56 protein-coding genes and 1 pseudogene (2 of these 57 running past the window's edge) are annotated in these 56207 nt (G+C 64.8%); 23 read left to right on the top strand and 34 right to left on the bottom strand.

Annotation, left to right across the window (positions count from 1 at the left end):
* The 6 genes from radA to FJ957_RS11010 all read left to right on the top strand — a co-directional run.
* Positions 1–948 carry the 3' portion of a DNA repair protein RadA gene (radA, locus tag FJ957_RS11035; RefSeq protein WP_140831242.1) on the top strand. 456 nt of this gene lie to the left of the window's left edge, so the window shows 948 of its 1404 coding nt (coding positions 457–1404); the start codon falls outside the window, past its left edge; its stop codon occupies positions 946–948.
* 42 nt (positions 949–990) lie between these two features.
* Positions 991–1668, top strand: a complete 678-nt coding sequence (locus FJ957_RS11030) for a CvpA family protein (RefSeq protein ID WP_140831240.1) — start codon at positions 991–993, stop codon at positions 1666–1668.
* Between the two features lie 101 nt (positions 1669–1769).
* Positions 1770–3251 (top strand): amidophosphoribosyltransferase, encoded by a 1482-nt coding sequence (gene purF / locus FJ957_RS11025; protein ID WP_140831238.1) that lies wholly within the window; start codon positions 1770–1772, stop codon positions 3249–3251.
* Between the two features lie 27 nt (positions 3252–3278).
* Complete coding sequence (locus FJ957_RS11020; RefSeq protein WP_140831236.1) at positions 3279–4022, top strand: SDR family NAD(P)-dependent oxidoreductase; 744 nt, start codon at positions 3279–3281, stop codon at positions 4020–4022.
* 77 nt (positions 4023–4099) lie between these two features.
* On the top strand, positions 4100–4741 hold the full coding sequence (locus FJ957_RS11015; protein ID WP_140831234.1) for a hypothetical protein: 642 nt from the start codon (positions 4100–4102) through the stop codon (positions 4739–4741).
* 135 nt (positions 4742–4876) lie between these two features.
* Positions 4877–5101 carry a hypothetical protein gene (locus FJ957_RS11010; protein WP_041008353.1) on the top strand — a complete coding sequence of 75 codons (225 nt, stop codon included), beginning with the start codon at positions 4877–4879 and terminating at the stop codon, positions 5099–5101.
* 303 nt (positions 5102–5404) lie between these two features.
* Here the strand turns inward: FJ957_RS11010 and FJ957_RS11005 are convergent, their stop codons facing one another.
* On the bottom strand, positions 5405–5911 hold the full coding sequence (locus tag FJ957_RS11005; RefSeq protein WP_140831232.1) for an OsmC family protein: 507 nt from the start codon (positions 5909–5911) through the stop codon (positions 5405–5407).
* 294 nt (positions 5912–6205) lie between these two features.
* Here FJ957_RS11005 and aguA point away from each other — a divergent pair, with 294 nt between their 5' ends.
* Together aguA and FJ957_RS10995 are read left to right on the top strand one after the other, a co-directional pair.
* Positions 6206–7312, top strand: coding sequence for an agmatine deiminase (gene aguA, locus FJ957_RS11000; RefSeq protein ID WP_140831230.1), 1107 nt, complete (start codon positions 6206–6208; stop codon positions 7310–7312).
* A gap of 90 nt (positions 7313–7402) precedes the next feature.
* Complete coding sequence (locus FJ957_RS10995) at positions 7403–8503, top strand: polyamine ABC transporter substrate-binding protein (protein ID WP_140831228.1); 1101 nt, start codon at positions 7403–7405, stop codon at positions 8501–8503.
* A 15-nt stretch (positions 8504–8518) separates the two neighbouring features.
* Here the strand turns inward: FJ957_RS10995 and FJ957_RS10990 are convergent, their stop codons facing one another.
* On the bottom strand, positions 8519–9442 hold the full coding sequence (locus tag FJ957_RS10990; RefSeq protein ID WP_246685833.1) for a LuxR family transcriptional regulator: 924 nt from the start codon (positions 9440–9442) through the stop codon (positions 8519–8521).
* On the opposite strand from FJ957_RS10990, the gene FJ957_RS10985 reads away from it, so the two are divergent.
* The 3 genes from FJ957_RS10985 (at position 9441) to FJ957_RS10975 (ending at position 12939) form a co-directional block, all read left to right on the top strand.
* Positions 9441–10943, top strand: coding sequence for a peptidase S10 (locus FJ957_RS10985; protein ID WP_140831220.1), 1503 nt, complete (start codon positions 9441–9443; stop codon positions 10941–10943). The two genes, FJ957_RS10990 and FJ957_RS10985, sit on opposite strands and share 2 nt — an antisense overlap.
* 141 nt (positions 10944–11084) lie before the next feature.
* Positions 11085–11978, top strand: a complete 894-nt coding sequence (locus tag FJ957_RS10980; RefSeq protein WP_140831219.1) for a DMT family transporter — start codon at positions 11085–11087, stop codon at positions 11976–11978.
* 40 nt (positions 11979–12018) lie between these two features.
* Positions 12019–12939, top strand: coding sequence for a DMT family transporter (locus FJ957_RS10975; RefSeq protein WP_246674271.1), 921 nt, complete (start codon positions 12019–12021; stop codon positions 12937–12939).
* 148 nt (positions 12940–13087) lie between these two features.
* On the opposite strand, the gene FJ957_RS10970 is transcribed toward FJ957_RS10975, so the two are convergent.
* Entirely contained in the window at positions 13088–13942 is an 855-nt protein-coding gene (locus tag FJ957_RS10970) for a LysR substrate-binding domain-containing protein (protein ID WP_140831217.1), read from the bottom strand.
* Between the two features lie 113 nt (positions 13943–14055).
* Here FJ957_RS10970 and FJ957_RS10965 point away from each other — a divergent pair, with 113 nt between their 5' ends.
* The gene (locus FJ957_RS10965; RefSeq protein WP_140831215.1) at positions 14056–14463 is read left to right on the top strand and encodes a 4-oxalocrotonate tautomerase family protein; all 408 of its coding nucleotides are present in this window, start codon (positions 14056–14058) and stop codon (positions 14461–14463) included.
* Positions 14464–14497: 34 nt separating this feature from the next.
* Here the strand turns inward: FJ957_RS10965 and FJ957_RS10960 are convergent, their stop codons facing one another.
* On the bottom strand, positions 14498–15004 hold the full coding sequence (locus FJ957_RS10960) for an RES domain-containing protein (RefSeq protein ID WP_140831213.1): 507 nt from the start codon (positions 15002–15004) through the stop codon (positions 14498–14500).
* Positions 15001–15486 (bottom strand): antitoxin Xre/MbcA/ParS toxin-binding domain-containing protein, encoded by a 486-nt coding sequence (locus FJ957_RS10955; protein ID WP_140783713.1) that lies wholly within the window; start codon positions 15484–15486, stop codon positions 15001–15003. The genes FJ957_RS10960 and FJ957_RS10955 overlap by 4 nt, the downstream gene beginning before the upstream one ends.
* 169 nt (positions 15487–15655) lie before the next feature.
* Here FJ957_RS10955 and FJ957_RS10950 point away from each other — a divergent pair, with 169 nt between their 5' ends.
* On the top strand, positions 15656–17878 hold the full coding sequence (locus FJ957_RS10950; protein ID WP_140831211.1) for an AMP-binding protein: 2223 nt from the start codon (positions 15656–15658) through the stop codon (positions 17876–17878).
* Between the two features lie 28 nt (positions 17879–17906).
* Here the strand turns inward: FJ957_RS10950 and FJ957_RS10945 are convergent, their stop codons facing one another.
* The 3 genes from FJ957_RS10945 to FJ957_RS10935 form a co-directional block, all read right to left on the bottom strand.
* Entirely contained in the window at positions 17907–18650 is a 744-nt protein-coding gene (locus FJ957_RS10945; RefSeq protein WP_246672372.1) for a phosphatidylcholine/phosphatidylserine synthase, read from the bottom strand.
* A gap of 75 nt (positions 18651–18725) precedes the next feature.
* Positions 18726–19463 (bottom strand): phosphatidylserine decarboxylase, encoded by a 738-nt coding sequence (locus tag FJ957_RS10940; RefSeq protein WP_281407675.1) that lies wholly within the window; start codon positions 19461–19463, stop codon positions 18726–18728.
* 64 nt (positions 19464–19527) lie between these two features.
* On the bottom strand, positions 19528–20844 hold the full coding sequence (locus FJ957_RS10935; protein WP_140831207.1) for a DUF4375 domain-containing protein: 1317 nt from the start codon (positions 20842–20844) through the stop codon (positions 19528–19530).
* Between the two features lie 151 nt (positions 20845–20995).
* Here FJ957_RS10935 and FJ957_RS10930 point away from each other — a divergent pair, with 151 nt between their 5' ends.
* Positions 20996–21889, top strand: a complete 894-nt coding sequence (locus FJ957_RS10930) for an SMP-30/gluconolactonase/LRE family protein (protein ID WP_140831205.1) — start codon at positions 20996–20998, stop codon at positions 21887–21889.
* Here the strand turns inward: FJ957_RS10930 and FJ957_RS10925 are convergent.
* The 4 genes from FJ957_RS10925 to FJ957_RS10910 all read right to left on the bottom strand — a co-directional run bounded on the left by FJ957_RS10925 (position 21865) and on the right by FJ957_RS10910 (position 26281).
* Positions 21865–22206, bottom strand: a complete 342-nt coding sequence (locus FJ957_RS10925; protein WP_140831204.1) for an antibiotic biosynthesis monooxygenase — start codon at positions 22204–22206, stop codon at positions 21865–21867. The genes FJ957_RS10930 and FJ957_RS10925 overlap by 25 nt on opposite strands.
* A 127-nt stretch (positions 22207–22333) precedes the next feature.
* Complete coding sequence (locus FJ957_RS10920) at positions 22334–24217, bottom strand: ABC transporter ATP-binding protein/permease (protein WP_140831202.1); 1884 nt, start codon at positions 24215–24217, stop codon at positions 22334–22336.
* Positions 24217–24552, bottom strand: coding sequence for a metalloregulator ArsR/SmtB family transcription factor (locus FJ957_RS10915; protein ID WP_140831200.1), 336 nt, complete (start codon positions 24550–24552; stop codon positions 24217–24219). Before FJ957_RS10915 ends, FJ957_RS10920 begins: the two co-directional genes overlap by 1 nt.
* Positions 24553–24700: 148 nt before the next feature.
* Positions 24701–26281, bottom strand: a complete 1581-nt coding sequence (locus FJ957_RS10910) for a LysM peptidoglycan-binding domain-containing protein (protein ID WP_140831198.1) — start codon at positions 26279–26281, stop codon at positions 24701–24703.
* Between the two features lie 120 nt (positions 26282–26401).
* Here FJ957_RS10910 and FJ957_RS10905 point away from each other — a divergent pair, with 120 nt between their 5' ends.
* On the top strand, positions 26402–27013 hold the full coding sequence (locus tag FJ957_RS10905; RefSeq protein WP_140831197.1) for a TIGR00730 family Rossman fold protein: 612 nt from the start codon (positions 26402–26404) through the stop codon (positions 27011–27013).
* A 547-nt stretch (positions 27014–27560) separates the two neighbouring features.
* Here FJ957_RS10905 and FJ957_RS10895 read toward each other — a convergent pair.
* Positions 27561–28979 carry an FAD-binding oxidoreductase gene (locus FJ957_RS10895; protein WP_140831195.1) on the bottom strand — a complete coding sequence of 473 codons (1419 nt, stop codon included), beginning with the start codon at positions 28977–28979 and terminating at the stop codon, positions 27561–27563.
* Positions 28980–28991: 12 nt separating this feature from the next.
* Entirely contained in the window at positions 28992–29345 is a 354-nt protein-coding gene (locus FJ957_RS10890) for a hypothetical protein (RefSeq protein WP_140651725.1), read from the bottom strand.
* An 83-nt stretch (positions 29346–29428) separates the two neighbouring features.
* Between FJ957_RS10890 and FJ957_RS10885 the strand changes: the two genes are divergently transcribed.
* The 3 genes from FJ957_RS10885 to FJ957_RS10875 all read left to right on the top strand — a co-directional run bounded on the left by FJ957_RS10885 (position 29429) and on the right by FJ957_RS10875 (position 33021).
* Positions 29429–30469, top strand: a complete 1041-nt coding sequence (locus tag FJ957_RS10885) for a 2OG-Fe(II) oxygenase family protein (RefSeq protein ID WP_140831193.1) — start codon at positions 29429–29431, stop codon at positions 30467–30469.
* Positions 30470–30496: 27 nt separating this feature from the next.
* The gene (locus FJ957_RS10880) at positions 30497–32137 is read left to right on the top strand and encodes an ABC transporter substrate-binding protein (RefSeq protein ID WP_140831191.1); all 1641 of its coding nucleotides are present in this window, start codon (positions 30497–30499) and stop codon (positions 32135–32137) included.
* Between the two features lie 101 nt (positions 32138–32238).
* On the top strand, positions 32239–33021 hold the full coding sequence (locus FJ957_RS10875) for a glucose 1-dehydrogenase (protein WP_140831190.1): 783 nt from the start codon (positions 32239–32241) through the stop codon (positions 33019–33021).
* 19 nt (positions 33022–33040) lie between these two features.
* Here FJ957_RS10875 and FJ957_RS10870 read toward each other — a convergent pair whose 3' ends face one another.
* The 6 genes from FJ957_RS10870 to FJ957_RS10850 form a co-directional block, all read right to left on the bottom strand.
* Entirely contained in the window at positions 33041–33349 is a 309-nt protein-coding gene (locus tag FJ957_RS10870) for a hypothetical protein (protein WP_140831188.1), read from the bottom strand.
* Positions 33350–33521: 172 nt separating this feature from the next.
* Positions 33522–34070 carry a glutamine amidotransferase gene (locus tag FJ957_RS10865; protein WP_246685807.1) on the bottom strand — a complete coding sequence of 183 codons (549 nt, stop codon included), beginning with the start codon at positions 34068–34070 and terminating at the stop codon, positions 33522–33524.
* A complete protein-coding gene (locus tag FJ957_RS32175; protein ID WP_246685806.1) occupies positions 34064–34282 on the bottom strand; it encodes a hypothetical protein in 219 nt (72 codons plus the stop codon). The genes FJ957_RS10865 and FJ957_RS32175 overlap by 7 nt, the downstream gene beginning before the upstream one ends.
* A gap of 66 nt (positions 34283–34348) precedes the next feature.
* Positions 34349–35350: a rhamnose ABC transporter substrate-binding protein gene (locus tag FJ957_RS10860; RefSeq protein ID WP_140831186.1), complete on the bottom strand. Its 1002-nt coding sequence runs from the start codon at positions 35348–35350 to the stop codon at positions 34349–34351.
* A gap of 49 nt (positions 35351–35399) precedes the next feature.
* Positions 35400–36389, bottom strand: a complete 990-nt coding sequence (locus tag FJ957_RS10855; RefSeq protein WP_140831184.1) for an ABC transporter permease — start codon at positions 36387–36389, stop codon at positions 35400–35402.
* Positions 36386–38950, bottom strand: a complete 2565-nt coding sequence (locus tag FJ957_RS10850) for an ATP-binding cassette domain-containing protein (RefSeq protein ID WP_140831182.1) — start codon at positions 38948–38950, stop codon at positions 36386–36388. Before FJ957_RS10850 ends, FJ957_RS10855 begins: the two co-directional genes overlap by 4 nt.
* Positions 38951–39138: 188 nt before the next feature.
* Between FJ957_RS10850 and FJ957_RS10845 the strand changes: the two genes are divergently transcribed.
* Positions 39139–40389 carry an ROK family transcriptional regulator gene (locus FJ957_RS10845; RefSeq protein ID WP_140831180.1) on the top strand — a complete coding sequence of 417 codons (1251 nt, stop codon included), beginning with the start codon at positions 39139–39141 and terminating at the stop codon, positions 40387–40389.
* 23 nt (positions 40390–40412) lie between these two features.
* Here the strand turns inward: FJ957_RS10845 and FJ957_RS10840 are convergent, their stop codons facing one another.
* The 4 genes from FJ957_RS10840 to FJ957_RS10825 form a co-directional block, all read right to left on the bottom strand.
* Complete coding sequence (locus tag FJ957_RS10840; RefSeq protein ID WP_140831178.1) at positions 40413–40919, bottom strand: DoxX family protein; 507 nt, start codon at positions 40917–40919, stop codon at positions 40413–40415.
* A gap of 157 nt (positions 40920–41076) precedes the next feature.
* Entirely contained in the window at positions 41077–41538 is a 462-nt protein-coding gene (locus tag FJ957_RS10835) for a tetratricopeptide repeat protein (protein ID WP_140831176.1), read from the bottom strand.
* 36 nt (positions 41539–41574) lie between these two features.
* Complete coding sequence (locus FJ957_RS10830; protein WP_140831174.1) at positions 41575–42546, bottom strand: MBL fold metallo-hydrolase; 972 nt, start codon at positions 42544–42546, stop codon at positions 41575–41577.
* Between the two features lie 306 nt (positions 42547–42852).
* A complete protein-coding gene (locus tag FJ957_RS10825) occupies positions 42853–43074 on the bottom strand; it encodes a DUF680 domain-containing protein (RefSeq protein ID WP_140831171.1) in 222 nt (73 codons plus the stop codon).
* A gap of 248 nt (positions 43075–43322) precedes the next feature.
* Between FJ957_RS10825 and FJ957_RS10820 the strand changes: the two genes are divergently transcribed.
* Positions 43323–44318 (top strand): transporter, encoded by a 996-nt coding sequence (locus FJ957_RS10820; protein WP_140831169.1) that lies wholly within the window; start codon positions 43323–43325, stop codon positions 44316–44318.
* Positions 44319–44551: 233 nt separating this feature from the next.
* Positions 44552–46456 (top strand): VWD domain-containing protein, encoded by a 1905-nt coding sequence (locus tag FJ957_RS10815; protein WP_140831167.1) that lies wholly within the window; start codon positions 44552–44554, stop codon positions 46454–46456.
* Between the two features lie 44 nt (positions 46457–46500).
* On the opposite strand, the gene FJ957_RS10810 is transcribed toward FJ957_RS10815, so the two are convergent.
* The 9 genes and pseudogenes from FJ957_RS10810 to cysS form a co-directional block, all read right to left on the bottom strand.
* The gene (locus FJ957_RS10810) at positions 46501–47187 is read right to left on the bottom strand and encodes a glutathione S-transferase (protein ID WP_140831165.1); all 687 of its coding nucleotides are present in this window, start codon (positions 47185–47187) and stop codon (positions 46501–46503) included.
* A 60-nt stretch (positions 47188–47247) separates the two neighbouring features.
* Positions 47248–48177, bottom strand: coding sequence for an EamA family transporter RarD (gene rarD, locus FJ957_RS10805; protein WP_140831164.1), 930 nt, complete (start codon positions 48175–48177; stop codon positions 47248–47250).
* A gap of 296 nt (positions 48178–48473) precedes the next feature.
* The gene (cimA, locus tag FJ957_RS10800) at positions 48474–50090 is read right to left on the bottom strand and encodes a citramalate synthase (RefSeq protein ID WP_140831162.1); all 1617 of its coding nucleotides are present in this window, start codon (positions 50088–50090) and stop codon (positions 48474–48476) included.
* Between the two features lie 49 nt (positions 50091–50139).
* Positions 50140–51108 carry a prolyl aminopeptidase gene (pip, locus tag FJ957_RS10795; protein ID WP_140831160.1) on the bottom strand — a complete coding sequence of 323 codons (969 nt, stop codon included), beginning with the start codon at positions 51106–51108 and terminating at the stop codon, positions 50140–50142.
* Positions 51105–51581, bottom strand: coding sequence for a GFA family protein (locus FJ957_RS10790; RefSeq protein ID WP_140831159.1), 477 nt, complete (start codon positions 51579–51581; stop codon positions 51105–51107). Before FJ957_RS10790 ends, pip begins: the two co-directional genes overlap by 4 nt.
* Entirely contained in the window at positions 51581–52069 is a 489-nt protein-coding gene (locus tag FJ957_RS10785) for a GFA family protein (protein ID WP_140831157.1), read from the bottom strand. Before FJ957_RS10785 ends, FJ957_RS10790 begins: the two co-directional genes overlap by 1 nt.
* A 33-nt stretch (positions 52070–52102) precedes the next feature.
* Positions 52103–52489, bottom strand: coding sequence for a VOC family protein (locus FJ957_RS10780; protein WP_140644418.1), 387 nt, complete (start codon positions 52487–52489; stop codon positions 52103–52105).
* A pseudogene (locus tag FJ957_RS10775) lies at positions 52486–52885 on the bottom strand (endonuclease domain-containing protein). Before FJ957_RS10775 ends, FJ957_RS10780 begins: the two are co-directional and overlap by 4 nt.
* A gap of 271 nt (positions 52886–53156) precedes the next feature.
* Positions 53157–54599, bottom strand: a complete 1443-nt coding sequence (cysS, locus tag FJ957_RS10765) for a cysteine--tRNA ligase (protein WP_140831155.1) — start codon at positions 54597–54599, stop codon at positions 53157–53159.
* A 390-nt stretch (positions 54600–54989) separates the two neighbouring features.
* On the opposite strand from cysS, the gene FJ957_RS10760 reads away from it, so the two are divergent.
* The gene (locus FJ957_RS10760; RefSeq protein ID WP_140644414.1) at positions 54990–55145 is read left to right on the top strand and encodes a hypothetical protein; all 156 of its coding nucleotides are present in this window, start codon (positions 54990–54992) and stop codon (positions 55143–55145) included.
* A gap of 113 nt (positions 55146–55258) precedes the next feature.
* Here the strand turns inward: FJ957_RS10760 and FJ957_RS10755 are convergent, their stop codons facing one another.
* Positions 55259–56020, bottom strand: a complete 762-nt coding sequence (locus FJ957_RS10755; protein WP_140831154.1) for an SOS response-associated peptidase — start codon at positions 56018–56020, stop codon at positions 55259–55261.
* A 116-nt stretch (positions 56021–56136) separates the two neighbouring features.
* Here FJ957_RS10755 and FJ957_RS10750 point away from each other — a divergent pair, with 116 nt between their 5' ends.
* Positions 56137–56207, top strand: partial view of an NUDIX hydrolase gene (locus FJ957_RS10750; protein WP_140831152.1) — the 5' portion only. It continues 349 nt past the right edge of the window; the window shows 71 of its 420 coding nt (coding positions 1–71); it begins with the start codon at positions 56137–56139; its stop codon lies beyond the right edge, outside the window.

Below are 56207 nucleotides of genomic sequence, written 5' to 3'. Positions count from 1 at the left end.
GAGACCAATGTCGAGGACATCCTCGCCACCATCGCCGACGGCAAGCGGCCGGACCTCGTCATCCTCGATTCGATCCAGACGCTGTGGACGGACCTTGCCGATTCGGCGCCGGGCACCGTCACCCAGGTGCGCGCCGCCGCCCAGGCGATGATCCGCTACGCGAAATCCACAGGCGCGGCGATCGTGCTCGTCGGCCATGTCACCAAGGAAGGCCAGATCGCGGGCCCTCGCGTCGTCGAGCACATGGTCGACGCCGTGCTCTATTTCGAGGGCGAAGGCAATCATCACTTCCGCATCCTGCGCACGGTGAAGAACCGTTTCGGACCGACCGACGAAATCGGCGTCTTCGAAATGTCGGACAAGGGCCTGCGCGAGGTCTCCAATCCATCCGAGCTGTTTCTAGGCGAACGGCACTCGAAATCGCCGGGCGCCGCGGTTTTCGCCGGCATGGAGGGCACGAGGCCGGTGCTGGTCGAGATCCAGGCGCTGGTCGCGCCCTCCTCGCTCGGCACGCCGCGCCGCGCCGTTGTCGGCTGGGACGGCGCGCGGCTGTCGATGGTGCTCGCCGTGCTCGAGGCGCATTGCGGCGTCCGCTTCGGCCAGCACGACGTCTATCTCAATGTCGCCGGCGGCTACCGGATCTCGGAGCCGGCGGCCGATCTCGCGGTCGCCGCCGCACTGGTTTCGTCGCTCACCGGTCTTGCCCTTCCCGCCGATTGCGTCTATTTCGGCGAAATCAGCCTATCGGGCGCCGTGAGGCCGGTTGCGCATGCGCAGCAGCGCCTCAAGGAAGCCGAAAAGCTGGGTTTTGGAAGCGCGGTGCTGCCGCTCGGCAGCGAGGAACTTGCCGGGGGGATCGGGGCCGGCGCTTTCCAGCCCACCGAGCTTGCCGACCTTGTGGCGCGCATAGCCGGCTCACGGCGCGGCCGTGCCGACGACGCGGAGTGATGCGGCTCGTCGGGCCGCAAGACAGGAAGTGGGGCGAGAACCATGCCGATTACGCTGCTTGACGGAATCCTCGTCGGCTTCACCCTGGTCTCAGCAATGCTCGCCATGGTGCGCGGCTTCTCCCGCGAAGTGCTCTCCGTGGTTTCCTGGGCGGCGGCGGCGGCCGCGGCGTTCTTCTTCTACAAGCCTGTCCTGCCCTATGTTCAGCCCTATGTCGACAACGACAAGATCGCGATGGCGGCTTCGGCGGGCGTCGTCTTCCTCATCGCGCTGATCGTCGTCTCCGTCATCACCATGAAGCTCGCCGACTGGATCATCGATTCGCGCATCGGCGCGCTCGACCGCACCCTCGGCTTCCTCTACGGCGCGGCGCGCGGCATCCTGGTGGTCGCGGTGGCGCTGCTGTTCTTCAACTGGCTGGCCGGCGCCAAGGCGCCTGCCTGGATCGCCAACGCCAAGTCGCGACCGCTGCTCGAGACGATCGGCGCCAAGCTCGAAAGCGTGCTGCCGGAAAACACCGAGGAACTGGTCAACAAATACACGCATAAGGGCACGCCGCAGGCCGGCGCGCCGGCCACGACCGACCAGCCCGCGGCCGAGCCGCCGCCAGGCGACGACAACGCGCCGGCGCCAGACGACAGCGAGGGCGAGGCGCCTGCCGACAACGAGCCGGCGCCAGCCACGCCAGCCCCTGCCCCGGCTCCGGCCCCGGCAAACTGATCGCAAGCCGGCCTGGTGCCGGTTGTGAATGCAAGAAAGCGTGCGTTGCGTTCGGCGAGCGATCGCCTTATATGGCGGCTTTAGCGGAGCTTGAGCACCAGATGGCAGACTCAACGGCAGATGAAGGCAAGGTCCTTTCCGCCGAGGCCGACGATCATTTCCACGACGAATGCGGCGTGTTCGGCATCTTCGGCCGGCAGGACGCGGCGGCCATCGTCACGCTCGGCCTTCATGCCCTGCAGCATCGCGGCCAGGAAGCGGCCGGCATCGTCTCCTATGACGGCACCCAGTTCCATGTCGAACGCCATGTCGGCCTGATCGGCGATACCTTCACCAAACAGCGCGTCATCGACAGCCTGCAAGGCAACCGCGCCATCGGCCACACGCGCTACGCCACCACGGGCGGCGCCGGCTTGCGCAACATCCAGCCCTTCTTCGCCGAGCTTGCCGACGGCGGCTTTGCCGTCGCCCATAACGGCAATCTGACCAACGCCATGACCGTGCAGCGCGCGCTGCAGAAGCAAGGCGCTATCTTCTCCTCGACCTCCGACACCGAGACGCTGCTTCATCTGGTCGCCACCAGCAAGGAGCGCGACCTCAACTCGCGCTTCATCGACGCGGTGCGGCAGGTCGAAGGTGCCTTCTCGCTGGTGGCGATGACCGCCAAGAAGATGATCGGCTGCCGCGATCCGCTCGGCATCCGGCCGCTGGTGCTGGGCGACCTCGACGGCGCCTGGATCCTCGCCTCCGAAACCTGCGCGCTCGACATCATCGGCGCCCGCTTCGTGCGCGACATCAAGCCGGGCGAAATGGTGGTCATCACCGCCAAGGGCATCGAGAGCCTGTTCCCGTTCGAGCCACAGAAGACCCGCTTCTGCATCTTCGAATATGTCTATTTCGCGCGGCCTGACTCCTCGGTCGAAGGCCGCAATGTCTACGAAGTGCGCAAGCGCATCGGGGCGGAACTGGCGCAGGAAAACCCGGTCGAGGCCGACATCGTCGTGCCGGTGCCGGATTCCGGCACGCCGGCCGCGATCGGCTTTTCCCAGGCCGCGGGCATTCCCTTCGAGCTCGGCATCATCCGCAACCATTATGTCGGGCGCACTTTCATCCAGCCGGGCGATTCCATCCGCCACATGGGCGTGAAGCTGAAGCACAACGCCAACCGCCGCATGATCGAGGGCAAGCGGGTGGTGCTCGTCGACGATTCCATCGTGCGCGGCACCACCAGCCAGAAGATCGTGCAGATGGTGCGCGATGCCGGCGCCAGGGAAGTGCATATGCGCATCGCCTCGCCACCGACCAGCGCGTCCTGCTTTTATGGCGTCGACACGCCGGAGAAGTCGAAGCTCTTGGCATCGCGCATGTCGGTCGAGGAGATGGCCGAATTCATCCGCGTCGATTCGCTCGGCTTCCTGTCGATCGACGGGCTCTATCGCGCCGTCGGCGAGGCCGGCCGCGACAATGAGCAGCCGCAATTCTGCGATGCCTGCTTCACCGGACAATACCCCACCCGCCTGCTCGACTTCGAAGGCCATGACAATGTGCGCACGTTGTCGCTGCTGGCGAATAGCGGGGCGTAGGCCGCATCACCTTACGGAACTGACTGCATGACCCTCGACCTTTCCGGCCGCGTCGCGGTCGTAACCGGCGCCTCGCGCGGCATCGGCTATTTCATCGCCAGGGAGCTGGCGGCAGCCGGCGCGCATGTGATCGCGGTGGCGCGCACGGTCGGCGGGCTGGAAGAGCTGGACGACCAGATCAAGGCCGATGGCCGCGGCCAGGCGACGCTGGTGCCGCTCGATCTTGCCGACATGGCCGGCATCGACCGTCTGGGCGGCGCCATCCACGAGCGCTGGGGCAAGCTGGATATCCTGGTTGCCAATGCCGGTGTGCTTGGCGTGATCTCGCCGATCGGCCATGTCGAAGCCAAGACCTTCGAGAAGGTGATGACCATCAACGTCACCTCGACCTGGCGGCTGATCCGTTCGGTCGACCCGCTGCTCAGGCTCTCCGATGCCGGCCGCGCCATCATTCTCTCCTCCAACGCGGCGCATTCGGCGCGCGCCTTCTGGGCGCCCTATGCGGCTTCCAAGGCGGCGGTCGAAACGATGATGCGTTCCTGGGCGCATGAGACCGAGACCCTGGCGCTGCGGGTGAACGCCGCCGACCCGGGCGCGACCCGGACCGCGATGCGCGCGCAGGCCATGCCCGGCGAAGACCCGGAGACGCTGCCGCATCCGTCCGAAATCGCCAGGCGCATCGTGCCCCTGGCAAGCCCGGAACTGAAGGAAACCGGGCTGATCTTCCAGGCCAAGCACAACCGCTTCGTCGCCTACCGGCAGCCGGAATAGACTTGAGTTTTAGGCGGATGAAATAGCGCTGCGGCTACGTTCTTCGAATGTAGGACATTCGAAACCGGAGGACCGACATGCGCAGACTTCTTCTCGTTGCCGCCACCGCCATGGCCGCCGCTCTTGCGGCAACAGCCGGCGGGGCGCTGTCGCAAGATGCCAAGATGAGTTTCTTCGTCACCAGCGTCGGCTCCGGCAAGGGTGCCGATCTCGGCGGGCTGAAAGGCGCCGATGCCCATTGCGCGTCGCTGGCGAAAGCGGCCGGCGTTACCGGCAAGACCTGGCATGCCTATCTGTCGAGCAGCACGGAGGACGCGCGCGACCGCATCGGCAAGGGGCCATGGTTCAACGCCAAGGGCGAGAAGATCGCCGACGACGTCGCCTCGCTGCACGGCGACGCCAACGGCATCACCAAGCAGACGGCGCTGACCGAAAAGGGCGAGACGATCAACGGCCGCGGCGATATGCCGAACCGCCACGACATGCTGACCGGCACCAGGCCCGACGGCACCAGGATCGCCGACCAGACCTGCGGCGACTGGACGATGAGCGGCGCCGAGGGCGCCGCCATGATGGGCCATCACGATCGCACCGGGCTCGACGATTCGGCGGCGGCGAAGTCGTGGAATTCCTCGCACGCCTCGCGCGGCGGCTGCAGCCAGGAGGCGCTCAAGGGCACCGGCGGCGACGGCCTGTTCTACTGCTTCGCGACCGAGTGAGCCGGGTCGCGGCCCTCTATTCACGGGTCTGTGACCGGGGCGGCGAAAGCGTGTGCCGCCGCCCCGCTTTCGCCGCCCCAAGGGAGTTGCTAGGATCGGTCCGACTCCGACATTTCAGCAAAGCGAGGAATTCCCATGGCTGCTACTCCCAGCGTAGCGTTGGTCTGGTATCTGGTGATTGCCGGCCCGCAAGGCGGCATGGTGGTGCTGCCCAGCACCTTCGACACCCGTGAACAGTGCACCAACGCGATCACCGAATATCAGAAGCAGCCGACCCCTCAGGGCTGGGCCGTGCAGTGCGTTCCGAGCGCTTCGCCCTTCACCGATGAAGGGGATGCGGAGACGCCGTCGGCGCAGTAGCGGGGCCGATCTCTCTTTCTTTGAGGGCGCGACCTTTTGCTTCGTCATTTTAGGGCGGAGCAAGGAGCGAAGCGACGCGCGCAGACCCTGGATCCGTGTGGTTACGCTAATGCGTTGCTGCGGTTATAGAATTCTGCACTGCCGCGCCTCACGGCAAGGGTCACGGCATGGATACTCGGGTCAAGCCCGAGTATGACGAAGGCATGGGCCGCGCCGTAGGGCTAGACGCCTGACGTCGGCGGGACAGCGCCCTTATCTCTGCCCTGCCGGGCATCTCCCCCACTCGGGGGGAGATTGGCGGCCTCAGCGCTCCGCGCTCACCGTCAACGCCGGCTTGTTGTTGATCGTCTGGAACACCACGCAATAGCGCTCGGTGAGCTTCAGGAGCGAATCGATGCGCTCCTGCGGCTCATCGGTGTCGAGATCGAATTTCAGCCTTATCTCGCGGAAGCCGACCGGCGCGTCCCGGGCGACGCCGAGCGTGCCGCGGAAATCGAGGTCGCCCTCGGCCTCGACTGTGGCGTTGCCGAGCTTGAACTCCAGCGCGGTCGCCACAGCTTTCAGCGTCACGCCGGCGCACGCGACCAGCGCTTCCAGAAGCATGTCGCCCGAGCATAGCTCAAGGCCCGAGCCGCCGGTGGCCGGATGAAGCCCGGCGACAGCAAGGGCCCTGCCCGTCTCCACCTTGCAGGCGATCGACTGGTCGTCGAGCGTTCCGCGCGCCTTGAGCGTGATCAGCGCCCTGGCGGCATCGTCGCGATAGGCGTCCTTCAGCGGAGCCTGCATGGCCTTGAGTGCGGTCGCGTCCATTGCCTGTCCTTTTCGTCGGCTTGTTGCTGCATCGGCATTCGCCGTCCGATCGAGATTTGCTCCGATCGATCGGCAAGGCAATGCATTTATCCCTGCCGCCTCGGCCCAGGTCTTCGCCGTTGAAGAGAACGGCGAGCGGCCCTGCTTCCTTGGTCCGTGGCCATCCGCGAAAACATTCCCTCTGCTTGACTTGTTCCAGCCGGCATCCGGCTATCCCAAATGGGACATTGACGGACGACGCCCCGAAAAAGTCTGATCCGGGCGAGTGTCGTCCGCCATTTCCGGTGCCCCCACATGCCACGTACCCTTTCGACGAAGCCGAAACAGGACGGATTTCGCGCGCCAGGCGAGTTCGAGCCCAAATCGGGGTGCTGGCTGATCTGGCCGGAGCGGCCGGACACCTGGCGCCTCGGCGCCAAGCCGGCGCAGAAGCTGTTCGCCAATGTCGCTGCGGCGATCGCGCAAAGCGAGCCGGTGACGGTGGCGGCATCCAGGCGGCAGTGGCAGAACGCCAGGACCCGGTTGCCGGAGCATGTGCGCGTGGTGGAGATGTCTACCAACGATTCCTGGCTGCGCGACAGCGGCCCGAATTTCGTCGTCAACGATCAAGGCTCCGTGCGCGGCGTCGATTGGACCTTCAACGCCTATGGCGGTTTCGATGGCGGGCTCTACGCGCCATGGGACCTGGACGACCTGGCGGCGCAAAAGGTGCTCGAAATCGAGAGGATGGACCGTTATCGCGCGCCGCTGATCGCCGAGGGCGGAGGCCTGCAATGCGACGGACAGGGCACGCTCATCACGACGGAGCAATGCCTGCTCAATAGAAATCGCAACGCCCATCTCGGCAAGGCCGAGGTGGAACGGCAGCTGGGCGACTATCTCGGCGTCGACACCATCATCTGGCTGCCCCGCGGCTTTGCCTTCGACGAGACGGACGGCCATGTCGACGATGTCTGCTGCTTCGTGCGCCCCGGCGTGGTCGCGTTGAGCTGGACCGACGATCGCGACGATCCGCAATATGAGATCGTGCGGGAAGCCGAGGAAGTGCTGCGCTCGGCCCGCGACGCGCGTGGCCATGCCCTCGAGGTGCATCGTCTGCCCCATCCCATGCCGATCGAGATGACGCCGGAAGAAAGCGAGAGCCTGGACCGGCTCGATTCGACCTGGGCGCGACCGGCCGGCAACCGGATCGCGGCGAGCTACATCAACTACTATCCGGGCAACGGCGTCGTGGTCGTGCCAGAGTTCGGCTCCGGCCTCGACGTGAAGGCAAAGGCAAAGCTGGCCGAGCTGTTCCCCGACCACCGAATAGTCGGCATCGAGAACTCCCGCGAGATTTTGCTGGGTGGCGGCAATATCGCCTGCATCACCTTGCCGGTCTATGCCCCACAACGACGTTGAGCGAAGGCGAACGCCGGCTAACCGGCCGCGAAACGGAACTGAGGCTGAGCGATCCATCGGTGCCAGCCCAGGCGAAAAAGGAGGAGATTCATGCGCACCCTGATCCTGTCAACGCTGCTTGCCGGGCTCGCCTGCGGCATCGCCAGCACGGCTTCGGCGGACGAGGAAAAAGTCGTCAACGTCTACAACTGGTCGGACTACATCGCGCCGGACACCGCCGAGAAGTTCGAGAAGGAGACGGGCATCAAGGTTCGCTACGATGTCTATGACGGCAACGAGGTGCTCGAGACAAAGCTGCTCACCGGCGGCTCCGGATATGACGTGGTCTATCCTTCGGCCTATCCGTTCCTGAAGAACCAGGTGAAGGCGGGGGCCTTCCTGGAGCTCGACACGTCCAAGCTTGCAAACCACGCGAAGATCGATCCGCAGGCTCTTTCGCTCATCGCCGGCGCGGACCCGCAAAACAAGCATGCCGTGCCCTATATGGCCGTCACCGACGGCATCGGCTACAACGTCGCCGCGGTCAAGCAGCGGCTGCCGGACGCGCCGGTGAATTCCTTCGCCATGGTCTTCGACGTCGACGTCGTCAAGAAGCTCTCCGATTGCGGCGTGGCGATGATCGACGCGCCGGCTGAAGTCATCCCGATGGCGCTGAATTATCTTCATGTCGACCCGCGGTCGACCAGTCCCGACGACCTCGCCAAGGTCGAGGAACTGATGGCCAAGGTGCGGCCCTACATCCGCTATTTCCACTCCTCGAAATACATAAACGACCTAGCGAACGGCGACATCTGCGTCGTGCTTGGCTGGTCGGGCGACATACTTCAGGCAAGGACGCGTGCCGCCGAATCCACCAAGAAGCTGGAGATCGCCTATTCCATTCCGAAGGAAGGCACGCTCATCAACTTCGATACGATGGCGGTGCCGAAGGATGCGCCGCACCCCGACAACGCCATGGCCTGGATCAACTTCAACTTGCGGCCCGATATCGCCGCTGCCAACTCCAGCTATGTCTCCTATGCCAACGCGATACCGGATTCCCTGCCGCTGATGGACAAGGCGATCGCCAGCGACCCCGGCGTCTTTCCTCCCGACGACGTGAAGGCCAAGCTGTTCGTGGTCAACAACAGCGACGCGAAGCTGCTGCGGTCTCAAAATCGTATGTGGACGCGCGTGGTGACGGGGCAGTAGGGCCGGCGCGCAACATCAGTTGGGCGCGGCTTCGCGAACGGCTGCCAGCAACTCCACCTGGGAATGCACACCGAGCTTGCGGTAGACCTGCTTGATGTGGTTGCGGGCTGTGCCCGGCGAAATGGAAAGGCTCCGCGCGATGGTCTTGGCATTGCCGCCGTCGATCAGGTGCCGCGCGATCTCGCTCTCGCGCGCGCTGAGCAGGGACCGCGCGGCCTCGACTGCCCCGCCCTTGTCCCGGAGGCGGCACAAGTGAAACAATCTTTCCAGAACCAGCTTCGTTGCGCCGCCCGCGGCGCAGGCGAGCGCCAGGTCCTGCTCGCCAAAGGGGGGCGCGCCGTTGCGTCGCAGAAAGGTGACATAACCAGCGGTCAGCCTGTCGAGATTGAACACGCCGGTTATCTCGTCGAAGCTGTCCGAGGGGCCATAGAATTCGCGATAATAGGGCGAGCGCTGAAAATCGCCGCTGCGGAGAGCCGATAACGGCAACAGGAAATCCTGCCGGCTGCTGGCGAACCGCTGGAAGAAGGGATCCAGCCGGTAGACGCGTGCGTCGTAGTCGCGATTCCAGCGATCAGGGCCGGCGTCATCGATCGTCAGGGAGGTGATGTCACGGCGATAGAAGCCGACATAGACGCGATCGGAGCCGAGCAGCACGCTCGCCGCCGCGGTGAAGCGAGCCGACAATTCCTCGGGCGTCGCGGCGCGGGCCGCGGCGGCGACGCCGCCGCTCCAGCTTGCAAATCGGTCGAGGGAAAAAATCGCCAGCATTCGCGCCCAGCGTAGCGCATGCCGCCACAAGTTCAACCTGGCGAATGGCGGCAAGGCGGACCGGTATGGCCGCCTCAGGCACCGTGACGGATCGCGAGAGCGAGTAGTTGCTTTGACTTCACAGGCCCAGGCCATACCTATTGCGAAACCCCTTTGCGGAGGCATCATGAGGTCCAAGCTGAGACTCGTTCCCTTCATCCTGCTGGCGTTCGCCGCCTTCGCGCCACCGGCGCTCGCCGAAACGCCGGAACGACCCGCGCCGGCCGGTGGCGTGCTTTCTCTCCTGCCGCCGCCGCAAGTGACCGAGCATTCGATCACGCTCGCCGGGCGCCAGCTGGATTACCAGGCCAAGGCCGGCACGCTGTCGCTCTTGTCCGGCAAGGGCGACGTCACGGCCGAGATTTTCTATGTCGCCTACACGCAGCAGTCGCCGGCCCCAGCGAAGGAGCGGCCGATCACCTTCGTCTTCAACGGCGGACCGGGTGCTGCGTCGGCTTACCTGCATCTCGGCGCGATCGGGCCGCGCATCGTCGAGACCGCCGCCGACGGCGAATTCCTGCGGCCGCCGCAAAAGCTCATCGACAATCCCGACAGCTGGCTCGACATGAGCGATCTCGTCTTCGTCGATCCGGTCGGCACCGGCTACAGCCGCGAGGCGCCGGGACATGAGCCGAAGGAATTCTGGAACGTCGACGCGGACGCCAGCTCGGTCGGCGCCTTCATCCGCCTCTATCTGGCGCAGAACGGCCGCACCGGATCGCCGCTGTTCCTGGCCGGCGAGAGCTATGGCGGTTTTCGCGCCGCGCTGCTCGCCCGCACGCTGCAGGAGGATGTCGGCCTGAGCCCCAGCGGCATCGTGCTGATCTCGCCAGCGCTGGAATTCATGCTGGTGCGCCCCGACCAGTTCGACCAGTTGCATTGGGCGCTGGAATTGCCTTCGCTGGCGGCGACACGCCTGAAGGGCGACGGCGTCAACGGTGATGCGTTGCGCGACAGGCTGGCCGAAGTCGAGCACTACGCGCTCGGCGATTACCTGGCGGCGCTGAACAGCGGGCTGGAGCAAGGCGGCAAGCTCGCCAGCGGTCGCGTTTCGGAGATCACCGGCCTGCCGCTCGATCTCGTCCAACGCAATTTCGCCCGCATCCCCACCGGGCTTTTCGCCAAGGAATTCCAGCGCGCCACCGGCAAGGTGCTCAGCCCCTACGACGCCACCATCGGCACCGCCGACATCGCACCGCAAAGCGCGCGTGACGCGGGCCCCGACCCGGTGCTCGACCGCAGCGTTCCGGTGTTGACCTCCGCCTTCGTCGCCTATGCCCGCGACGAGCTCAACTACCGCACCGATGTCAGCTACCGGCTGCTCAACGGCGAGATCAGCCGGAACTGGGATTACGGCACATCGGGCCAGGGCTATGCCGGCGTGATGAACGACCTGCAACGCGCCCGCTCGCTCAACCCTGCCCTCGGCGTCGTCATCGTCAACGGCTACACCGACCTCGTCACACCCTATCTCGCCTCGCGCTACCTGGTGAACCAGCTTCCCTCGCTCGCCGACGCCAAGCCGATCCGCCTCGACGTCGTCGAGGGCGGCCACATGATGTATCTGCGGCCGGACGGGCGACGCGCGCTGAAGGACGCGGCATCGGAGCTCTATCAGGCGACGCAGTAGTCCCCCGACCGGCCTTCGGCGAACGACCTGCGCCAACGCAAGTGCTGCGGTGGAGCAGCGCCGTGCAAGCTTTCGCCCGTATAGCTGGAGCAACGGTCCCGACTGGGGCGGAACCGCCTCACGCAATCACGCTGAAACCGCATGGCCGATGTCGTCGTCCTCGAAAGCCGCGAAAGGGTGCTGGCCGGCATCCTGTTCACGGCCGCCGCCTATTTCCTGTTTTCGACGCAGGACGCCTCGATCAAGCTCCTGGTCGTCGGCATGACGGTCTGGCAGATCATGTTCGTTCGCTCGATCACGGTGCTCCTCGCTTGCGGCGCCATCGGCGGCAGGCGACTGTTCGCCGACACGATGGACTCGCCGATTGTCAAGCCGATGCTGGTGCGCAGCGCCTTCACGCTGGCCGCCTGGCTTTGCTATTACAACGCCGCGCGCTCGCTGCAGCTCGCCGAGCTCACCACCATCTATTACGCAGCACCCATCATCGTCACCGTGCTTTCGGTGCTGATCCTGGGCGAGACGGTGCCGCTGCTGCGCTGGCTGGCGGTGTTCATCGGTTTCGTCGGCGTCTTCATCGCCTGCGATCCAACCCGGCTCGGCCTTTCGCTGCCTGTGCTCCTGGTGCTGGCGGCGGCCGTCCTTTGGGGGATCGCCGTCGTGCTGCTGCGCAAGACCGCCATGCAGGAGCGCACCATGATCCAGCTCGTGCTCAACAATTTCTATTTCCTGCTCTTTTCGGCCGTGCCGGCGCTGATCTGGTGGCATATGCCCGACGGAACGCAGTTCCTTTTGCTCATCAGCGTCGGCGCGCTCGGCGGCGTAGCGCAATACATGCTGTTCGAGGGCATGAAGCGCGCGCCGGTGTCGATCGTGGCGCCGTTCGAGTACACATCGCTGGTCTGGGCCTTCGCGCTGGGTTACGCCATCTGGGGCGACCTGCCGCGCACGGAAGTGTTCATGGGCGCGGCGCTGATCATCGGCGCCGGCCTGCTCATCGTCGGCAACGAGCGTTTCCGCAAACGGGAGCAGGCCTGATGACAGAAGGCTGTCAGGAGCAACGGGGTAAGCTGGCGCCATGACAGACACGCTCGACATGCCGGAAAAGCTTGCGCCCGTCGCCGACGTGGCCGCCGAGCGCACGCTCGGCATCGTCCTGGTGTCGGCCTCGGCGATCGCCTTCGCGCTCACCGGCGTGCTGACCAAGTCGATCCAGGCCGATCCGCTCACCATCACCTGCTGGCGCGGTTTTTTCGGCTCGATCCTGATCAGCTTCTACGTGCTGTGGCGCCGGCGCCGGCGCCGCTCGGGCGGGCGCGAAAGCCTGAAACTCGGCTGGCGCGGCTGGCTGCTTGCGGTCGAAGGCGCCGCCGCCAGCATCGCCTTCATCTCGGCCTTCAAATTCACCTATGTCGCCAACGTCGCCGTCATCTACGCGACCTCGCCCTTCATCGCGGCGCTGCTCGCTTTCCTGTTGGTGCGGGAGAAATTCCGGCTGCAGACGATGGTTGCGGCGGCGGTGTCGCTGTGCGGCGTCGCCATCATGGTGGGCGCCGGCCTCGGCAACGGGCACCTGTTCGGCGACGCCCTGGCGCTGCTGATGACCGCCGGCAGCGCGCTCTACATGATCATGGTGCGCGCTTTTCGCGATTCGCCGGTCGTCTGGGCGGGCGCTGTCTCGGCCTTCCTGCTTTTCGTGCTCGGCTGGTTCGTTACCGATCCGCTGGCCGTGTCGGCCCGCGACGTGGTGCTGCTCGCCGCCTTCGGCTGCTCTTTCGCGCTGGCTTCGATCCTGTGGACGGAAGGGTCGCGGCTCATCCCGTCGGCGGAAGCCGGGCTGCTGGGCTCGGCCGAGGTGCCGTTCGCCATCCTGTTTGCCCTGCTGTTTCTCGGCGAAGCCCCACCGATGGCCAGCATCATCGGCGGCGCCATCGTGCTTTGCGCGGTTTTCGCGCATGCCGGACGCGACTGGATGAAGGCGAAATCGGCGCGCTCGTAAATTATTTTCGCAGTCACGGAACCATCATCCGACTCAGGCATTGTTAGCTCGACGGGTCACCCCCCAAGTCCCCCCAAACCCCTCGACCCGTCCGACTAGAAGCCGACCCGCAAAAAGGTCGGCTTTTTCTTTGAGGATTCCCGGCTGCTCAGGATGGCAAGGCCAGGCCGCTGCCCAGTAGCTCCGCCAGATCCCGCGCCGGGCGTGGAGCCTCGCGGCCGAGCCGGATGGCGAAATCGGCCACCGGCAGCGGCGGGAGGTCGAGGTCGGCGGACGCCTCGACGATGCCGGAATGGGCGAGGCGCCGGGTGCGCGGCGTCAGCGCGATGCCGGCATTGACCGCGCTGCGCAGGCCGGCAAGGCTGGCGCTGCCGGCGGCGATGCGATAGCGGCGGCCGGCCGCGTCGAGCGCATCGAGCGCGGCTTCGCGAAAGCCGCAATAGGGATCGAGCAGCGCCAGCGGCACGGCTTCGGGCCGCGTCGCCAGGCCTTTTTCCGAGCAGAGCCACAGCATCGGCTCGCTGATCACGGCCGTTTCATCCAGCGACGGGGCATGCCGCATGGTGATCGCGAGGTCCAACTGGCCCGCCTGCAGCGCCGATCCGAGTTCCAGCGAGCGGCCGACGCGCAGCTCGATCCTGACGCGCGGATGGCTGGCGGCGAAGGCCCTGAGCAGGTCCGGCAGGCCCTGATCGGCGAAATCCTGCGTCGTGCCGATGGCGATGCGGCCGCCGGCGCGCGCGCCCTTCAGCGCCAGCCAGGCCTCGGTGTAGACGGCGAGGATGCGGCGCGCGTGGCCGACAAGATCCTCGCCGGCCGGGGTCAGCCCGCGTCCCCTGCCCTGCGGGGTGAGCAGCGGCTCGCCGACGATCTCTTCGAGCCGCTGCATCTGTGCGGTCACCGCCGACGGCGTGCGCCCAACGGTGGACGCGGCCTTGGCGAGCGAGCCGCCATCGACGAAGGCGAGGAAGGTTTTCAGAAGATCGGGATCGAACGTTTCCATACTTCGATGTTATCGAAGTAATTATCAAAAACAATTCGATTTTTTTGATGCTATGACGGTGACATGGTCCTCCTATCTAAGGCGCAAGGCGCCAAACCCGAAGGAGCGAAAAAATGCCGATCATCAACATCAGCGTCACCGGCAAGCCCGACGCCAAGCTGTCCGCGGCAATCGCCAAGGAGGCGACCGAAATCACGGCGTCGCTGCTGCGCAAGGATCCGACCATCACCGCGGTGGCCGTCAACTACGTCGAACCGCAGCACTGGTTCGCAGGCGGCAAGTCGCTGGCCGAGCAGGGCGCCAACACGTTCTGGCTGGACATCAAGGTCGTCGACGGCACCAACACCAAGCTCGAGCTCGAAGCCTATCTGAAGGCGGTCTTCGAGGCTTTCGGCCGGCTGCTTGGCGGCGTGCATGAGGAAAGCTATGCCTTCGTGCACGAAGTGCCGGCGGCGGCCTATGGCTATGGCGGCAAGAGCCAGGAGTTCCGGTTCATCAGAGGGAGGCTGAAGGCAGTATAGGGTGTTTCGCTCCGCCGCCTGTCTGGACGGTACGCTATCTCGCGGGAGAATGAAGCCTGGTATCCAGCGCGAAATCCTCCTGCAGGCGCGGCTTGTAGAGGCCGCTCGCGCGGCCGGGATCGAACACCAGGTTCCAGCTATGCTGAGACACGGCGCTCGGAATCAGAAATAAGGGGTGCTCCGCTAAGAGACCGTCGCCAAACTGTTGCTGCCCTGCGCTTGGAATGCCTGGCCGAAGCCAGTTTGCGTTTGGAATATCGCCGATTTCCACCACATGAATTTTCGAAGGATCGGCGATCTCGAACGCCGTCAGCACGTGGCGGACTGTATCGAGCGTGCGAAATCCCTTGTGGACCGCCACCTCGAGAATGGCGGTCGAAGGGTCAACGGACGCATATACGGCCCTGACGCCTTTGCTGTTCCACCTTCCCCCGAGTTTGAAGGCTCCCTCGCCGCTGTCCCAGCTTGCCTGGAAGCGTTTGTGATCAAGTCTCCAGCCGAGGACATCGCCCGTTCCGAGAGAACCTGGCAAAGGCGTCACGCGTAGACACCGTAGTCGAGCCGTTCGAGAAATTCCTGGACAAGTATGGTACCCGCCGCTGTGGCCAAGAGATCGATCGGTCGCCTGTTGTCCAACCCCATGGCGGGCTCAATCATCCATTTCTCGGCCGCTTCCTGGTTTCCGAAAACAGACGTGGCCTTGGTGAGAACCCTGGCGAAATTCCAGGTCCTTGAGCCTTGCTCCCGATTGAGCGTCCGGGAGTGATCCGATTTGTGCCGCTGAAATGTCCGCTCGCTCATGCCGAATGCCGCCTCGAAGGCATCTGCTTCGATGACGGTCAGTTGCCTGACGAGGCTTTCCAGAGCCTGGCTTGGAATTCCATGCAGGATCATTTCATGCGCCTCGAGCGGGCTGGATACCGAGGATCCAAGAACCTTCGGCCCGCCGAACAGGTCGATCAGCCGTTCGAATTCCGGCTCCATGTGTGGTGCTTCGGCAAACCCCGTCGGGAAACTGGCCATCTTTACCTCTCCGTCACGTGTCATTTTATTTACGACATGTGTCAGAGCCTTTCAAGTGGAGATCGAGGCACTGCTTCAGCCCACATTGACCTTGCCCCCACTTCCGCTACCCTCTGCCATCGAAGCGGCCGCTCAAGAGCCGCGATGGAGGAGACTGGGAGAGAGCGGCATGATCCTGACCCTGGCGCTGCTGGCGGGCCTTGTCTTTGCCTGGCTGCTGATCGCGGTGATCGAACGGTTCCGGCTCGACCTGCGCTTCACCCAGGCGCTGCTCTACGTGCCGTTCAAGCTCGCCTACCGCGTCGCCGACAACCGCATCCGCATTGCCCGCAGCGCCAAGACGCCGGTGATCTATGTGGTCTCGCACCAGTCGCGCATCGAGCCGGCGCTGATGCTGTCGCTGCTTCCCGACGACACGCTGCATATCCTGGACGAGGCCTCGGCGCGCTCACCATGGCTGGAGCCGTGGCGCGAGCTTGCCCGCACCATCGCCTTCAACGCCGAGCATGTCTTCGTCAGCCGGCGACTGGTGCGCGTGCTGAAGGGTAAGGGGCGGCTCGCCGTCTACCTGCCCGACGATGTCGAGCCGGACGTCAAATCCTTCCGGCTATTTCGCGCCATCACCCGCATCGCCATGCAGGCCGACGCCCGCATCGTGCCGGTCTTCGTCGCCGGCACGCGCGACCTGCCGGTGTCGCTGACGCCGAAGGAGAAAGCGCCGCGCCACTGGTTCCCGCGGCTTTCGGTGAGCGTGCTGGAGCCGATGACCATCGCCGAGTTGGTGGCGCGCAACCCGGACATGGCCTCCAACACCAACGCGCTGTTCGACCGGCTCGCCGAAGCGCGGCTCTACGGCACCAATCTCGACCGCGGCCTGTTCCTCGCCATGCGCGATGCCACCGATCGCGTCGGCCCTTCGCATCCGATCATCGAGGACGTGATTTCCGGCTCGCTCAGCTATCGCAATCTGTTCATCGGCGCGCGCGTCCTCGGCCGCCATTTCGAGGCGGTGACAGCGCCCGGCGAAGCGGTCGGCGTGCTCCTACCCAACGCCAATGGCGTGGTGCTCACCTTCGTCGGCCTGATCTCAGCGGGCCGCGTCGCGGCGATGATCAACTACACCGCCGGCCCGGCGAGCGTGACCGCGGCGGTCCGCACCGCGGTGATCCGCACCGTGGTCTCGTCCCGCGCCTTCATCGAAAAGGCCAGCATCGACGACATCGTCGCCGCGGTCGAAGCGGGCGGGGCCAAGATGCTGTGGCTGGAGGATGTGCGCGCCGGCGTGACGACCCTGGACAAGGTCGCGGCCGCGCTTTTGTGGCGCCTGCCTTTGCAGCGGCAGCAGGCGGGCAAACCAGCGGTCATCCTGTTCACCTCCGGCTCGGAAGGCACGCCGAAGGCGGTGGTGCTGTCGAACCGCAACCTGCTTGCCAATGTCATGCAGGCCGAGGCACGCGTCTCCGTCTCGCCGGCCGACATCCTGCTCAACGTGCTGCCGGTGTTCCATTCCTTCGGGCTGACCGGCGGCACCATCCTGCCGCTGGTGCTGGGCATAAAGCTGTTCCTCTACCCCTCGCCGCTGCACTACAAGATCATCCCCGAGATCGCCCGCAAGGTGAAGCCGACCGTGATGTTCGGCACCGACACTTTCCTCGCCAACTATGCCCGAACCGCCAAGGACGGCGACTTCTCCAGCCTGCGCTTCGTCGTGGCCGGCGCCGAGGCGGTGAAGCCGGAAACGCGGCGCACCTATCGCGACCGCTTCCAGGCCTCGATCGTCGAAGGTTTCGGGCTGACCGAAGCCGCACCTGTGGTGGCGGTGAACACCGCCATTCACGGCCGCGACGGCACGGTCGGGCGGCCGCTGCCGGCCATCCGCATGAAGCTGGAGCCGGTCGAGGGCATCGCCGAGGGCGGCCGGCTGTGGCTCGACGGACCGAACATGATGATGGGCTACATGACCGCCGATCGTCCCGGCGAATTGCAGCGGCTGGAAGGCTGGCACGACACAGGCGACATCGTCTCGGTTGACCGCGAAGGCTTCATCACCATCCGCGGGCGGGCAAAACGCTTCGCCAAGATCGCCGGCGAGATGGTGTCGCTGGGCGCCGTCGAGATGCTGGTGCAGTCGCTATGGCCGGAAGAGCGTCACGCGGCGGTAGCCGTGCCCGACAAGAGGCGCGGCGAGCGCATCGTGCTGGTCACCACCGCCGACGACGCCAGCGCCGAGGAACTGCGTCAGTTCGGCAAGAAGGCAGGCGCGGCCGAGCTGATGGTGCCGAACGACATCATCAAGGTCGATGAGATCCCGGTGCTGGGCTCGGGCAAGACGGATTACATATCGGCGCGCAAGCTGGCGATCGACCGGCTGGGGCTGAGCGCGGCTGCCTGATCTCCCCCTCAAGGGGGAAGATTACCTGCTACCCGATATCCGACGGCGGCACCTTCTCGCCTTCGCGCATGGCCCGCTTCGAATAGGCGCGCACCGAGAGTGGCAGGAAAAGCAGATAGCCGGCGACGGAAGCCGTCAGCGTGTACCAGGGATAGGCCATCAACAAGAGGATGTAGAGCACGACGCCGAGGATGACCGGCAGCACCCGGTCGCCCGGTATCTTGACGCTCTTGCCCGAATAGACCGGCAGGCGGCTGACCAGCAGGAACGCCACCAATACGGTGAAGCCCGAGGCGACGAAGGCCGCCGGCCGGGTGGGCTCCAGCCCGAGCCGCAGGAAATAGAGATAGAGCGGCAGCATGACCAGCACAGCACCCGCCGGGGCCGGCACGCCGACGAAATATTCGGTCTGCCATGCCGGCTGATCGGTATCGTCGGCCAGCACGTTGAAGCGGGCAAGCCGCATGCCGCAGGCGATGGTGAAGAGAAGTGCCGCGATCCACCCTGGCGAGCCGGCGCGATCCAGCAGGAAGGCATAGAGCACCAGGGCCGGCGCCACGCCGAAATTGACGATGTCGGCCAGCGAATCCATCTGCGCGCCGAATTTCGAAGTCGCCTTCAGCATGCGCGCCAGCCGCCCGTCGATGCCGTCGAGGAAGGCGGCGAGCAGCACCATGACCACCGCGATCTCGAAGCGGTTCTCGAAGGCGAAGCGGATGCCGGAAAGGCCGGCGCAGATGGCGAGCACGGTGACCAGGTTGGGCAGCACCATGCGCATCGGGATCTCGCGGATGCGTGGACCGCCGCTGGCATGGGCCTCGAATTTTTTGAACGGCGCGCCCAACGCTCAGGAAATCCTGACCAAGGGCGTGACCGCGGTGCCGCCGAATTCGGCAAGCACGGTCTCGCCGCCGACCGCCGTCTGGCCGACCGCGACGCGCGGCACGGCGCCCGACGGCAGGAAGACGTCGACGCGCGAGCCGAAGCGGATCAGGCCGAAACGCTCGCCGATCGCGATCGAGCCGCCGGCTTCGGCCCAGCAGACGATGCGGCGCGCCACAAGGCCGGCGATCTGCACGGCGGCGATCGTGCCGTTCGGGCTGTCGATGACCAGGCCGTTGCGCTCGTTCTCGGCGCTTGCCTTGTCGAGTTCGGCATTGAGGAATTTGCCGGGCTTGTGCTCGATGCGCGTGATCCGACCGCGCACCGGGGCGCGGTTGATGTGACAGGAAAACACGTTCATGAACACCGAGATCCGGGTCATTTCGCCGGAGCCGAGACCAAGCTCGCTCGGCGGCACGGCGGGGCCGACCGCCGAGATCACGCCATCGGCCGGGCTCACCACCAGCCGGTCGTCGACCGGCGTGACCCGCTCGGGATCGCGGTAGAAATAGACGCACCAGGCGGTGAGGATCAGCCCGATCCAGAACAGGATCGAGGAGAAATAGCCGAGAAACAGCGTTGCCGCGGCGAAGGCGGCGATGAAGGGGTAGCCTTCGCGATGGATCGGAACGAACGTATTCTTGACCGAGTCGAGAAGCGTCATAGGGCTTGGGGCGGTCCCTGTTTCAGGTTGCGCCTCAATAGCGGAAAGCCCCCCTCCCCGCAACGCAACAATGGGGGATAGGATGGGCAACGCGAACAGACATCTATCCAGCGGCGGCGGAGCGATGGAAGTGCTCGCCAAGCTCGAACATGGCAGCCTCGGCGAGCTTTTCGTAATTCTCGCCACTTAACAGCACACTGCTATTCGGCGAAGACAGGACGAGGAAGGTCCGGTCAGACGCGAGCACCACCCAATTCACCACAGGCCCTTCCGCCGTTTCCACCGCCGAGTTGGCTGAGACGATGGCACCCAGCGGATCGAAGCCGGCCTTGCGCAGCAGAAGGTCGACGGCGACGGGAGCATGATTTTGTTCAGACAGTTGGATGACCGTCTCAATCTCCGACTGTTCCGCTCGTCCAAGCCGTTTCCCGACCCTCGGTGCATTAGCTCCCAATGGGTTCTCACCTGGGCGGATTACCGGAGGATCGTCGGGGGGAATATATTCGTAAACCGTGACGTGTGTCTTTGTCGGGGCGCATAACCGGAGCTCTTCGGCACTGGTACGCAGATGGAAGACCATTTGCTTTTCGCCTTCGACATCCAGGATCCTTGCCATCCCCAGCGCCAGCTTGATCTCCGATGGCGACGCCTGGGCGCAGGCGAGCCCGGCGCCTACGTGGCGCTGGCTCAACATCTGGCTCACCAGTTTGCTGACCGACTCATGAAGAAGCCTACGTTCACGTTGTGGGTTGGCCATAACGAGTTTATCGATCGCATTATCGTAATCGTCATCATCGACAATCTGCAGATCGGGCCAAGACGTGATCCAGCGCGCGAGCAAATCCTCAATCGGCGCGGCTTCTTCCGCTTCGTAGAATGCGTCATCGAGCGTATCCAGGAAATCGTCGCGGCCACCGTCGAAGCCTGTTTGCGCCGCTGCTTTGTCGGGATGCTTCGCAACCCAAGCTGACATCTTTTCCAAAGTTGCCAGTTGTCCTTTTGCACCACACGCGCTGAGCCCGGCTCTTGCGTTGGCAATCGTGGTGTCGATTTCGCTGCCCGCATTGTGGATGAATTGACTATGGCCGCCGTTCTTTACCTCCGAGGAATACCAGTCCGCATGAAAGACCTGCATCGCCTTAGGGTTGATCTCGGGGTAGCGATAGAGCCCCTTGGAAACGATTGTCACGGCGAATTGCATGACCGCGAAGACTAGATCAAAAGACTTCTCACTTGCCTTCTCGACCTTCGAACGAGACACGATAATCAGGGGCACGAGCGGGCTGCCTCCCTTATGTTCGGAAGCTAGCGATTTCTGCTCAGAGGCCCTGTTGGATTTGCGTGAGAAAAATCCGAACATCGAAAATGCTTTCATGAAACCAATAATGGAGAAGGGATTGTTGTGACGCGACAATATCATCAGGCCATGGATTTGAAAGGCACCAGGATATGATCAGGTTTGTTGGCGCTGACGGCCGCGCGATAGTCGCGCTCGGATTATTGAAGGACTATGTCGGCGTACCATACGCTCATCCGTCCTAGGCTGAACAACGCGCCCAAGAAGCCAGCCAATGTCGTCATCGAGCAGCGTCAGGAAAGCCAATATCATCACAACAAGCCTTGCCTTCGGCGAGTCGCCGCGCTGGCATGATGGCCGGCTCTGGCTCTGCAACTGGGGCACCGGCGAGATCGTCGCGGTGGACGAAAACGGCCGAGGCGAGGTGATGCTTACCGTCCCGGCTGTCCTGCCCTATTCGATCGACTGGCTGCCGGATGGGAGGCTTCTGGTGGTCTCGGGCCGGGAAGGCCTTCTGCTCAGGCAGGAAGCAGGCGGGACGCTCGCCACCCATGCCGATCTGAGGCATCTGTCGAAGAATCCATGGAACGAGATCGTCGTCGATGGGCGCGGCAACATCTATGTCAATGGCGGCGGGCCGGCACCGGCGCCGGGCGAGCATTTCGGGTCGGGCACGATCGTGCTGGTTGCAGCGGACGGCGGCGTGCGACAGGTCGCCGAGGACATCGCCTTCGCCAACGGCATGGCGGTGACGCCGGACAATCGGACACTGATCATCGCCGAGTCCCACGCCAGGCGGCTGACCGCCTTCGATATTGGCGAAGACGGGAGCTTTTCCAGGCGGCGCGTCTGGGCCGATCTCGGCAACGACTATCCCGACGGGATCTGCATCGATGCCGAAGGCTGCGTTTGGTACGCCGACGTCCCGAACCGGCACTGTGTCAGGGTGCGCGAAGGCGGCGAGAAAATCGACAGGGTCGAGGTCGATCGCGGCTGCTTTGCCTGCACGCTGGGCGGCGTCGACGGCAGGACATTGTTCATCGCCGCCGCCGAATGGCGTGGGTTCGAAAATATGGTGAGCGACGCCCGCACCGGCCAGGTGCTGAGCGCCGCTGTCCCCGTGCCTGGAGCCGGATGGCCGTCCTACATTTCCGGCACGCGCTGGTAGTTGGCGATGTCGGCCTTGACGCCGAGGCGCGCGATGGTTTCCTGCGCGCTGAAGGCGATGCGCTCATGTGCGGCCTTGACGATCGGCACCACCTTGTCGACGGCGGCCTGACTTTCCCATTCGACCACGGTGACGAAGTTGAACTCGCCGGGACCGGAGAACTGTTCGAGCAGGAAATCCTGCACGAAGCCATCCTGCTGGCGCAGCAGTTCATGCGTCATCCTGGCCTTGCTGAGGATTTCCTCGCGTGCCTCCGCCGGCACGACGAATTTGTCGACGCGGAACACGCTGCCGGTGCGGTGATTTCTGGTGCTCATTTCGATCTGTCTCCGTTCTTGGACGAGTTGCTTCGCAGGGGCTCGGAGACGGGTTTGCAAGCTCAAGGTAAGTTGAGGTCAAGGGGATTTGGCCCTTTCCTTCTCCTTGCGGGAGAAGGAAAAGACCTCAGCTCACCTCCGAAGTCCTCCTGCGCACGACCACCCCAAGCTCGTCGCTCTCGCGGGCGATGCGCAGGCGCTCCTCGGCTTCGGTCGCTTCGCGCTGGCGGTCCCACATGGAGGCGTAGAGGCCGTGCCTGGCCAGCAGCGCCACATGCGTGCCGCGCTCGGCGATCTGGCCGTCCTTGAGCACGATGATCTCGTCGGCCGAGACCACCGTCGACAGCCGGTGCGCGATGACGATGGTGGTGCGGCCCTTGCTGACCTGGTCCAACGCTGCCTGGATTTCCTGCTCGGTGTGACTGTCCAGCGCCGAGGTCGCCTCGTCCAGCATCAGGATCGGCGGCGCCTTGAGGATGGTGCGGGCGATCGCGACGCGCTGCTTCTCGCCGCCCGACAGTTTAAGCCCACGCTCGCCGACCATCGCGCGGTAGCCTTCGGGCAGCTTGTCGATGAACGGTCCGATCTGGGCGAGCTCGGCCGCCTTGCGCACGTCCTCCTCGCTGGCGCCGACGCGACCGTAGCGGATGTTGTAGGCGATGGTGTCGTTGAAGAGCACCGTGTCCTGCGGCACCATGCCGAGCACGGCGCGCAGGCTCTCCTGCGTGACGTCGCGGATGTCCTGGCCGTCGATCAGCACCTGGCCGCCCTGCACGTCGTAGAAGCGGAACAAAAGCCTGGAAATGGTCGACTTGCCGGCCCCGGATGGGCCGACGATCGCCACCGTCTTGCCGGCCGGCACGTCGAAGGAGACGCCCTTCAGGATCTTGCGGTTGGGATCATAGGAGAAATGCACGTCGCGGAACTCGACTTTGCCGGGCCCGACCTTCAAAGGCTTCGCGTCCGGCTTGTCGACGATCTCCTGGGGCACGTCGAGCAGGTCGAACATGTGCTCGATGTCGGTCAACCCTTGCCGGATCTCGCGGTAGATGAAGCCGATGAAGTTGAGCGGCACCGAAAGCTGGATCAGCATGGCGTTGATGAAGACGAAATCGCCGACCGTCTGCCTGCCGGCCTGCACCTCCAGCGCCGACATGCACATGACGATGACGGTGCCCAGACCGAAGATGAGGCCCTGGCCGAAGTTCAGCCAGCCGAGCGAGGTCCAGGTTTTCGTCGCGGCGATCTCGTAGCGCGCCATCGAGCGGTCGAAGCGCTCGGCCTCCATGCGCTCATTGGTGAAATATTTGACCGTCTCGAAGTTCAAGAGCGAGTCGATCGCCTTGGTGTTGGCGTCGGTGTCGCTGTCGTTCATGTCGCGGCGGATCGAGATGCGCCAGTCGCTGGCCTTGACGGTGAACCAGACATAGAGGCTGACGGTAAGCGCCACCACGGCCACATATTTCCAGCCATAGGTGAAGGCGAAGATGCCGGCGGTCAGCGCGAATTCGAGGATCGTCGGCGCCGTGTTCAGCATGATGAAGCGCACGATCGTCTCGATGCCCTTGGTGCCGCGCTCGATGATGCGCGACAGGCCGCCGGTGCGGCGCTCGAGATGGAAGCGCAGCGACAGCTGGTGCATGTGGACGAAGGTGCGGAAGGCGAGCTGGCGCACCGCATACTGGCCGACCCGGGCAAAGAGCGCGTCGCGCAGCTGGTTGAAGCCGAGCTGGATCAGGCGCAGGACGTTGTACGCAATGACCAGCGCCACCGGCGCCAACAAAAAGGACGGCAGCGGCGGTGGCGTCTTCGAGGCGTGGGCCAGCGCGTCGGTCGCCCATTTGAAGAAATAGGGGCCGGCGACCAGCGTCAGCTTGGCAACGACCAGAAGCAGCGTCGCCCAAGTGACGCGGGCTCTGAGATCGGCGCGCTCGGCCGGCCACATATAGGGCCACAGATTACGCAGGGTGGTGAGGGTGCCGGCTTCGGCGGATACGGTCTTTTCGGCCACTAGTCTTGCCTTTTAGGTAAACCGCTGGGGCAGCAGAAGTTGACGAGTCGGGTGAGCGAGGCCGAGACGCCTTCAAGCGCGGCGTGGTCGACGGCATAGCGCGAGCGCTGGCGGTCGGCCTCGAACCTGACGAGCCCGGCCTCGACCAGGATCTTAAGATGCTGCGAGACGGTCGACTGCGCGAGGTCGAGATGGTCGACCACCTCACGGCACGAGCAGCAGTGGCTGGCCGAAAGGCGCTTCAGGATCTCGATGCGCGCCGGATGCGATAGCGCTGCCAGGCGGAGCGCCATGGCATGGCTGTCGCTGCAGCGGATTTCGGAGGATTCGGCCATCGTCCATCGGCGATAGACGATGGATAGTGAGAGGGCAAGCTAGGCGGATGGGTAGATTTGAGGTGTGCTGGCGGGACAGCCCCCTCTGCCCTGCCGGACAGAGAGGGGTATGTGAAGGGAACGCGACGATGGCGTCTACGCTGCCGCCCTACTCCGTCTTCGCCGGCGCCGCTGTCGCCTGCTCGCCGATCGCCTTCATGTCGGCGTCCTCGCCTTCCTTCGACTTGGACGGCACCTTGAACACCTGGCCGGGCCAGATGCGATCGGGATCGCGGATCTGGTCCTTGTTGGCGAGATAGATGGTCGAGTAGCGCACGCCATGGCCGTAGACGCGGCGCGAGATTCGCCAGAGCGTGTCGTTGCGGCGGATGATGACGGCGCCGCCGGCATGCTCGAGCTTCGGCGCGACCGTCTCGGGCACGTCCGTCGAGGGCGTCGCCTCAGCAACCTTTGCAGGCGCCTCGGCAGGCGCAGCGGGCTTGTTGGCTTCCGCCGTGGCCGTTGCCGACGTCTCGGCGAGCTTGGTCTCCGTGCCTGCCGCAGGCATCGTGGGCTTGGCCTCCGCCGACTGGGACCCCGCGCCCTGGACCTGTGCAAGCTTGGTCTCGGCAGGCTTGGCCTCGCCGGTCTTTGTTTCGGTCGGGGCGACGGCGGCGATCGACTCGCCGGGCTCGCGCTCGAACGGCACGGCGGCGCGGGCGACGACCTTGACGCCATCATCGTCCAGGCCATCGACATGGATGGTGTAGTTGCCGACCGGAATGTCGCGTGTCGCCTCGATCAGGAAATGGCCGTCGGGCGAGGTCTTTGCATCGCCGAGCAGGATGGCGTCGGCATAGGCGCGCACCTTGCGGCCGGGATCGGCGGTGCCGGCGACGAAGATCTTGCTGCCGTCGATCTCGACCGCTTCGACGGCGATCTTGGGTTCCGAAGCAGCAGCCGCGGCAGGCGCGGTCGCGGCCGGCGCCGTGCTGGACGCGGCCGGCGCAGTCGTAGCCGGAGCGGTCGTCGCCGGAGCTTGGGCCGCCGGTGCGGCGGCCTGGTCGGTCGCGGCCGGCTTGGTCTCGGCCTCAGGAACGGTGATTAACTGCGAGGCCTTGCCCGGCTCCTCGACCATGGCCAGCACCTGGCCGGTCGGGCTCTGCGGCACCGAGACGACAGCGGTCTGGGCCGAGGCGACGGTCGTGCCGCCAACCGTCTGGCGCAGCATGATCGTATAGTCGCCCGGCTTCAGCGGATCGTCGAGCACGATGGCGAAGGCCCCGTCGGGACCGGAATCGGTCGAGCCGAGTACCGTGCCCCCATTCAAAATCTCGACCTTGGCGTTGGGCGCGGCGCTGCCGGCGACGACGATCGCGCCATTGCCCTCGACGCGCACGACATCGAAGGTCGGAAGTGTCGGACCGGCCGCGGCGGCGGGGGCCGTGGCATTGTTGGCCGAGGCCATCGTATTGGCGGGCGCCATGGCGTTGTTGGCCGGCGCCATCTTATTGGCGGGCGCCATGGTATTGGCTGGCGCCATTGTGTTCGCCGGAGCCTGGGGGACGCGCGCCTCTGTGCTCGTGCTCGAGGATTCAGCCGGTTTCGCATCGGTCTGCGGCAGCGCTGCGATCTGCGCCGGCTTCTGGTTCAGATACGGATCGAGCGCGCCCGATACGTAGGCGGTCCCGGCCACGGCTACCGAGCCGCCTGCCGCGAACAGAAACGCCTTCAATGGATTGACAGCCATAACTCTTTATTGCCCCCTTAGCCACCTAACGCCCGGTCTAGCGTGTTTTCTCCATGCTCACAAGAAAAAGCCCGCCCGCGGGCTTGACCGCGCCAACCGTCCCCATCACCAATCATCGCCATGAACACGATTCGATCCGTCTGTGTCTATTGCGGCTCGTCTCCGGGCCGCAACGAGGCCTATATCAAGGCCGGCCACACGCTCGGCCGCTCGCTTGCCAAATCCGGGTTGCGCCTGATCTATGGCGGCGGCACCAAAGGTATCATGGGCGCCGTCGCCGATGGCGCGCTCAAGGCCGGCGGCAAGGTCACCGGCATCATCCCGCGCTTCCTGATCAACAAGGAAGCGACCGAGACCGCGCTCGACAAGCTCGACGAACTCTTGATCACCGATAACATGCACGAGCGCAAGCACAGCATGTTCGAGAAATCCGACGCCTTTGTGGCGCTGCCCGGCGGCATCGGCACGGTCGAGGAAATCGTCGAGATCATGACCTGGGCGCAACTCGGCCATCACCGCAAGCCGATCGTCTTTGCCAACGTCAAAGGTTTCTGGGACCCGATGCTGGCGCTGATCGAGCATATGTCCGAGGAAGGCTTCATCCACACCGCGCATAGGGTGAAGCCGCTGGTCGTCGACGACCCGGAGGCGATCGTCGCCGCCATCATGGTGGCCGGATCGTCGGTCGACGCGCCGACGGAAGGCGTTCGGTCGGTGATAGACAAGATGTAGGCTTCAGGTGAGGCCGGCCTGACCTGAAGCAGCGTCGCGTGGCTCATTTTCCCTGCTCATCTCGTCAGGTCTGTTAGAACCGCTCGCCGATCATTCCTGCGCCAGGCGAGGTGCAGATCCTCGAACTGCGCCGCTGTCCGCCGGCTGCGCAATTGCAGATGGAAATCCGGCCGCTCTCTGCGAAAATCCCGCAGCATCGCGGCGACCAGTCCGGAATGCACCGCGCCCTCGAACGGCTAACGGCGGCGCGCTGCTGCGGCGCAGCGGCTTCACGACCAACTCCGGATTCGCCGAGACGATTCTCGCGAAGGTGCGAATATCTGCCAGCCGCGAGCGTACGAACGCGGGCGGGGAACCAAGATCACGCATTAGCGTTGCCTCACATAGCAACATTTTGGAGATCGTCATGCTGCGAGGCGGATTGCTTTGGCTTATCGGGATTCCCTTGCCCATCATCCTTGTTCTTTGGCTGCTCGGTTACTTGCACTAGCGGCGTACCCTGCCTGCGCGGCACAAGTCGCGCAGGCGCCAAAACCAGTTTATGTGCTTATTTGCGATCCTTCATCCGGCGGCGAGGCAAGGCCTCGATCTCTTCGGCCGACAAATGCTTCACCTCGTTCCAGAAACGCGATTTCGCCGAGTTGAGCAGGCCGTCCGGGTCGAGCCGCTTCTTCCACGCCAGATGTTTGAAATCCGGCTTCATGCTGCCGCCTTCGACATAGGGCACATGCGGGTTTGAAGTGCCCAGTCCATGCGCTTCATAGATGGCTGTGATTTCCGTCAGGCGCGCGTCGTCGGTGTAGCGCACGATCGGCAGGTCGAAGGCGACCAGCCGGTCGTCGAGCAGCGCGAATTCGTGATGCATCAGCACCTCGTCGCCGAAGATTTCCTGCAGCGGCTCTATCAGGCCGCTGTCGAGCGGTGCCGGGAACATGATCTGCAGGTTGGTGACGGTGCGGTCCTGCTTCAGCACCTGCAGCGTGGTGTGGTTGTAGGAAAATTCGGAGAGCGCCGGCAGGCCTGAGGCCGCGATGCCATCGGCGTCGAGGTCGATCTCGACCGTGCCCCCATGGTCGCGCAGCACATCGCGAACCGCCGCCGCATCCGGCTCGGCGACGATGACGATGGCGAGGTCGCGCCGGCGCCTTGCGAGTTCCCCGAGCTTGGTGATCGAAGCGGCGATGCGGCCGTCTATCGTTGTCAGCAGCTTGAGGCTCAGCGAGCGCGCGTTGCCGAGCGCGATGCCGGCCTCGAAGGCCTGCCGGTAAGTGTCAAACGAGGCGATGATGTTGCGCCGGCGCGGCGACGCGACGGTGCCGAGCGTCAACTCGGTGATGACGCCGTTCAGCCCCCAGGCATGATGGATGGCGAGGATTTCGGGGCCGGTGAAGACGTGGCGTTTCGGTTGCCTCTCCATCGACAGCACTGCGATCGCCTGGATGTTCTTGCCATCGCGCAGCATGCCGTGGCGGATCGAACCGATGCCGCCCGAGCCGCCTGCGATGAAACCGCCGATGGTGGCGACCGCTTCGGTCGAGGGCACGATCGGCAGCTCGCGACCGTGGCGCCCGAGCGCGGCGTTGATATCGCCGATGCGGGCGCCGGCCTCGGCGCGCACCGTGTCGGAACCGATTTCCAGTACGCGCGAGATGCCGGTCATGTCGACGATCAGCCCGCCGTCCATCGGCACCGCCTGGCCGTAATTGCCGGTGCCGCCGCCACGGATGACGATGGGCACCCGCCACTCCACCGCGACCGCCAGGCAGCGCGCCAGTTCGTCCAGCGTGGCCGGCGCGGCGACGAGATCGCCGAAACAGGACGACAATTCACGGCTGAGGATCGGGCTGTACCAGAAGAAATCGCGCGAGCGCTTCTTCACGATCGACGGCGTGTCGAAGGTTTCGATGCCATCGAGCGCCTTGGCGAAGGCCTGCCAGTCGATGTCGTTCTTGCCTGAGATGGACATGAACGCCCTCGCCTAACGTTGGTTCGCAGCGAAACGAACACGTGCCAATGGGCGTCCGCGAAAATCACAGTTGGTTGGATCGATACGGCTTTCGTCGAGCATCTCGCTTCTCCGCTGGGTCGCGCTGCGACCTGTCGAATTGCGGCTCGTTCCCTTGAAAGCCCTGTGCCATGGGGTGGCGCGACTGTCGTTCAGGCCGGACGGTCTGTCAACCGCCAGCCCACGCTTGACAAAGCTGCCTGCCTGTTGGACGTTTCTTCCCACCATGGCACCGGGTTCGAGCCGCTTTTCTCCGACCGGCAAGGCGTCGGAACGAAACGGATCGCGATGCCAGGCAATCCAGAAATCCTTCCAGACAATGAGCAAGGGCCGCGCCTCATGGCGTGCTCGCGCCTGTCGGCGGATTCGACAGCGGCACGCCCGGTCCCAGGCATCGCAAGGATCATGAGATGAGCGACGACACCACCGGGGGCATCCCTGCCATCGACATCGCGCCGCTGTTCGGCCCGCCGTCGCCTGCCCGCGACGAGGCAGACCGCCAGATCTTCACTGCCGCCTCCGGCATCGGCTTCATGACCGCGCGCGGCTTTCCGGGCGCGGAGCTTTTGACGCGCGAACGGCGCGGCGAGTTGCTGAAGATCTTCGACTTGCCGGACGCGGAAAAGCAGAAGCTGCTGCGCTGGAATTTCGATCCGTCGAAATCGAACTATTATCGCGGCTGGTTCCCGCTGCAGCCGACCGCGGTGTCCTACAAGGAAGGCATCGACATGGGGCCGGACATCGCCCATGCCGAGGCCGAATTCGCGGCCGACGATCCGCTGCTCGAACGCACGCCGCTGCCGGCCGAGAACGATGTTCCAGGGTGGAAGGCGGCGGCAGCGCATTATTACCGCTCGATGGAAAAGGTCGGCGCGGCGCTGATGGCCTCGATCGCGCGCAGCCTCCGGCTCGAGGACGACATTTTCGACGGCCATTTCCAGGGCGGCATCTCGACGCTCAGGCTGATCCGCTATCCGCTGCGCACCGAGGATGGCGCGGTCGACCTGTCGAAGCCTGAATATTCGGTCATGCACAAGGGCGAGCGGCGGCTGGTCATCGGCCGCGAGCATGCCGATTCCGGTTTCGTGACGTTGCTGGCGCAGGACGGCGTCGAAGGCCTGCAGGCCAGGAACCATGCCGGCGAGTGGATCGACGTGCCGCCCGCAGACGGCACGCTGGCGGTGAATTTCGGGCAGTTGCTGGAACGCTGGACGGGCGGTGTGGTGCAGGCGACGCGCCACCGGGTGATCGCGCCGAAGACGGCGCGCTACTCCATCCCCTTCTTCTACGAGCCGCGCGTCGACGCCGAGATCGCACCGCTGCCGATCAAGGGCGCCAGCGATTTCGCGCCCTTCCTCTATGGCGACTATCTGTGGGAGTCGGCGACCAACTTCGTCGAGATGGCCGGCGTCAAGACTTTGCGGAAGCCAAGGCGGGCGGCGGCCGCCTGAACGCACCAACCAACAAGGGACCAAACAATGAGCACCGAAACGCGCAAATTGCCGTCCGTCCTCGGCGGATGGGAGGCCGCGGTGAGACAAGGCAGGGTCGATCGTCGCGAGTTCCTGGCGGTGGCCAGCGCGCTCGGCGCCTCCACCGCAGCGGCCTATGCGATGGCGGGCCTTGCCGCTCGGACCGAGGCACGAGCCGACGAGCCGAAGCACGGCGGCGTGCTGAAAGTTGCGATGCTGGTGCCGGGGCTGAAGGATCCGCGCACGTTCGATTCCTCCGATCTCGGCAATATCGGCCGGCAGTTCCTCGAGCCGCTGGTGCGCTACACGGAAACCTTCACCTTCAAGCCGATGCTTGCCGAGCGCTGGGAGGTCAACGACGACGCCACCCGCTACACGATCTATCTGCGCAAGGACGCGACCTGGAACAATGGCGATGTCTTCAGCGCCGACGACGTGATCTTCAACTTCACCCGCTGGTGCGATACAGCGGCCGCCGGCAATTCGATGGCGCGGCGCTTTGCCGGCCTCACCGAGGGCGACAGCGGCAAGCTGCGCGCCGGCGCCATCGAGAAGGTCGACGACCACACGGTCGTGCTCAACCTCTCGGCGCCGGACGTGACGGTGATCCCCAATCTCGCCGATTATCCGGCGCTGCTCGTGCATCGCGATTTCGACGCCAGCGGCGGCGATCTCGCCAAGCATCCGATCGGCACCGGCGCCTTCGAATTGGTCTCGCTCGATGTCGGCCAGCGCGCGGTGTTCAAGCGCCGCGCGAACGGCAAATGGTGGGGTGGCGAAGCGCTGCTCGACGGCATCGAGATGATCGATTACGGCGTCGATCCCAACGCGCTGGTCAGCGCCTTCGAGGCCGGCGAGGTGCATACCAATCTCGACAGCAATGGCGACTTCATCTCGGTGTTCGACGGCATGGGCCTGACCAAGAGCGAGATCCTTTCGGCCTCTACGGTGGTCGCCCGCGCCAATGCGACGACCGCGCCCTATAGCGATGAACGCGTGCGGCGCGCGCTGCAGCTTGCCGTCGACAATTCGGTGGTGCTGAAGCTCGGCCTCGCCGGCGCCGGCGAAGTGGGCGAGAACCACCATGTCTGCCGCATCCATCCCGAATATGCGGAGCTGCCGCCGATCAAGCGCGATCTCGACGAGGCCAAGCGCCTGATGACCGAGGCCGGCCAGATGGGCTACGAGCACGAGCTGTTCTCGATCGACGACGACTACCGCAAGAACACCGCCGACGCGATCGCTTCGCAGTTGCGCGAAGCCGGCTTCAAGGTGAAGCGCACGGTGCTGCCGGCCTCGACCTACTGGAACGGCTGGGCGAAATTCGCCTATTCGACCACCAACTGGGCGATGCGGCCGCTGGGCGTGCAGGTGCTGGCTCTCGCCTACCGCACGGGCGAGGCATGGAACGAGAGCGGCTTCGCCTCGAAGGAATTCGACGCCAAGCTCGACGAGGCGCTGAAGACCGCTGATATCGAGAAGCGCAAGGCGGTGATGAAGGACGTCGAGACGATCCTGCAGCGGTCCGGCGTGATCATCCAGCCCTATTGGATGAAGCTTTATTGCCATTCGGCCAAGCAGGTGATGAACCGCCACGCACATCCGACATACGAATTGGACTTCACCGACGTGTGGCTCGCCGCTTAAGGCAGGCCGCAAAGGCGTGACCGTGCTGGCCGACGCCTTGCGCTTGCTTGAGCTGTTGGGCAGGCTGACAATGCCCGTCGACACATCGATGAAGGTGCAAATTGCGTTCGACTGATTATCTCGGCCGTCTCTTCGGCCTCGAAGGCAGGCATGCCTTCATCACCGGCGCCAGCCGTGGGCTGGGCCTCGCCTTCGCGGAGGCGCTGGCCGCCGCCGGCGCGCGCGTCACCATAGGCGGCCGCAAGGCCGACGAGCTCAAGATCGCCGGCGACCGCCTGCGCGGCAACGGCTACACGGTCACGGAGTCATTGATCGACGTCACCGACACGCAGTCGGTCGATGCGGCGATTGCGGCGAGCGAAGCCGGCACCGGGCCGATCGACATCCTGGTCAACAATGCCGGCATCCAGCGCCGTGCGCCGCTTGAGACTTTTTCCGATGCCGACTGGGACGCGCTGATGGCGACCAATCTCGACGGCGTCTTCAAGGTGAGCCGCGCCACGGTGAAGGGCATGATCCAACGCCGCAAGGGCGTGATCATCAACGTCTCCTCGGTGCAGAGCGCGCTCGCCCGCCCCTCGATCGCGCCTTACGCGGCCAGCAAGGGGGCGATTACCATGCTGACCAAGTCGATGGCCGGCGAATGGGGCCAGCACGGCGTGCGGGTCAACGCCATCGCGCCGGGCTATTTCAAGACCGAGCTGAATGCCGCACTCGTCGCCGACGAGAAATTCTCAAGTTGGCTCACCGCCCGCACGCCGATGCGGCGCTGGGGCGATGTCAAGGAACTGGCGGGCGCGGCGGTGTTCCTGGCGTCGGACGCCGCGAGTTTTGTCACTGGACAGACGCTGCTGGTGGATGGCGGGATCACCAGCGTATTGTGACGGCCCCTCACCTCGACTCTCACGCCACATCCGCCGGCATGCTGTGTTCCAGCACGAGGTCGACATTGGGCATGTCGTTGCCGCGAACCTTGGCGGCCGCATATTCATCCGGGTAGCTGAGATCGGTCCAGCGCTTGAGCAACCTTCGTTCGAGCTCGGCGCGCGGCGCGGTGGGGAAGACCGTCAGGTCGAACAGGCGGGCAAGGCCGGACCATGGAGCGCGGCCGAGCAACAGGTAGTTGCCCTCCACGACAACATAGCGGGTCGCCGGCGCGATCAGCCGGGCGCCGGCGCGCGACAGGTCGAGCGGCCGGTCGAAGGTCGGCACGGCGACGCTTGCAGTGCTCTCGCGCCCCCGGCGGGCGGTCCGGCGATGGCGATCATGGTACGTGCGCCGCCGGCCTCGGCCGCAAGGATACGAGTGCCGCGCCGCCAATGCGGTCAAGCTGGCGATGCCCGAAGGCAGCGCCGGGCGGCGGCACTGGTCAAAGCGGTACGGGTCAGTCGCCCGAAATCCAGCGGACGATGTTGGCCATCAGCCGGCCGTAAAGCGGCCATGCCAAAAAATCCTGCGACAGCCAATGCGGGCCGATGTCGGTCGTCCAGGCGGCGGTCCGGCCCTTGCCGTGCTCGCGCACCGAAAGCAGCGGCCAGTCGGCGCCGCGATAATGGCAGGAGGCGAGCAGCCGGGAGCTGCCGTCGCGGCGCAGGTCCGTCTTGTTCATGCCGAGGATCGGCGGCAGCGGTCCGTCGATGCCGGCAAGGATCGGATGAGACGCCTGAAGGATGGACGCCTGCAAGCCCTGCGGCACCTCCAGCCCATCGCCGAAAGGCAGGCAGCGCACCGGCAGCACATCCTCCACCGGCGTGTCGTGGAAGCGCGCCGTGCCGAACATGCCCTGAAAGCCCATATAGCCGCCAGCGAGCATCAGCCCGCCGCCGCTTTCGACATAGGCCTTCAGAACGTCGAGGCGGTTGACACCGACACGGCCGGCGCGCGCTTGCGGCGTGACCAGCAGGCTCAGCGCGCCGACATCGGAGATCACCACAGCGCTATAGGGCGCCAGCGCTTCGAGGTCGTAGGGGAATTCGGCCGGGCAGCGTTCGCCGCCGATCTGGGTGATCGGGAGATGCCTTCGGCGGCCAGAGCGGCGTTGAAGGCGACGGCGCCGTTGACATAGGCGGCGCTCGTCAGCACCTCGGTGCCGGAAGCCACCGATGTGGTGGCCGAAAAGGTTTCGCCCGCAAGCAGGATCTTCATGCCTAACCGTCCGCGCGATCGAGAATAGAGCGGCGGGCGCCGAGGCGCCCGCCGGGTTGGAAAGTATCAGAACTTGAACTCGGCCAGGTTTTCCGGCGTCACGATCTTGGCCGGGCCCAGCACCAGTTCGCCGCCGGCGCCGATCGTGTATTCACCGAGACGGCCGGCGTTGAACTTCTCGCCTTCCTTGCCGGTGATCTTGCACTGCGCCAGGGCCTGGGCGGCCTGGTAGGTCAGGTAGCCAAGGTCGGAGACGTTCCACCAGATGTCCTGGGCGGAGCCGTCCTTGATGTATTTCGAGATCAGCGTCGCGGGCGCGAGGCCGGTCAGCTTGACCTTGCCCATCAGGCCGGCTTCCTCCAGCGCGCGTGCCGCGGCCGGCAGGCCGATGCCGGCCGGAACGATGATCGCCTTCAGGTCGGGGAAGGCCTGGACGAGAGCCAGCGCCTGCTGCTGGTTGACCTGCTCGCTCTCCTCGCCGTAGGCGACCTGCACAAGCTTCATCTTCGAAAATTTCGGCTCGGCCGCCATCTTCTTCTTCATGAAATCGATCCAGGCGTTCTGGTTGGTGGCGGTCGGCGTCGACGACAGGATGGCAAAATCACCCTCGCCGCCTATCAGATTGTAGGCGCTTTCCAGCATCATCTCGGCGAGGCTGTCGCCCTTGGCCTGGTTGGCGAACACCGCGCGGGCGTCACCGGCGACGTCGGAATCGTAGGACACGACCTTGACGCCCTGCTGCGCCGCGCGCTTCAGCGCCGGGGCGACGGCGTTGGCGTCATTGGCCGAGATGGCGATGACGCCGACCTTCTGGGTGACAAGGCTGTTGATGAAATCGATCTGCGCTTCCGCCGTAGCTTGCGAGGGCGCGACCTGGATCGCCTTGCCGCCGATCTCCTTGGCGGCCTCCTCCGCGCCCTGCTGGGCGACCTTGAAATAGGGATCGGTGTCGAGCTTGGGCAGGAAGCCGACGGTCACCGGCTCCTTGGCGCATTCGTCGGCGAAGGCCAGCGAAGCAGGGGCAAGCAGAACCGCGGATGCAAGCAGGGCCAGTCGAAACGCTTTCATTGTACACTCCTCCGTTTAAGAATTCGGGCTTGCGGGAAGGGGCCCGAGATCACCCCTTGGTTTCGCGCAAGGCGCGCGATCTTGAGAGGCGCTCCTCCAGGGAGCGCCAGTAATTGCCGATAAGCAGCGAGCCTATCAGAAGCAGGCCGATGATCATGCCTTGCGCGTCGCCGCCGATCTGGTTGAGCGCGAGCACGTTTCGGATGATGGCAATCAGCACCAGCGCCAGCATGACGCCAGTGAGCTTGCCCTTGCCGCCGAAGACGCTGACGCCGCCGAGCAGCACGATAGTGATGACGTCGAGCTCCATGCCGAGCGCGTTGTTGGCGCGCGCATTGGCAAGGCGCGCCGTGTAGACAATACCGGCGATGGCCGCGACGACGCCCGACACGACGAACAGCGAAAGCACCATGTGACGGGTGTCGATGCCGGAGTAGCGCGCGACTTCGGGGCTGCCGCCGAGCGCATAGAGCCGTTTGCCCGTGGCGGTCTTCTGCAAGACGATCGCGAAGACCGGCGCCAGCAGGAGAAACGGCACGATGGTCCAGGGGATCTGCGTGCCCGGCAGGTTGTTTATGCCGAAATCGACGATTTCGGGCGGCAGGATGTTGACCGAACCGGTGCCGAGCAGGATGTAGCCGATGCCGCGATAGAGGGCCATTGTGCCCAGCGTCACCACCAGCGACTGGAGGCCGAGCGCCGACACCAGGAAGCCGTTGAAGGCGCCGAGCAACGCGCCGAAGACAAGCGTCAGCGGGATCGCGGCGAAGGTCGGCATGCCGGCCTGGACGGCCAGCCCGAAGATCACCGAGGTGAGCGCCAGCACCGATGCGATCGACAAGTCGATCTCGCGGCAGATGATCAGCAGCGTCATCGGCAGGATCAGCAGCGCCTTCTCCGAAGCGCTGGCGGCAAGCTGGGACAGGTTGAAGCCGGAGACGAAGTTCGGCACGAAGATCGCGGCATAGAGGAAAACCGCAAGGCAAGCGGCGGCGAGCAGCAGGTCCCAGAAGTCGATCGAGCGGAGGAATTTGGTCATCTCATCCTCGCCTGTCTGGCCTGCTCGGCGCGCCGCACGATGAAAGTGTCGATGCCGATGGCGACGAGGATCACCAGGCCGTAGACGCCCTGCAGCCACAGCGGATCGACGCGCACCAGGGTCAGCCCGTTCTTGATCACCAGCAGCGTCAGCGACCCGAGCACGATACCGAGCAGCGTGCCGGACCCGCCGCGGATGGCGACGCCGCCGACCACGGCGGACGCGATCACCGTCAGCTCGAAACCGAGCGCGACGCGGGCGTCGATGGTCGCGTAGCGCGAGGCCCAGAGAGCGCCGCAGAGGCCGCCGAGCAGCCCCGCCAGGCCGAAGGCCATCAGGATCCGCCGGTCGACCGGAATGCCGATGAGGCGCGCGCCATCGGGATTGGAGCCGGTAGCGAACAGCTCGCGTCCGATCGCCGTGCGGTAGAGCAGCACATAGCCGGCGCCGAGGATAAGGACCGCGATGGCGACGATCAGCGGCACGCCGGCGAGTTTCAGCCCGGTCATGTCGAGCCACCTTTGCGTCACCTCGTCGGCGCTGATCTGGTCACCGGCGGCCCAGATCGAGTTGAAGCCGCGGAAGATCGACATTGAGGCTAAGGTGACGACGATCGCCGGGATCTTTCCCCGGGTGACGACGAGGCCGTTGATGAGCCCGCAGACAGTGCCGACGGCGCAGGCGGTCGCGAGGCCAATGGTAATGTCGAGGCCCGGATAGACCTGCACCATGCTGGCCGCCATATAGGCCGACAGGCCGATCACCGAGGCGATGGAAAGATCGATGTTGCGGGTGATCAGCACCAGCATCTGGGCAAGTGCCGCGACCACCAGCAGCGCCGCGTCCATCGAGACGGCCGTCAGGTTGGCGGCGCTGACCATGCGCGGGTTGATGATGGTGACCGGAATGGCGACCGCCAGCATCGCGGCAAGCAGACCGAACTCGCGGCGCTTGAGGATATTCGCGGGGCCTTTGCTTGCTTCCTCGAGCGCGCCCTGCTCTGTTTGCGTCGTCGCGCCGGCCTGCTCGACCGTGCGGGTCGCGGCCTCGAGCACTTTTTCCTGGGTCGCCTCACGGCTCGAAAACTCCGCGGTGCAGTGACCTTCGCGCAGCACGACGATGCGGTCGCACATGCCGATGAGCTCGGGCATTTCGGACGAGATCAAAAGGATCGCCATGCCTTGGGCGGCAAGGTCGGCGATCATGGCATGCACCTCGGCCTTGGTGCCGACGTCGATGCCCTGTGTCGGTTCGTCGAGGATCAGGACGCGCGGCTCGGTGCGCAGCCATTTGGCCAGCACCACCTTTTGCTGGTTGCCACCGGACAACTCCTTCACCGGCTGACCATAGCCGGCGAAACGCAGCTTCATGCGCTGCAGCCAATCGGCGACGAGGCGGATGGCACGGTCGGCGCCGTAGAGGCCGAAGCGCGCGGCCTTGTCCAGCACCGGCAGCACGGCGTTGTCGAGGACGCCGAAATCCATCACCAGGCTCTGGCCCATGCGGTCTTCCGAGACATAAGCGATGCGGGCGTCCATGGCGTCTCGCGCGGAGGTGAAGCGCACCGGCTTGCCGTCGATGAGGATTTCGCCGCCGTCAGGCTGGTCGATGCCGAACAGCACGCGCGCGATCTCGGTGCGGCCGCTGCCGACCAGACCGCCGAGCCCGACCACTTCGCCGGCATGAAGCTTCAGGTCGATATCGGCGAAGGCGCCGGCGCGCGAGAGCGCCCTCGCCTCCAGCACCAGCGCGTTGGGTTTTTCGCGGCGATCCGGATAGAGATCGCTCACCTCGCGGCCGACCATCATGGAGATCGCCGCGGCGCGGCCGAGCTCCGCCTTCGGCTGGACACCGACGAGGCGGCCGTCGCGCAGCACTGCGATACGGTCGGCAACGCGGAAGATCTCATCCATGCGATGGCCGACGAACATCATCGCCACGCCGTGCGACTTGAGATCGGCGACGACGGCGAATAGCCGCTCCACCTCGCGCTGCGAGAGCGCGGCGGTCGGCTCGTCCATGATCAGCACGCGGGCGTCGAGCGAGAGCGCGCGAGCGATCTCGACCAGCTGCTGCTCGGAGGTGCGCAGCGCGCCGAGCCTGGTGTCGGCCGGCACCGCAAGGCCGACAGTCGCCAGCACTTTTCGCGCGCCGGCGAGCATGGCGGCGTTATCGATGCCGCCGAAACGGTCGCGCGGCATGTGACCGAGATAGATATTTTCCGCGACCGACAGGTCGGGAAAGAGGCCCGGATGCTGATGCATGACCGCGATGCCGGCGGCCTGAGCGTCATGCGGCGAGCGGAAGCTGGCGGCCTTGCCGTCGACCTCGACATGGCCATCGGTCGGCGCATGCACGCCGGCGAGCAGCTTCACGCAGGTGCTCTTGCCGGCGCCGTTCTCGCCGAGCAGCGCCAGCACCTCGCCCGAGCGCAATTCGAAGGAAACGTTCTTCAGCGCAACAGTGCCGCCAAAGGCCTTGGTGGCGCCGACCAGCCCCACCGGTGCAACTGCCCCTGCCGCCGTCGCGACGGCTTCGCCAAGCGCGCCTTGCTGCAGCACGTTTCCTCCCTGGTCGTAGTTATTTTTTCAGTTTGCTATATTAAATATGCCAAACCCGCAACCGGAAAATTGACTTCCTTGTGCGCAACGCGCAGTGTCGCGTCGCGCTCGCTCGTGGTCCGGGATCCTTATGGCCGTGACTACGGATGGAGCCGGCCGCGCTTGCGGCAGACTTGGGAGATGGCGTTTTGTCGGGAAAAGGCAGTAATTCGGTCAAGGTTCGGCACTATAACGAACGTTTCGTTCTCGACGCCATCCGCCGCTTGAAGGAAGCATCCAAGTCCGATCTGGCGCGTGCTGCACACCTCACCCCCGCCGCCGTCGCCGACATCGTCGACGGGCTGGAGCAAGCCGGTTTCGTAAAGCAAGTGGGAAAAAGGTTCGGGCAGCGCGGGTCGCCCTCGATCCTCTACCGGCTGGCGCCGGAGCGCATCTACAGCGTCGGCATCAAGATCGGCCGGCGTGCGCTGGAAGCCGTGCTGGTCGACTTCGCCGGCGAGGTGCGGGCGCGCGCGTCGCACGAATACCGCTATCCCGACCCGGATCTGGTGCGCAGGGCCGGCAACACCTCGCTTACCAATTTCGAGGCGCTGGTCGACGGCCTCGACGATGCCTCGATCGTCGGCGTCGGCATCGCCTCGCCCTATTTCCTCGGCGGCTGGAGCGAGGAGCTCGGCTTTCCGGATGATCTCGGCGATCGCTGGGAAGCGATCGACCTCATGACCTTCTTCGCGACGCCGCCGAAGGTCCCGGTGTTCACCGAGAACGACGCCACATCGGCGGCGTTGGCCGAGCTCGTGCAAGGTGCCGGCGCGCGCTTTCACGATTTCATGCATATCTCGATCGACACCTTCGTCGGCGGCGGCCTGGTGCAGAGCGGCAAGGTGCATACCGGCCCGCATGGCAACAGCGCAGCGCTCGGCCCGCTGCCGGTCTCGCCGTCAAGCCTGGATTCGGTGGCGGCCAAGCCCGCGCGCTATCAGAGCCTGCTGCACCGCGCCTCGATCTATGTGTTGGTCAACCATCTCAAATCACGCGGCATCGAGATCGTCCGGGTGCGGGAGCTCGACCCCATGCCGGCCGGCGCGCGCGAGCCGCTGTTCGAATGGATCGAGGACTGCGCCAACGCGCTGGTAGAGGCGATCATCGCGATCACCTCGGTCATCGACATCGAGGCGATCGTGCTGGACTCGATCCTGCCGCGCTCGATCCATCTCGAGCTGCTGGCGAAGGTGCAAAGCCAGTTCAATCGGGTCAGCGCCATCGGTATCGTCGCGCCGGAAATCGTGCCTGGACAGTTCGGCCCCGAGGCCTCGCCGATCGGCGCGGCGATGCTGCCCTTCTCGGCGCTGCTCGCGCCCGACAGCAGCGTGCTGATGATCGGCAAGGACCGGACGAAGCTGCTGGGGAGCCTCTCGGCGCTCGCCAGCCAGTGCTGAGGGCGAAAGCGGCGGGGTGGCTGTCACACAGGCAGGCTTGTCGCACCGGTGGAAAGATGGGGCTCGCCGGGCGTGGCTGTGGTGTCAATATTTGTGCCTGCGCCCGTCCTGCCCTTCATCATACCAATCAACACTCGATCGAGCGACAGCCCGCCCGCGCCGCTGAGCGCCAGGATGAACATGCCGCCGGCGATGGCGAGATCCTTCTCGAAATGCAGCAATTCGTTCTGGCTGGCGAAATTGGTGTGGAAGAGGCCGGCCGTCATCAGGCAGAACAGGCCGAGCCCGATCGCGCCGAGCCGCGCCAGGATGCCGAGCGCCACGGAGAGGCCGGCGCCGAGCTGCAGCGCGATGGTGGCCAAGAGCAGCGGCGTGCCGACGCCAAGCGCGGCCATCGCCTTCTGGGCGCCCTCGAAATGGGTCGCCAGCTCCAGTCCCTCATGCACGAAGATCAAGGACAGCAGCAGCCGGCCGGCCAGCAGGACCGCGTCCCTGGCGTGAAGTCTTTCGGCAAGTTCGATCGGTGTCATGGTCGGCTCCAATCTTTGGAAAACAGGTGGCGCGGCGCGTCCCTATGGACGCGCGCGTTGAAGGGTCGGAGCCGGCGCGAGGGAGAGGAACGCCGGCTCCGGTTTTCGGGCGCTACCGCCGTGGCGCCCAAAAGGATGGCGAGCCCTTATGGGCCGCCTACTTCGTCACCTTGGTGTCGATGGCCTGCTTGAGGTCGGAGAGCTCCTCGCAGCCCGACGGGCAGAGCTTCTGCAACGAGGCGAGCTGCTCGTTCGCCTTGGCCATGTCGCCGGTCTCGACATAGAGCTCGCCCAGATATTCATGCGCGGCCTTGTGGTCGGGCTGAAGTTCCAACGCCTTGGTGTAGTAAGTGAGCGAGGTCTGGTAGTCGCCGGTCTTGCGCAGCGTGAAGCCGAGCAGGTTGTAGACGTCGGCCTGCTGGGTGTCCTGCGCAAGGTCGCGCAGCTCGGCCAGCGCGCCCTTGTAGTCCTTGGCCTCGATCTTGGCCTTGACGGCCGTCAGGTCTGGCGCGTCGGGGCCTTCGATATCGTCCACCGCATAGGCCGGGACGGCGATGGCGATGGGGGCCGCGGTCAGCACCGCAATGGCGCCGAGCACCGCGAAAAGTGCGTGTTTCATTGGAGTTGCCGCTTTCTGTTCAGGATCCGATTCTGATCAGATCTGGGTTGGGGTGAAGGCGTAGGCGTTGCCGTCCTTGACGAAGCTGCCTGTGCCGGGGAACGGGAAGTGCGACCCGCAGATGCGGACATTGTCGGCGATCACCTGGTCGATGATCCGGTGGCGCGTGGTGATCGCCATCGGCCCATCCTGGTCGTAAGCGCCCTGCCATTCGGGATGCGGGGCAAGCAGCGCCGGCACGTACATGGTGTCGGCAGAGACGAGGAACTGCTCGGAGCCGGCATCGACATGGTAGACGGAATGGCCGGGCGTGTGGCCGGGCGCCGCCATGAGGCGGATGCCGGGCACCACTTCCATGCCGTCGTCGACCAGCTTCCAGTTCTTCCATTTCGGAAAGTTCTCGGCGATGCGCTTGCCCGCCGGCTTGCGGCCCTCGGGCAGCTTGGCGAGGCGGCTCGGATCCGTCCACCAATTGTATTCGGTGGCGTTGACGATCAGCTCGGCATTCGGGAACACCGGATTGTTGGTGCCTTTCTCCATCAGGCCCCAGACATGGTCGGGATGGAAATGCGAGATCATGATGGTGTCGATCGCCTTGTAGTCGATGCCGGCGGCCTTCATGTTGGCCGGCAGATGCGTGGCGTTGGCCTGCCACTGGCCGACGCCGGAGCCGGCGTCCATCATGATGGTGCGGCCGTTCATCTGAAGCACCACGACGGTGAGCGGGATCGGCATGAATTCGGTGGTCAGTCCGGCCTTGGCGAGCGCCGCCTTGGTGTCGTCGACCGACACATCCTTGATGAAGGCCGGGTCGTGCGGCTTGCGCCAGATGCCATCATAGATGGCGGTGAGCTCGAGTGAGCCGACCTTGTATTTGTAGAAACCGACCAGCGGCTCGACCGGGGTTTCGGCGTAAGCCGCGGGCGCGAATTCCAGCTTGCCGGCAATGCCGAAGGCTGCCGCGGCGGCGGCGGAACCGAGCACCATGCGGCGTGTCATGTTGAACATCAGAAATCTCCTCTTGTGGCTTGCGCGTTTGCTTCAGGGTTTCAGGCGGTATGAGAGAATGGCGGAGGGCCCGGTGCGACCCTCCGCCGGCTGCGGAAACCGGAGCCGGCCGGTCCGACTGAAGACCGGCCGGCGCCGGGGAGATCGGGACGTCTGGTCGTTGACCCAGGGCGAGGCGTGCCTTCCTCGCACCGGCATCAGGACCTTCGGCCCCGCCTCCTGGGCGAGGACCTTTCGGTCCCGCCGGGGATCAGGACGTTTTGGTCCTGACTCCTGGGTGAGGACCTTTCGGTCCTGACTCCTAGCTCAGCGACCCCAGATGCCCTGGCCGGGCTCTTCCGCAGTGATCCTGGCCGCCGGCTTCATCTCGTGGCGGTCCATGTCGGGCTTCGCGATAGAAGCGGTGGTGGTGGTGTCGACGGCGGCGGCCTGCTGGCCGCCGTTCGTCGAGGGGAAGTGGTCGCCGCCGGCAAAGGCGCTGCCGGTGGCAACGAGGATGGCGAGAGCGGTGAAGACGGTTCTATTCATACGCGTATTCCTTCCGGGTTGGTTGATGCGTGCCTTGGGAGGACGGTCTCGCTACAGCCAAGACCCGGAAGGCCCGGGCTTTATTCCCGGGCGCGGGAGAATTTTTTCGGAATACATGAAATCAGGATTGAGGCGGGCCGGACGCCGGCCGTCATCGAACTGTCACACCCAAACGGGTGGCGCATGCTAGAAACGCTGCCTGGCCGCCCCCCGCGACCTCGACCACATCAAGAGCCGGCGAAGCCGCTATGAACATCGCCCTCCCCGCCGAAGGCACCGATCTCTCGCCCTATCTGCCCGACGAGCACGGGCTGTTCTTCATCTATCATTTCAAGGCCGACGGTTCACGCACCAAGGATCCCGCCGAGGCGCATTGGAGCTGGCGCAGCTACCAGATCACCGACATGCGCGCCCGCCAGGAGATCGGCGCCGAGCAGGCTCTGCCGCAGCCGGTGCGCGATGCTTTCCTGTCGCCCAGCCATGGCTGCCAGATCGATTTCGAGGGCGACTTCCTCTATGGCGACCTGCCCGACCTCAGACACGACTTCGCCGAGGCGCGCGGGCTCACGCATTTCCGTTTCGCCTTCAACGACAAGATGCTGGTCGGCGCCCGCAAGCAGCCGCTGGAATCGGTCGACAAGATCCGCAAGCTGGTGGAGAGCGGCACGCGAAAATTCTGCACGCCGGCCGAACTGATCGAGGCGGTGATGGGCCAGTCGCTCGACGGCATGGCGGCCGAGCTCGACAAGATGGGCGATACGTTGGACGGCATCGAGGACCGGATCGTCGTCGATGCATGGCACAGCGAGCGCCAGGCGCTGGTCGATGCGCGCCGGCAGCTGGTGCTGATCCATCGGCAGATGGCGACGCTCACCAACCTCTTCCGCCACCTCGACCACTCACATCGCAACGAGCTGCCGGACCCGATCAACGACATGGCGACGCGGCTATCGCACCGGGCGCACACGCTGCATCACGACGGCGAGCAGTTGCAGGCGCGCACGCGCCTGTTGCAGGACGAGCTGATGGCCAAGCTCACCGAACGGTCGAACCAGTTGCTCTATATCCTGTCCGTCATGACGGCGGTGCTGTTGCCAATGACAATCATCTCCGGCCTGTTCGGCATGAACGTCGGCGGGTTGCCGCTGGTCGACACGCCGCTGGGTTTCTGGGTGGTGACGGCGATCTCGGTCGTCATCGCCGGCATCATCTATACGATCGTGCGGCGGCTGGGGCGGGTGTAAGGAAAGCAACGGACCTTCGCATTTTCAGTATATCGCGGCTGGCACGCCATTTTTCTTGTGAAGCATTTGGGGCGTGAAGGGCGTTACATTCGCCGTTTCTAATCGATCATAGGTTCAGCCCGGGCGGCAAGAGTCGTGGTCAGGCTAATTTTCCGGCGCGGCTTCTTTTTCGATGCCCGGTTGTCTGGGCGCCCGATTGAACGGGGGCGCCAGCAAAAGCCAGGAGTTGACCCATGAAACTTCATTCCATTCCCAAGAGCAGTCCCGGAATCTTGCGCATGCTATCGCTGGCGGCCATGCTGTGCGGCGCCCTTTCCGGCGCCTCAGCCGCCGCCGAGACGACCAAACCAGCCGCGGCCACTGCCAGTCAGGCAACGACCGCCGTCTCGCCGGAGGAACGCGCCCGGCAAATCGACTGGCGAAATGCGATGGCGCAGGTGCCGCAGCCGAAAAAGGGCTGTTTCAAGGCCGAATATCCCAGCCGTGAATGGCAGGAGATCACCTGCACCGAGACACCCAATTATCCGCAGCCGCCGCGGCGTGGGCCGCATCCGCTGACCGTGGGCAACAGCAACGACGTCGCGGCGCAAGCGCCCTCAGGCTTCATCTCGACGGCGATCGGCTCCTTCGACAACGTCACCAACGTGACCAGCGAAAGCGGCCCGATCGGTAATTCGGGGCCGTCGATAGCCAATGCCTATACATTGCAGCTCAACACCAATTTCTTCCCGAGCTCCGTGTCCTGTACCGGCTCGCCCAATCCCAATTGCCAGGGCTGGCAGCAATTCGTCTTCGAGAACAATGGCAGCATCGCCCGGGGCTACATCCAGTACTGGCTGATCAAGTACAACAAGACCTGCCCATCCGGCGCGAGCTGGAACCAGTTCTCGTTCACCGGCGACACCGATATCTATTGCTGGAAGAACAACAGCCTGGGCGCGGTGCCAGTGCCGTTGCAGCCAGTCACCAATCTTGCCCAGCTCAGCCTGACCGGCAATGTCGGCGCTGGCGGCGACAGCATCAACGTGACGGTCGGCGGGACGATTTATTCGCGCACCGGCGACAACGCCGTCAACGCGGCGTCCGGCTGGCAGACAGCCGAGTTCAATATCTTCGGCGATGGCGGCAACAGCGCCGGCGGCGGCCAGGCGAGTTTCAACAGCGGCGCATCGCTGACGCCGAGGGTGCAGGTGATTTATGGCGGCAACGCCTCGCCGACCTGCGTGGCGCAGGGGTTCACCGCCGAGACCAACAACCTGAATTTTGGCCCGACGGCGCCTTCGGCCCCACCGCCCGGACCGGCGCTGCTCTTCGTCGAAAGCACCGCCGGCGGCGCGGCGTCGAACTGCGCGGCCGCGGCCGGTGTCGGCGACACCCATCTGACGACGTTCAGCGGCCTGCTCTACGACTTCCAGGCTTCGGGCGACTTCGTGCTGGCGGATTCCGGGCCGGACTTCATCGTCCAGAACCGTCAGGTCTCCGGTGCGCCGACATGGCCGAACGCGGCCGTCAACAGCGCGGTCGCGGCCCGACTCGGCAAGACCACGGTCGCCATCTGCGCCAAGCCGCAGAGGCTTGTCGTCGACGGCAAGCCGGTCAGCCTGCGCGGCGGCGCCTTGCAACTCGCCGACGGCGCCGACGTGACGCGAACCGGCAATGTCTATGTCATCAGGAACGCGCGCGGCGATTCCGTCGTCGCGACGCTGAATCCGCCAAACTATATCGACGTCAAGGTCGGTCTCGGTCAATGGCCGGAGAAGGTCGAGGGCCTGCTCGCCAACCCGAAGAACGACGTCAACCTTTTGGCGACACGGGAAGGCCGTATCCTCAAGACGCCGTTTTCCTTCGAGGATATCTACCATCCCTATGCCGAGAGCTGGCGCGTCGATCCCAAGGATTCGCTGCTTTCGGTATGCGGCAGGGAGATCAAGACCGGCATCCCCGGCAAGCCCTTTTATGCGAAGGACCTGAAGCGGGACCAGCTTAAGCGGGCCGAGGCCATTTGCGCCAAGGCCGGCGTCGAGAAGGGCCCGCTGCAGGATGCCTGCATCCTCGACGTCGCGGTCATCGGCAAGGCCGGAGCGGCGAAGATCCACGCCAAGACACCAGCCCCCAATGCCGTCGGCATAATCCAGTAGGTCAGACCGGCGCGGGTGGTGAAGTTGTCGCCCGCGCCCTCGCCTCAAGCGGTTGCCCGCAGATCCTCGACGACGGCGCCGGCGGCGGCGACTTCGGCGTCGTGGTCGGGTTCGCGCCACGTCTCGGCAAGTCCGGCCGCAAACCATTCGCGCATGGCCGGCAGATCGAGCAGCCGCGACGGATAGGCGGCGGCTGCGCCTTCGAATGCCAGGCCATAGGATTGCGCCCTGAACGCGATGGGGGCGAAGAAGGCATCGACGGCACCAAAACGATCGCCAGCCAGGAAAGGTCCGCCGAAACGCGCAAGGCCATCGTTCCACAAGTCTCCCATCCGGAAGATGTCGTGCTTTAGCGCGCCGGACATGGGCGAAAGCTTTACCCGCACGCCGCAGCTCATCGGGCAGTCATTGCGCAGCGCGATGAAGCGCGAATGCATCTCGGCTGCGGCCGAGCGCGCCCAGGCGCGCGCCTTCGTCTCCGACGGCCAGACGCCCTGATGGCGTTCGGCAAGGTATTCGACGATCGAGAGCGAATCCCAGACGGCCCAGCCATCATCGACAAGACAGGGCACGCGTCCATTTGGCGAGAACTGCCGGTAGAGGCCGAAACTCAATCCGGTCGGGAACGGCGTCAGCCGCTCCTCGAAGGGAATATCGAGGACACGCATCAGCAGCCACGGCCGCAGCGACCAGGACGAATAGTTCTTGTTGCCGATATGCAGAACGTACATCGGGCGCCCTCTGCTTCTTGTTTACGCAATTCCGGACGGAAAACCGTCTCGCACTTTTGCTTATCTCGTCGCGGGAGCCGGCGGGCGGACTTCGCGCGCCCTGAACATCGACCAGCTATACATGGCCAGGGCTGCCCAGATCAGCGCAAAGGCGACAGCCTGGGTGCCGCCGAACGGCTCGTCGAAGACCAGCACGGCGATCAGGAACACCATGGTCGGCGCGATATATTGCATGATGCCGATGGTGGACAGGCGCAGCAGCCTGGCGCCGAAGGCAAAGAGCAGCAGCGGCACCGCGGTGACCGGGCCGCAGCCGATCAGCAATGCGGTATCGGCGCCGGTGCCGGAAATCAGATGATCCTGGCCGGTGGCGATCAGGTAGACGATGTAGCAGAGCGCCGGCACCGACAGCAAAAGCACTTCGAGCAGGAACCCCTGGCTCGGGCCGATCGGCAGCGTCTTGCGGAAGAAGCCGTAGGCGGCGAAGGAGAAGGCGAGCGCCAGCGACACCCAGGGCAATTTGCCGGCCTCGATTGTGAGCACCATCACCGCGACCGCGGCCAGCGCCACCGCGGCGATCTGCAACCGGTCGAGCCGCTCGCCGAGCAGCACCGCACCGACAACGACGACCACCAGCGGGTTGATGTAATAGCCGAGCGCGGTCTCGACGGTGCGGTCGACCGCGATCGCCCAGACATAGATGCCCCAGTTGATCGAGATCAGCACCGCCGTCAGCGCCGCCATGGCAAGGCTCTTCGGCGAGCGGATCGCCGCCTTGAAGTCGGCGGTGCGGCCGGCCCAGATGAGCACCGCCGCCGCGATCGGCACCGACCAGACGACGCGGTTGGCGATCACCTCGGCAAGCGGCAGATGCGCCACCGCCTTCATGTAGAAGGGCAGCAGTCCCCAAAGGAAATAGGCGCCGAGCGCCAGGAGGAAACCGCGGCGGGCCTTGGCATCCTGATCGAGATCGGCTGTGGCAGTGACCATGGCCCAACGCTATGGCCCAGCGGACCGCCCAAGACCATCACAAAATCATGATGGATCAACGGACTTTTCGTGATGGTTCAAGGCTTGCGCAAGTTCCTCTCCGCACGCAGTGGGGGAGGTGGCCCGGCGGAGCCGGGACGGAGAGGGGTTTTCGCAAAGTGTAGAAAATGGGGAATTAGCGACCTTGCTGCGCCCTTTCCTTCTTGGACCCTGGCTTCGCGCAGGTCGCTCCCCCGCTCCGTCCCGGCTGCGCCGGGCCACCTCTCCCCCGCCTTGCGGGGGCGAGGAAAGGAGCCCTACTCCGCCGCCACCAGCCCCGCCATCTCGCGGTTCTTCATCAGCTTGTAGACGATCGAATCCATCAGCGCCTGGAAGGAGGCGTCGATGATGTTTTCCGACACGCCGACCGTCCACCAGCGGGCGCCGGTGGAATCGTGCGATTCGACCAGGACGCGGGTGATGGCCTCGGTGCCGCCGTTGAGGATACGCACCTTGAAGTCAGCGAGCTCTAGGTCGACGATCTCGCTCTGGTATTTGCCGAGGTCCTTGCGCAGCGCGATGTCGAGCGCATTGACCGGGCCCTGGCCTTCGGCCACCGACATCTTCTCCTCGCCGTCGACCTCGACCTTCACGATCGCCTCGGAAACGGTCTTCAGATTGCCGTTGGCGTCGAAGCGGCGCTCGACCATGCAGCGGAAGGAGGTGACGTTGAAGAACTCCGGCAGGCCGTGCAGCATCTTGCGGGCCAACAATTCGAACGAGGCGTCGGCGCCTTCATAGGCATAGCCTTCGGCCTCGCGCTCCTTGACCACGGCAATCAGCGCGTCGAGCCGGTGATCGTCCTTCGGCACGTCGATGCCGCGCCGTTTCAGCTCGGCGAGGAAATTGGCCTTGCCGCCCTGGTCGGAGACCATGACGCGGCGACGGTTGCCCACGGCTTCCGGTGGGACATGCTCGTAGGTCGCCGGCTCCTTGGCCAAAGCCGAGGCATGGATGCCGGCCTTGGTGGCGAAGGCCGATGAGCCGACATAGGGCGCCTGCGCTTCCGGCGCGCGGTTGAGCAATTCATCGAACGCACGGGAAAGCCTCGATATTCCGGTCAGCGCCTCGGCCGAAATGCCGGTCTCGAAACGATCGGCGAAGGCGGGCTTCAACGAAAGCGTCGGGATGATGGAGATGAGGTTGGCGTTGCCGCAGCGCTCGCCGATGCCGTTCAGTGTGCCCTGGATCTGGCGTACGCCGGCCTCGACCGCGGCAAGGGAGTTCGCCACCGCCTGGCCGGTGTCGTCATGGGCGTGGATGCCGAGATGGCCGCCGGGGATGCCGTGCGCGATCACCTTGCCAACAATTTCGCGCACTTCCGAAGGCTGCGTGCCGCCATTGGTGTCGCACAGCACTACCCAGCGCGCGCCGGATTCATAAGCGGTTTTCGCGCAGGCCAGCGCGTAGTCCGGATTGGCCTTGAACCCGTCGAAGAAATGCTCGCAGTCGACCATGGCTTCCTTGCCAGCCGCGACAGCGGTTTCCACCGAGGTCTTGATCGACTCGAGGTTCTCCTCGTTGGTGCAGCCGAGCGCGACGCGCACGTGATAGTCCCAACTCTTGGCGACGAAGCAAATGGCGTCAGACTTCGACTGCACCAGCGCCGCCAAACCCGGGTCGTTGGAAGCCGAGACCCCTGCCCGCTTGGTCATGCCGAAGGCGACGAATTTCGCGCGCTCAGTCCGCTTCTTCTGGAAGAAAGCTGTGTCGGTCGGATTGGCGCCCGGATAACCGCCCTCGACATAGTCGATGCCGAACTCGTCCAGCAGTTTGGCGATGGCGATCTTGTCCTCGACGGAAAAGTCGATGCCCGGCGTCTGCTGGCCGTCACGAAGGGTGGTGTCGAAGAGATAAAGGCGTTGGTTTGTCATGGCTGCGTGGGTGCTTCAGCACCCTCCTCTGGCCTAGCGGCCGGTAATGTCACTTCTTCCCCGCGAACCCATCCGTCGCCCGGATCAGCCGATCCAGAATCCCCGGCTCCGAATAGGCATGGCCGGCGCCTTCGATCAGGTGGAAATCCGCTTTCGGCCAGGCCTTGTGCAGCGCCCAGGCATATTTTGCCGGACACGGCATGTCGTAGCGGCCGTGGACGATGGTGCCGGGGATGTCCTTCAGCTTCCAGGCGTCGCGCAGCAGCTGCCCTTCCTCCAGCCAGCCGGCATGGACGAAAAAATGGTTCTCGATGCGGGCGAAGGCCACCGCGTAGTCGTCCTTGCCGAACGGCGTGCTGGTTTCCGGCTCTGGCAGCAGCGTGATCGTCTCGCCTTCCCAGAGGCTCCAGGCAAGGGCTGCCTGAACTTGAGCCTTGCGGTCGGACCCGACCAGCCGCTTGCGATAGGCGGCCATCATGTCGCCGCGCTCGGCCTCGGGAATCGGCGCCAGAAAACGCCCCCATTTGTCGGGGAACATTTGCGAGACGCCGAACTGATAATACCATTCGAGCTCGGCGCGGGTCAGCGTATAGATGCCGCGCACGACTAATTCGCTGACGCGGTCCGGATGCGTCTCGGAATAGGCGAGCGCCAGCGTCGAGCCCCAGGAGCCGCCGAAGACGAGCCATTTGTCGAAGCCCGCCATCTCGCGCAGGCGCTCGATGTCGGCAACGAGATGCCAGGTGGTGTTGGCCTCGAGCGAAGCGTTGGGCGTAGACTTGCCGCAACCGCGCTGGTCGAACAGGATGACGTCGTAGAGCTTCGGGTCGAACAGACGCCGGTGTTTTGGCGAAATCGTGCCGCCCGGGCCGCCATGCAGGAACACGGCGGGCTTGGCGCCCTTGGTGCCGCAGCGCTCCCAATAGATGGTGTGGCCGTCGCCGACATCGAGCATGCCTGACTCGAACGGCTCGATCTCCGGATAGAGCGTACGCAAGGAACTGCCGTGGATCGTCATAATTTCAAGCCCTGCTGCGGCCAGTTGGCCGTCTCGTGGTCGGGATGCTGGAAGGAGATGATCTGCTCCTGCTTCCTGTAATAGTCGTGGTCGTCGTGGACCGGCGCCTCGAAGATCTTTTCCACCCAGGGCAGCCGCACGGCATAGTTGACCTGGATCTGCGGCGCGAGGTCGGAGCGGTCGTCGAAGGCGCCGATGGCAATCTCCAGCGCGCCGGGCTGGCGGTAGGTCAGCGGCGTGCCGCAGCGACGGCAGAAGCCGCGGTCGATGTTGACCGAGGACTGGAAATAGCTCGGTTCCTCATGGGTCCATTCGACGCCGTCCTTCGGCACCGTCACCAGCGCGCCGAAGAAGGAGCCGAACTGTTTCTGGCACATGCGGCAATGGCAGATGGACGGGCGCCCGAGCTTGCCCTTGATGCGGAAGCGCACGGCGCCACACTGGCAGCCTCCGGTTCGAACGTTTTCGGTCATCATCTTTCCTCCGGCGGCCATTGGTCCGTGTCGTGATCGGGATGCTGGTACGAGACGAGCTCGGCGAGGTAAGGCGCCGAGGCGATATCGGCCATCGTGTCCTCGGACGGCAGCTTCGGGATGCCGTCGACATAGGGAAGTTTTGCTTCGACGCCCCATTGGATGGTGGGCGCGATGCCGGTCGGGTCATCGAAGATGGCAATCGCCAGTGCTGCGCCGTCCGGCGCCTCGAAAGTCAGCGGCGTGCCGCATTCGGCGCAGAAGCCGCGCCAGGCGGCATTGGACGAACGGAAGCGTTTGGGCTCGCCGCGCGTCCAGTCGAGCGTGGCGCCGCGCACCGAGACCAGCGGCAGATAGAAATTGCCGCTCGCCTTCTGGCACATGCGGCAATGGCAGACAGAGGCCTCGCCGAGCGCCCCTTCGACGCGGAAACGCACGGCGCCGCACTGGCAGCCGCCGGTGTAGACAGGCCGGTTGTCGAGGCTCATGACACACTCCCGATCATGGGCTGCTTTTGGGGCTCACTCCGGATCATGGCAGACCGCCTCGACATTGTTGCCGTCGGGATCGAAGACGAAGGCGCCGTAATAGTTGGGGTGGTAATGCGGCCGCAGGCCCGGTCCGCCATTGTCCTTGCCGCCTGCGGCAAGCGCCGCCGCATGGAAAGCGTCGACCTCGGCGCGGCTGCGCGCGGTGAAGGCGACATGCTGGGCGGATTTCGGCTTGTCCGTGCTGTCGCTCAGCCAGAACACCGGCCGGTCGCGGCCATAGCCGCCTACCTTGGCGCCGCCGGTATATTCCTGAGGCACCATGTAGAGCAGCGATGCCCCCAGCGGCGCCATCGCTTTGTCGTAGAAGGTCTTGGATGCATCGAAATCAGATACGTTGATGCCAAGATGGTCGATCACGGGACGAGCTCCTCCGTTGGTGGCGCGGCCGCGACGGCCAGGTCGGCCACGATGACGATGTGCTGGCAGACATTGTCGATATCGCGGATCACGTCGTCGTTCCAGAAGCGCAGGATGGTCCAGCCAGTGGCGGCTAGATAGGCAGTTCTCTCCTCGTCGCGACGGGAGTGTTCCCCCATCGCCATGCTGGCTGCCATCGACCTCAACTATGAGGCGATGCGCAGAACAAGCGAAGTCAACAATGTAAGGTCCAATCGGCACCTGCCGCCGAAAGCTCACGCCCATGAGCCTGTGCGCACGCAATTCGTTCCAGAGCTTCAGCTCGGCATCGGTCATCGCGCGCCGCATCGATTTGGCGTTTTTGCGCTGATGAGAGGGAACGCGGTCGTGACCCATGCTCAGGCCGCCCTACGCTGGAGATTGGCGAAACCGCACGCGACATCTGATCTCCCCCCTTGCGGGGGAGATGTCCGGCAGGACAGAGGGGGGTTCTGTCCCGCCAGCGTAGCAACTAGGGAGCGCTGCACTCTCAGGAAATGGCTGGCATGAGAATGGGGAAGTTTGAACGCTGGCGTTCCTTCGCACCCCCCTCTGTCCTGCCGGACATCTCCCCCGCAAGGGGGGAGATTGGCCGTCGCCGATGGTTTCGCCAATCGCCGAAGTTGTCTCACCGCTTGATCTCCCACGTCGTCACGCGCTCGCCGGTGGCGGGGTCCTTGCCGTCCTTCAGTTGCACGCCTTGCGCCAGCAACTCATCACGCAGGCGATCGGCTTCGGCCCAGTTCTTCGCCTCGATCAGCGCGAGCCGGTCCGCGATCGCCTTGGCGACCGCAACCTCGTCCACCTTGGCCGCGCCGATGTCGAAGCCCAGGAAAGCCAGCGCCGCCTTCAAGGACCCGGCGGCTTTCTCGCCTCCGGCATCGCCCGCCTCGCCGGCGAGCTGCGTGAGCCGCTGGAAGGCCGTGTAGGTGGCGAGGTCGTCCGACAGCGCTTCCACCACCTCGGCCGGCAGGTCCTTCGCGGCCGCCGGTGCAAGGTCTGCAGCGCGCTTCCACTTGCGCAGCGTGTTTTCCGCCTCCTCAAGCTTGCGCACGGAGAAATCGATCGGCTCGCGATAATGCGTCATCAGCATCGCCAGCCTGAGCACCTCGCCCGGCCAGGCGCGGCCGCCGAAGGTGCTGGTCTCCAGCAATTCGTGGATGGAGAAAAAATTGCCGAGGCTCTTCGACATCTTCTGGCCTTCGACCTGCAGGAAGCCGTTATGCATCCAGACATTGGCCATGACCTTGGTTCCGTGGGCGCAGCGCGACTGGGCGATCTCGTTCTCGTGGTGCGGGAAGATCAGGTCCAGCCCGCCGCCATGGATGTCGAAGACCTCGCCGAGATAGGCGGCGGACATGGCCGAGCATTCGATGTGCCAGCCGGGCCGGCCCCTGCCCCATGGGCTCTCCCAGCCGGGTTCCTCAGGCGAAGACAGCTTCCACAGCACGAAATCGCCGGGGTTCTTCTTGTGCGCGTCGACGGCGATGCGCGCGCCCGCCTGCTGCTCGTCGAGATTGCGCTTGGACAACTCGCCATAGTCCGGCATCGAGGCGGTGTCGAACAGCACTTCGCCGCCGGCGACATAGGCGTGGCCGCGCTCGATCAACTGCCGGATCAGCGACAGCATGTCGGCCTTGCCGTCGGCCCGGGGCGCGACGAATTCGGTCGCTCGCGGCTCGTAGGTCGGCTGCAGGCAGCCAAGTGCGGCGACATCCTTGCGATACTGGTCGGCGGTCTTTTCGGTGACCTTGCGGATCGCATCGTTGAGCGACAGCTTTCCGGCCGCGATCTCGCCGCCGAAGTCGCGCAGGGCGCGGGCGTTTATCTTGTCGTCGACATCCGTGATGTTGCGCACATACGTGACGTGCGTTTCGCCATAGAGTTGGCGCAACAGACGGAACAGCACGTCGAAGACGATTGCCGGGCGCGCATTGCCGATATGGGCGAAGTCGTAGACGGTCGGGCCGCAGACATACATGCGCACGTTCAACGGATCGATCGGGATGAATCGCTCCTTCGTCCGCGTTAGCGTGTTGTAGAGGTTGAGGCCCTTCGATGCGTCAGACATGCGGTCCCGGTCCTTAATTGTGTTTGCCGGAACCAACTTCGCGCCGAAGGCACAAATCAGGCTCCAGCCTGCTGGCCGGGGCGTTTTTCCGATCTGGGGAAAGATGAGGCGAAAACGTCCGGACCAGCGCGAGGCTAGCCAATAATGCAAATGCCACAAATGGCGAAAGACGTTTTCATGGGCGGCTTTATCGCGCTGGCAGGTGTTGCCGTCAAGTCGCTCCGCTGAGGAAAGATGTGGTTGGATCACAGGTAAAGACAGGACGAAACATTTTATTAAACATGTCGGCACAGTGATGAAACATTCGCCGGCTAGACCGTCAGATGTCACGATTTGGTCGGAATCGACCGCCAAACGCTGGACACGAAACCGTTACCAGGGAAGAGAATCATGGCTCGCACCAAGCAGGAACAGAACCGACAAACGCAGCCCGCACTGGCCAGCCACTACCGCGCGATCGGCCCGGCGGCAATCGTCGCGGCCCTCCTCCACACCGCGAAGAAGAAGAAGCCCGCGCAGAAGATCGTTTCGCCGCGCGTTGCCTGAAAGGGCACGACCGGCACGGTCCCCAACAATGGGGACGCCGGCGATGAGGGCGCCAGAGAGCGCCCTGGAGATGAAGGCCTCCGGAAGCAGCCTCGCAAGGCTGATAACCTTCGCTAGAACAAGTTCATCTGGTTTTCGTCCGCGCCAGGCTTCTGGCGCCCGGGTTTTTCGGCCTGCGGCGAAACGATGCCGCGCTCCTGAATCTCCGGCCCGGTGTTAGCGACCTTGTTGACCAGGTCGGAAACCGGAATCGCCTCGAAGAAATCGGGTGCCGCGGGCTTCAGCAGATCGAGCACGTCGCGCGGCTCCTGCGTGCGGCAATCGAGCCAGCGGGCGAAGTCGCGTTCCTCGATCACCACCGGCATGCGGTCGTGGATATGGGCGATGCCGGCATTGGCCTCGATCGTAAGAATCGCGCCGGTATCCATCTCCGAGCCGCCGGGCTCGGAAAAAGTTTCGATCAGGCCGGCGAAGGCGACCACGCCGCCGCGTCGCGGGCGGATCCAGTAAGGTTGGCCCTTGCCGCTGCCCGACTGCTGCCACTCGTAGAAACCCGATGCCGGCACAAGAGCGCGGCGGTGGCGCATGGCGGTCTTGAACGAGGCCTTTTGCAACACACCCTCGGAGCGGGCGTTGATGAGCAGCGGAAACGCCTTGGTGTCCTCGACCCAGCTAGGAATCAGGCCCCAGCGCACCAGCATCGCCTGGCGGTCCGGCAGGTTCGAGCCCGGCTCCCGTTGCGGGCCGGCAAGCGCCATCAGCACCGGCTGCGTCGGCGCGATGTTGTAGCGCGCCGGAAATTCCTCCAGCTCGGCCAGGCCGAGGAAGGCGGCGGTCTGGTCCGGCGTGGCGGTCAGGGCAAAGCGTCCGCACATGGATCTGGCTCTTCGATTGACGTGCAATGAAAGTGGCGATGGAACCGCCACGCCGCAACGGCTAAAGGTTGTTTCGCCCAATCGGTCCACAAAATGCTGCGGAAAGATCGACACGCATGGAACAGCGCAAGCTCATACCGGCCGTTTCCGTCGCCGTCGTGCGCGGCGAGACGGTGCTTCTGGTCAA

This window comes from Mesorhizobium sp. B2-4-6 (genome assembly GCF_006442775.1).
In the GTDB taxonomy this organism is placed as follows: Bacteria; Pseudomonadota; Alphaproteobacteria; order Rhizobiales; family Rhizobiaceae; genus Mesorhizobium.
This window is presented reverse-complemented; position numbering and strand designations above follow the sequence as displayed.

Coding starts and splice junctions, on each gene's coding strand:
- FJ957_RS10760 (WP_140644414.1), top strand. CDS start 54,990: ATGGCTCGCACCAAGCAGGAACAGAACCGACAAACGCAGCCCGCACTG.
- pip (WP_140831160.1), bottom strand. CDS start 51,108: ATGACGATCCACGGCAGTTCCTTGCGTACGCTCTATCCGGAGATCGAG.
- cimA (WP_140831162.1), bottom strand. CDS start 50,090: ATGACAAACCAACGCCTTTATCTCTTCGACACCACCCTTCGTGACGGC.
- FJ957_RS10945 (WP_246672372.1), bottom strand. CDS start 18,650: ATGGTGCTGCCCAACCTGGTCACCGTGCTCGCCATCTGCGCCGGCCTT.
- FJ957_RS10860 (WP_140831186.1), bottom strand. CDS start 35,350: ATGAAAGCGTTTCGACTGGCCCTGCTTGCATCCGCGGTTCTGCTTGCC.
- FJ957_RS10755 (WP_140831154.1), bottom strand. CDS start 56,020: ATGTGCGGACGCTTTGCCCTGACCGCCACGCCGGACCAGACCGCCGCC.
- FJ957_RS32175 (WP_246685806.1), bottom strand. CDS start 34,282: ATGAAGATCCTGCTTGCGGGCGAAACCTTTTCGGCCACCACATCGGTG.
- FJ957_RS10830 (WP_140831174.1), bottom strand. CDS start 42,546: ATGTTCAACATGACACGCCGCATGGTGCTCGGTTCCGCCGCCGCCGCG.
- aguA (WP_140831230.1), top strand. CDS start 6,206: ATGCCACGTACCCTTTCGACGAAGCCGAAACAGGACGGATTTCGCGCG.
- FJ957_RS10895 (WP_140831195.1), bottom strand. CDS start 28,979: ATGTCCATCTCAGGCAAGAACGACATCGACTGGCAGGCCTTCGCCAAG.
- FJ957_RS10935 (WP_140831207.1), bottom strand. CDS start 20,844: ATGATATTGTCGCGTCACAACAATCCCTTCTCCATTATTGGTTTCATG.
- rarD (WP_140831164.1), bottom strand. CDS start 48,177: ATGGTCACTGCCACAGCCGATCTCGATCAGGATGCCAAGGCCCGCCGC.
- FJ957_RS11005 (WP_140831232.1), bottom strand. CDS start 5,911: ATGGACGCGACCGCACTCAAGGCCATGCAGGCTCCGCTGAAGGACGCC.
- cysS (WP_140831155.1), bottom strand. CDS start 54,599: ATGTCTGACGCATCGAAGGGCCTCAACCTCTACAACACGCTAACGCGG.
- FJ957_RS10985 (WP_140831220.1), top strand. CDS start 9,441: ATGAGGTCCAAGCTGAGACTCGTTCCCTTCATCCTGCTGGCGTTCGCC.
- FJ957_RS10855 (WP_140831184.1), bottom strand. CDS start 36,389: ATGACCAAATTCCTCCGCTCGATCGACTTCTGGGACCTGCTGCTCGCC.
- FJ957_RS10910 (WP_140831198.1), bottom strand. CDS start 26,281: ATGGCTGTCAATCCATTGAAGGCGTTTCTGTTCGCGGCAGGCGGCTCG.
- FJ957_RS10965 (WP_140831215.1), top strand. CDS start 14,056: ATGCCGATCATCAACATCAGCGTCACCGGCAAGCCCGACGCCAAGCTG.
- FJ957_RS10820 (WP_140831169.1), top strand. CDS start 43,323: ATGAACATCGCCCTCCCCGCCGAAGGCACCGATCTCTCGCCCTATCTG.
- FJ957_RS10810 (WP_140831165.1), bottom strand. CDS start 47,187: ATGTACGTTCTGCATATCGGCAACAAGAACTATTCGTCCTGGTCGCTG.
- FJ957_RS10785 (WP_140831157.1), bottom strand. CDS start 52,069: ATGAGCCTCGACAACCGGCCTGTCTACACCGGCGGCTGCCAGTGCGGC.
- FJ957_RS10905 (WP_140831197.1), top strand. CDS start 26,402: ATGAACACGATTCGATCCGTCTGTGTCTATTGCGGCTCGTCTCCGGGC.
- FJ957_RS10885 (WP_140831193.1), top strand. CDS start 29,429: ATGAGCGACGACACCACCGGGGGCATCCCTGCCATCGACATCGCGCCG.
- FJ957_RS10980 (WP_140831219.1), top strand. CDS start 11,085: ATGGCCGATGTCGTCGTCCTCGAAAGCCGCGAAAGGGTGCTGGCCGGC.
- FJ957_RS10930 (WP_140831205.1), top strand. CDS start 20,996: ATGTCGTCATCGAGCAGCGTCAGGAAAGCCAATATCATCACAACAAGC.
- FJ957_RS10995 (WP_140831228.1), top strand. CDS start 7,403: ATGCGCACCCTGATCCTGTCAACGCTGCTTGCCGGGCTCGCCTGCGGC.
- FJ957_RS10990 (WP_246685833.1), bottom strand. CDS start 9,442: ATGATGCCTCCGCAAAGGGGTTTCGCAATAGGTATGGCCTGGGCCTGT.
- FJ957_RS10815 (WP_140831167.1), top strand. CDS start 44,552: ATGAAACTTCATTCCATTCCCAAGAGCAGTCCCGGAATCTTGCGCATG.
- FJ957_RS10825 (WP_140831171.1), bottom strand. CDS start 43,074: ATGAATAGAACCGTCTTCACCGCTCTCGCCATCCTCGTTGCCACCGGC.
- FJ957_RS11020 (WP_140831236.1), top strand. CDS start 3,279: ATGACCCTCGACCTTTCCGGCCGCGTCGCGGTCGTAACCGGCGCCTCG.
- FJ957_RS10970 (WP_140831217.1), bottom strand. CDS start 13,942: ATGGAAACGTTCGATCCCGATCTTCTGAAAACCTTCCTCGCCTTCGTC.
- FJ957_RS10915 (WP_140831200.1), bottom strand. CDS start 24,552: ATGGCCGAATCCTCCGAAATCCGCTGCAGCGACAGCCATGCCATGGCG.
- FJ957_RS10925 (WP_140831204.1), bottom strand. CDS start 22,206: ATGAGCACCAGAAATCACCGCACCGGCAGCGTGTTCCGCGTCGACAAA.
- FJ957_RS11015 (WP_140831234.1), top strand. CDS start 4,100: ATGCGCAGACTTCTTCTCGTTGCCGCCACCGCCATGGCCGCCGCTCTT.
- FJ957_RS10955 (WP_140783713.1), bottom strand. CDS start 15,486: ATGGCCAGTTTCCCGACGGGGTTTGCCGAAGCACCACACATGGAGCCG.
- FJ957_RS10835 (WP_140831176.1), bottom strand. CDS start 41,538: ATGAAACACGCACTTTTCGCGGTGCTCGGCGCCATTGCGGTGCTGACC.
- FJ957_RS10950 (WP_140831211.1), top strand. CDS start 15,656: ATGATCCTGACCCTGGCGCTGCTGGCGGGCCTTGTCTTTGCCTGGCTG.
- FJ957_RS10880 (WP_140831191.1), top strand. CDS start 30,497: ATGAGCACCGAAACGCGCAAATTGCCGTCCGTCCTCGGCGGATGGGAG.
- FJ957_RS11010 (WP_041008353.1), top strand. CDS start 4,877: ATGGCTGCTACTCCCAGCGTAGCGTTGGTCTGGTATCTGGTGATTGCC.
- FJ957_RS10840 (WP_140831178.1), bottom strand. CDS start 40,919: ATGACACCGATCGAACTTGCCGAAAGACTTCACGCCAGGGACGCGGTC.
- FJ957_RS10790 (WP_140831159.1), bottom strand. CDS start 51,581: ATGACCGAAAACGTTCGAACCGGAGGCTGCCAGTGTGGCGCCGTGCGC.
- FJ957_RS11030 (WP_140831240.1), top strand. CDS start 991: ATGCCGATTACGCTGCTTGACGGAATCCTCGTCGGCTTCACCCTGGTC.
- purF (WP_140831238.1), top strand. CDS start 1,770: ATGGCAGACTCAACGGCAGATGAAGGCAAGGTCCTTTCCGCCGAGGCC.
- FJ957_RS10975 (WP_246674271.1), top strand. CDS start 12,019: ATGACAGACACGCTCGACATGCCGGAAAAGCTTGCGCCCGTCGCCGAC.